At 71.3% G+C, this 56,949-nt stretch carries 50 protein-coding genes and 1 riboswitch (2 of these 51 running past the window's edge); of the genes, 22 read left to right on the forward strand and 28 right to left on the reverse strand.

The window, feature by feature from the left end:
* Together AC07DO_RS04265 and AC07DO_RS04270 are read left to right on the forward strand one after the other, a co-directional pair.
* Nucleotides 1-664, forward strand: the 3' portion of a protein-coding gene (locus AC07DO_RS04265) for a DUF998 domain-containing protein (RefSeq protein ID WP_479056938.1). Its footprint begins 80 nt before the window's first position; only the last 664 of its 744 coding nucleotides appear in the window; its start codon lies off the left edge, out of view; the stop codon is at nt 662-664.
* On the forward strand, nt 661-1,470 hold the full coding sequence (locus AC07DO_RS04270; protein ID WP_479056939.1) for an alpha/beta fold hydrolase: 810 nt from the start codon (nt 661-663) through the stop codon (nt 1,468-1,470). Before AC07DO_RS04265 ends, AC07DO_RS04270 begins: the two co-directional genes overlap by 4 nt.
* A 106-nt stretch (nt 1,471-1,576) precedes the next feature.
* On the opposite strand, the gene AC07DO_RS04275 is transcribed toward AC07DO_RS04270, so the two are convergent.
* The 4 genes from AC07DO_RS04275 to AC07DO_RS04290 form a co-directional block, all read right to left on the reverse strand.
* A complete protein-coding gene (locus AC07DO_RS04275) occupies nt 1,577-2,632 on the reverse strand; it encodes a LacI family DNA-binding transcriptional regulator (RefSeq protein WP_479056941.1) in 1,056 nt (351 codons plus the stop codon).
* 120 nt (nt 2,633-2,752) lie between these two features.
* On the reverse strand, nt 2,753-4,390 hold the full coding sequence (locus AC07DO_RS04280; protein ID WP_479056942.1) for a type 2 periplasmic-binding domain-containing protein: 1,638 nt from the start codon (nt 4,388-4,390) through the stop codon (nt 2,753-2,755).
* Nucleotides 4,391-4,439: 49 nt separating this feature from the next.
* Entirely contained in the window at nt 4,440-5,339 is a 900-nt protein-coding gene (locus AC07DO_RS04285) for a carbohydrate ABC transporter permease (RefSeq protein WP_479057517.1), read from the reverse strand.
* Nucleotides 5,340-5,344: 5 nt separating this feature from the next.
* Nucleotides 5,345-6,199, reverse strand: a complete 855-nt coding sequence (locus AC07DO_RS04290; protein WP_479057518.1) for an ABC transporter permease — start codon at nt 6,197-6,199, stop codon at nt 5,345-5,347.
* A gap of 299 nt (nt 6,200-6,498) precedes the next feature.
* Here AC07DO_RS04290 and AC07DO_RS04295 point away from each other — a divergent pair, with 299 nt between their 5' ends.
* Nucleotides 6,499-7,542 carry a hydroxyacid dehydrogenase gene (locus AC07DO_RS04295; RefSeq protein ID WP_479056943.1) on the forward strand — a complete coding sequence of 348 codons (1,044 nt, stop codon included), beginning with the start codon at nt 6,499-6,501 and terminating at the stop codon, nt 7,540-7,542.
* 572 nt (nt 7,543-8,114) lie between these two features.
* Here the strand turns inward: AC07DO_RS04295 and AC07DO_RS04300 are convergent.
* Together AC07DO_RS04300 and AC07DO_RS04305 are read right to left on the reverse strand one after the other, a co-directional pair.
* A complete protein-coding gene (locus AC07DO_RS04300; RefSeq protein ID WP_479056944.1) occupies nt 8,115-8,735 on the reverse strand; it encodes a DUF305 domain-containing protein in 621 nt (206 codons plus the stop codon).
* Nucleotides 8,736-8,882: 147 nt separating this feature from the next.
* On the reverse strand, nt 8,883-9,548 hold the full coding sequence (locus AC07DO_RS04305; protein ID WP_479056945.1) for a DUF3105 domain-containing protein: 666 nt from the start codon (nt 9,546-9,548) through the stop codon (nt 8,883-8,885).
* A 184-nt stretch (nt 9,549-9,732) separates the two neighbouring features.
* On the opposite strand from AC07DO_RS04305, the gene AC07DO_RS04310 reads away from it, so the two are divergent.
* Nucleotides 9,733-10,179, forward strand: a complete 447-nt coding sequence (locus tag AC07DO_RS04310) for an RrF2 family transcriptional regulator (protein WP_479056946.1) — start codon at nt 9,733-9,735, stop codon at nt 10,177-10,179.
* Nucleotides 10,180-10,205: 26 nt separating this feature from the next.
* On the opposite strand, the gene AC07DO_RS04315 is transcribed toward AC07DO_RS04310, so the two are convergent.
* Nucleotides 10,206-11,450: a globin domain-containing protein gene (locus AC07DO_RS04315; RefSeq protein WP_479056947.1), complete on the reverse strand. Its 1,245-nt coding sequence runs from the start codon at nt 11,448-11,450 to the stop codon at nt 10,206-10,208.
* A 430-nt stretch (nt 11,451-11,880) separates the two neighbouring features.
* On the opposite strand from AC07DO_RS04315, the gene AC07DO_RS04320 reads away from it, so the two are divergent.
* Nucleotides 11,881-13,242, forward strand: coding sequence for a glutamine synthetase family protein (locus AC07DO_RS04320; RefSeq protein ID WP_055564891.1), 1,362 nt, complete (start codon nt 11,881-11,883; stop codon nt 13,240-13,242).
* Between the two features lie 530 nt (nt 13,243-13,772).
* Complete coding sequence (locus tag AC07DO_RS04325; RefSeq protein ID WP_479056948.1) at nt 13,773-14,528, forward strand: restriction endonuclease; 756 nt, start codon at nt 13,773-13,775, stop codon at nt 14,526-14,528.
* A gap of 294 nt (nt 14,529-14,822) precedes the next feature.
* Here AC07DO_RS04325 and AC07DO_RS04330 read toward each other — a convergent pair whose 3' ends face one another.
* Nucleotides 14,823-15,920 carry a DUF1152 domain-containing protein gene (locus AC07DO_RS04330; protein ID WP_479056950.1) on the reverse strand — a complete coding sequence of 366 codons (1,098 nt, stop codon included), beginning with the start codon at nt 15,918-15,920 and terminating at the stop codon, nt 14,823-14,825.
* An 82-nt stretch (nt 15,921-16,002) separates the two neighbouring features.
* On the opposite strand from AC07DO_RS04330, the gene AC07DO_RS04335 reads away from it, so the two are divergent.
* Together AC07DO_RS04335 and AC07DO_RS04340 are read left to right on the forward strand one after the other, a co-directional pair.
* Entirely contained in the window at nt 16,003-16,743 is a 741-nt protein-coding gene (locus AC07DO_RS04335; protein ID WP_479056952.1) for a GntR family transcriptional regulator, read from the forward strand.
* Between the two features lie 98 nt (nt 16,744-16,841).
* Nucleotides 16,842-17,276 (forward strand): ATP-binding protein, encoded by a 435-nt coding sequence (locus AC07DO_RS04340; RefSeq protein ID WP_479056954.1) that lies wholly within the window; start codon nt 16,842-16,844, stop codon nt 17,274-17,276.
* Nucleotides 17,277-17,307: 31 nt separating this feature from the next.
* Here AC07DO_RS04340 and AC07DO_RS04345 read toward each other — a convergent pair whose 3' ends face one another.
* Nucleotides 17,308-17,439, reverse strand: a complete 132-nt coding sequence (locus AC07DO_RS04345) for a hypothetical protein (protein ID WP_479056955.1) — start codon at nt 17,437-17,439, stop codon at nt 17,308-17,310.
* Nucleotides 17,440-17,674: 235 nt separating this feature from the next.
* Between AC07DO_RS04345 and AC07DO_RS04350 the strand changes: the two genes are divergently transcribed.
* Complete coding sequence (locus AC07DO_RS04350) at nt 17,675-18,523, forward strand: hypothetical protein (protein ID WP_479056957.1); 849 nt, start codon at nt 17,675-17,677, stop codon at nt 18,521-18,523.
* Nucleotides 18,524-18,667: 144 nt separating this feature from the next.
* On the opposite strand, the gene AC07DO_RS04355 is transcribed toward AC07DO_RS04350, so the two are convergent.
* Nucleotides 18,668-19,105 (reverse strand): VOC family protein, encoded by a 438-nt coding sequence (locus AC07DO_RS04355; protein WP_479056958.1) that lies wholly within the window; start codon nt 19,103-19,105, stop codon nt 18,668-18,670.
* A 128-nt stretch (nt 19,106-19,233) separates the two neighbouring features.
* Between AC07DO_RS04355 and AC07DO_RS04360 the strand changes: the two genes are divergently transcribed.
* Nucleotides 19,234-22,227 (forward strand): bifunctional [glutamine synthetase] adenylyltransferase/[glutamine synthetase]-adenylyl-L-tyrosine phosphorylase, encoded by a 2,994-nt coding sequence (locus tag AC07DO_RS04360; RefSeq protein ID WP_479056960.1) that lies wholly within the window; start codon nt 19,234-19,236, stop codon nt 22,225-22,227.
* Between the two features lie 130 nt (nt 22,228-22,357).
* Complete coding sequence (locus AC07DO_RS04365; protein WP_479056961.1) at nt 22,358-23,548, forward strand: eCIS core domain-containing protein; 1,191 nt, start codon at nt 22,358-22,360, stop codon at nt 23,546-23,548.
* On the opposite strand, the gene AC07DO_RS04370 is transcribed toward AC07DO_RS04365, so the two are convergent.
* From AC07DO_RS04370 to AC07DO_RS04380, 3 genes are all read right to left on the reverse strand, one after another.
* Entirely contained in the window at nt 23,541-24,404 is an 864-nt protein-coding gene (locus AC07DO_RS04370; protein WP_479056962.1) for a phosphatase PAP2 family protein, read from the reverse strand. The two genes, AC07DO_RS04365 and AC07DO_RS04370, sit on opposite strands and share 8 nt — an antisense overlap.
* Nucleotides 24,405-24,510: 106 nt before the next feature.
* Nucleotides 24,511-25,536, reverse strand: coding sequence for a LacI family DNA-binding transcriptional regulator (locus AC07DO_RS04375; protein ID WP_479056963.1), 1,026 nt, complete (start codon nt 25,534-25,536; stop codon nt 24,511-24,513).
* A gap of 25 nt (nt 25,537-25,561) precedes the next feature.
* On the reverse strand, nt 25,562-27,211 hold the full coding sequence (locus AC07DO_RS04380) for a glycoside hydrolase family 13 protein (protein WP_479057519.1): 1,650 nt from the start codon (nt 27,209-27,211) through the stop codon (nt 25,562-25,564).
* 266 nt (nt 27,212-27,477) lie between these two features.
* Between AC07DO_RS04380 and AC07DO_RS04385 the strand changes: the two genes are divergently transcribed.
* Nucleotides 27,478-29,097, forward strand: a complete 1,620-nt coding sequence (locus tag AC07DO_RS04385) for a SpoIIE family protein phosphatase (protein ID WP_479057520.1) — start codon at nt 27,478-27,480, stop codon at nt 29,095-29,097.
* 530 nt (nt 29,098-29,627) lie between these two features.
* Here AC07DO_RS04385 and AC07DO_RS04390 read toward each other — a convergent pair.
* The 6 genes from AC07DO_RS04390 to AC07DO_RS04415 form a co-directional block, all read right to left on the reverse strand.
* Complete coding sequence (locus tag AC07DO_RS04390) at nt 29,628-30,317, reverse strand: TetR/AcrR family transcriptional regulator (protein ID WP_479056965.1); 690 nt, start codon at nt 30,315-30,317, stop codon at nt 29,628-29,630.
* A gap of 67 nt (nt 30,318-30,384) precedes the next feature.
* Nucleotides 30,385-31,455 (reverse strand): PDR/VanB family oxidoreductase, encoded by a 1,071-nt coding sequence (locus AC07DO_RS04395; RefSeq protein WP_479056967.1) that lies wholly within the window; start codon nt 31,453-31,455, stop codon nt 30,385-30,387.
* A gap of 1 nt (nt 31,456) precedes the next feature.
* Nucleotides 31,457-32,371 carry a metal-dependent hydrolase gene (locus tag AC07DO_RS04400; protein WP_479056968.1) on the reverse strand — a complete coding sequence of 305 codons (915 nt, stop codon included), beginning with the start codon at nt 32,369-32,371 and terminating at the stop codon, nt 31,457-31,459.
* 58 nt (nt 32,372-32,429) lie between these two features.
* Entirely contained in the window at nt 32,430-34,367 is a 1,938-nt protein-coding gene (locus tag AC07DO_RS04405) for a hypothetical protein (RefSeq protein ID WP_479056970.1), read from the reverse strand.
* A gap of 47 nt (nt 34,368-34,414) precedes the next feature.
* Nucleotides 34,415-34,918 carry a tetratricopeptide repeat protein gene (locus AC07DO_RS04410; protein ID WP_479056972.1) on the reverse strand — a complete coding sequence of 168 codons (504 nt, stop codon included), beginning with the start codon at nt 34,916-34,918 and terminating at the stop codon, nt 34,415-34,417.
* 60 nt (nt 34,919-34,978) lie between these two features.
* Entirely contained in the window at nt 34,979-38,110 is a 3,132-nt protein-coding gene (locus AC07DO_RS04415; protein WP_479056973.1) for an alpha-N-acetylglucosaminidase, read from the reverse strand.
* A 114-nt stretch (nt 38,111-38,224) separates the two neighbouring features.
* Here AC07DO_RS04415 and AC07DO_RS04420 point away from each other — a divergent pair, with 114 nt between their 5' ends.
* Complete coding sequence (locus AC07DO_RS04420) at nt 38,225-38,650, forward strand: hypothetical protein (protein WP_479056974.1); 426 nt, start codon at nt 38,225-38,227, stop codon at nt 38,648-38,650.
* Nucleotides 38,651-38,680: 30 nt separating this feature from the next.
* Here the strand turns inward: AC07DO_RS04420 and AC07DO_RS04425 are convergent, their stop codons facing one another.
* From AC07DO_RS04425 to AC07DO_RS04435, 3 genes are read right to left on the reverse strand one after another with little or no spacing between them, the layout of a single operon-like run.
* Nucleotides 38,681-40,036 (reverse strand): DUF1996 domain-containing protein, encoded by a 1,356-nt coding sequence (locus tag AC07DO_RS04425; protein WP_479056976.1) that lies wholly within the window; start codon nt 40,034-40,036, stop codon nt 38,681-38,683.
* A 52-nt stretch (nt 40,037-40,088) separates the two neighbouring features.
* Nucleotides 40,089-40,742 carry a LuxR C-terminal-related transcriptional regulator gene (locus AC07DO_RS04430; RefSeq protein ID WP_479056978.1) on the reverse strand — a complete coding sequence of 218 codons (654 nt, stop codon included), beginning with the start codon at nt 40,740-40,742 and terminating at the stop codon, nt 40,089-40,091.
* Nucleotides 40,727-41,998: a sensor histidine kinase gene (locus tag AC07DO_RS04435; protein ID WP_479056979.1), complete on the reverse strand. Its 1,272-nt coding sequence runs from the start codon at nt 41,996-41,998 to the stop codon at nt 40,727-40,729. The genes AC07DO_RS04430 and AC07DO_RS04435 overlap by 16 nt, the downstream gene beginning before the upstream one ends.
* 259 nt (nt 41,999-42,257) lie before the next feature.
* On the opposite strand from AC07DO_RS04435, the gene AC07DO_RS04440 reads away from it, so the two are divergent.
* The gene (locus tag AC07DO_RS04440; protein ID WP_479056980.1) at nt 42,258-44,450 is read left to right on the forward strand and encodes an MMPL family transporter; all 2,193 of its coding nucleotides are present in this window, start codon (nt 42,258-42,260) and stop codon (nt 44,448-44,450) included.
* Between the two features lie 66 nt (nt 44,451-44,516).
* Here AC07DO_RS04440 and AC07DO_RS04445 read toward each other — a convergent pair whose 3' ends face one another.
* From AC07DO_RS04445 to AC07DO_RS04465, 5 genes are all read right to left on the reverse strand, one after another.
* Nucleotides 44,517-45,503, reverse strand: a complete 987-nt coding sequence (locus AC07DO_RS04445; RefSeq protein WP_479056981.1) for an NAD-dependent epimerase/dehydratase family protein — start codon at nt 45,501-45,503, stop codon at nt 44,517-44,519.
* A gap of 73 nt (nt 45,504-45,576) precedes the next feature.
* On the reverse strand, nt 45,577-46,152 hold the full coding sequence (locus AC07DO_RS04450) for a winged helix-turn-helix domain-containing protein (RefSeq protein WP_479056982.1): 576 nt from the start codon (nt 46,150-46,152) through the stop codon (nt 45,577-45,579).
* Between the two features lie 279 nt (nt 46,153-46,431).
* Nucleotides 46,432-47,460 carry a glutamine synthetase gene (glnII, locus tag AC07DO_RS04455; RefSeq protein ID WP_479056983.1) on the reverse strand — a complete coding sequence of 343 codons (1,029 nt, stop codon included), beginning with the start codon at nt 47,458-47,460 and terminating at the stop codon, nt 46,432-46,434.
* A 160-nt stretch (nt 47,461-47,620) separates the two neighbouring features.
* Complete coding sequence (locus tag AC07DO_RS04460) at nt 47,621-48,091, reverse strand: hypothetical protein (protein WP_479056984.1); 471 nt, start codon at nt 48,089-48,091, stop codon at nt 47,621-47,623.
* 98 nt (nt 48,092-48,189) lie between these two features.
* Nucleotides 48,190-48,558: an arsenate reductase family protein gene (locus AC07DO_RS04465; protein WP_479056985.1), complete on the reverse strand. Its 369-nt coding sequence runs from the start codon at nt 48,556-48,558 to the stop codon at nt 48,190-48,192.
* Between the two features lie 167 nt (nt 48,559-48,725).
* Here AC07DO_RS04465 and AC07DO_RS04470 point away from each other — a divergent pair, with 167 nt between their 5' ends.
* Both AC07DO_RS04470 and AC07DO_RS04475 read left to right on the forward strand, forming a co-directional pair.
* Complete coding sequence (locus AC07DO_RS04470; RefSeq protein ID WP_479056986.1) at nt 48,726-49,034, forward strand: hypothetical protein; 309 nt, start codon at nt 48,726-48,728, stop codon at nt 49,032-49,034.
* 98 nt (nt 49,035-49,132) lie between these two features.
* Nucleotides 49,133-50,110, forward strand: coding sequence for an alpha/beta hydrolase family protein (locus tag AC07DO_RS04475; RefSeq protein ID WP_479056987.1), 978 nt, complete (start codon nt 49,133-49,135; stop codon nt 50,108-50,110).
* Between the two features lie 75 nt (nt 50,111-50,185).
* Here the strand turns inward: AC07DO_RS04475 and AC07DO_RS04480 are convergent, their stop codons facing one another.
* The gene (locus AC07DO_RS04480) at nt 50,186-51,331 is read right to left on the reverse strand and encodes an HAD family hydrolase (protein ID WP_479056989.1); all 1,146 of its coding nucleotides are present in this window, start codon (nt 51,329-51,331) and stop codon (nt 50,186-50,188) included.
* A 215-nt stretch (nt 51,332-51,546) separates the two neighbouring features.
* Here AC07DO_RS04480 and AC07DO_RS04485 point away from each other — a divergent pair, with 215 nt between their 5' ends.
* From AC07DO_RS04485 to AC07DO_RS04510, 6 genes are all read left to right on the forward strand, one after another.
* Nucleotides 51,547-52,410, forward strand: a complete 864-nt coding sequence (locus tag AC07DO_RS04485; RefSeq protein ID WP_479056991.1) for a helix-turn-helix domain-containing protein — start codon at nt 51,547-51,549, stop codon at nt 52,408-52,410.
* A gap of 4 nt (nt 52,411-52,414) precedes the next feature.
* Nucleotides 52,415-52,861, forward strand: coding sequence for a VOC family protein (locus AC07DO_RS04490; RefSeq protein ID WP_479056992.1), 447 nt, complete (start codon nt 52,415-52,417; stop codon nt 52,859-52,861).
* 7 nt (nt 52,862-52,868) lie between these two features.
* Nucleotides 52,869-53,055, forward strand: a riboswitch (cobalamin riboswitch).
* 66 nt (nt 53,056-53,121) lie between these two features.
* A complete protein-coding gene (locus AC07DO_RS04495; RefSeq protein ID WP_479056993.1) occupies nt 53,122-54,177 on the forward strand; it encodes an ABC transporter substrate-binding protein in 1,056 nt (351 codons plus the stop codon).
* Nucleotides 54,178-54,290: 113 nt separating this feature from the next.
* On the forward strand, nt 54,291-55,286 hold the full coding sequence (locus tag AC07DO_RS04500; RefSeq protein WP_479057521.1) for a FecCD family ABC transporter permease: 996 nt from the start codon (nt 54,291-54,293) through the stop codon (nt 55,284-55,286).
* Nucleotides 55,283-56,077 (forward strand): ABC transporter ATP-binding protein, encoded by a 795-nt coding sequence (locus AC07DO_RS04505; protein WP_479056995.1) that lies wholly within the window; start codon nt 55,283-55,285, stop codon nt 56,075-56,077. Before AC07DO_RS04500 ends, AC07DO_RS04505 begins: the two co-directional genes overlap by 4 nt.
* Nucleotides 56,078-56,228: 151 nt before the next feature.
* On the forward strand, nt 56,229-56,949 hold the 5' portion of the coding sequence (locus tag AC07DO_RS04510; protein WP_479056997.1) for a metallophosphoesterase. Its footprint extends 65 nt past the window's final position; only the first 721 of its 786 coding nucleotides appear in the window; it begins with the start codon at nt 56,229-56,231; the stop codon falls past the right edge of the window.

Here is a 56,949-nt window from a genome sequence, read left to right on the forward strand (position 1 = left end):
CCTCCTCGCGGGTCTCCTGCTGGCCGGCGCCCTCGCGTACAGCATCTGGGCGGTCGAGGTGTTCCTGCCGACCGGGCTCTCGCCCCGCACGGCGTACGTCAGCGAACTCGCCGCCGAGGACCAGCCGTACGGGACGTTCTTCCGCACGGTGGACCTCCTTGCGGGGCTCCTCGTCCTCGCGGGCGCGGTGTGGGCACTGGGGGTCCGGAAACCCCGTCAGACGTGGCTGTTCGCGGCGGGCTCGGCAGGGCTCGCGCTGTTCGGTGCGGCCACCGCGGCCGACTCACGGCTGCCGCTGAGCTGCGCGGCGACCGCCGACCCCGGCTGCCTCGCGCGGGAGCGGGCGGGCGACGTGCCCTGGACGCACTCCGCGCACACTGTCAGCAGCAGCCTCGCCGTCACCGGGGCACTGGTCGGCATGGTCCTGCTGACCGTCGTCGCCCGCCGCCGGGCCGCACCCCGGCCCGCGCTCGCACGCACGGGACCGTTCCTCGTCGTCCTCGAACTGGCCGCCACCGGCTGGACCCTGGCGTCCGTCGCCGCGTTCGAGGCAGGGCGGGGGACGTGGGGCCTCGGGATCGGGCAGCGGCTGCAGGTGCTGTTCATCGCCGTGTGGCTCGTCGTCCTCGCGCGGGACGCGGCGGCGGAGGCACGCCGGGAGTGACGACGTTCGTACGGATCGGGGGAGTGCCGCACCACGTCGAGGTGACGGGCGGCGGACCGGTGTGCGTGCTCGGCGCCGGGCTCGGGCTCGGCTGGTTCGACTGGGACCCGGTGGTGCCGCTGCTGGCCCCGCACCGGACCGTGGTCCGCTTCGACCGCCCCGGCCTCGGACTCAGCGGCCACGCGCGCGTGGCGCCCACCGTGCGGGGCGAGGCGGAGCGGATCCTGCGGGTCCTGGACGCGGTGGGGCTCGGCGGGGCGCGGGCGACGGTGGTCGGGCACTCGCTCGCCGGATTCCACGCGGAGGCGTTCGCACGGCTGTACCCGGCGCGTACGGAGGGGCTCGTCCTCGTCGACTCCAGCGTGGAGGAACGGCCGCGCGCGCTGCTGCCGCGCGGGGTGCGGGTGCCGGCCACGCGCGCGTGCGGCGCGCTGCTGTGCGCGACAGGGCTGCCGCGGGCGGTGGGACCGACCCTGCGCAGGCTGACGGCGCCGACACCGTGGGCGTGGCTCTACGGAGGCAGCAGGGTGTGGCGGGCCGCGCTCATGGAGTACGTGACGTACGGCGACACGGCCCGTGAACTCGCCGCGCTGCGACGGCGCCTGCCCCTGCCGGAGGGGCTTCCGGTCACGGTGCTCGCCGCCTGCTCAGGGGGTTCGCGACGATGGCTCGACCGCCAGCGAAGGCTGGCCCGAAGCCTCGGCGGTGCCCTCCGCGTGGCGGAGCCATCGGGCCACCTCATGATGCGAGACCAGCCCACAGCCGTGGCGGAAGCGGTACTGACGGCCCGACGGGCCCTCACCTGAGGCGAGCGCCCTGCGACCACCCCGGCCGCGGTTCCACGGCGGCTACCCGGGCCCCGGTTCCACGGTGACCGTCCCCGTCCCTGCCCTCCCCCAGAGCACCCCGCCCCTAACCCCCAGCCCCCCGAACCCGCCGCACACTGTCCCGGATGACGATGTGTGTGCCCAGGACGTGGCGCTCCTGGACTGTCCGCGGGGAGCCTGTGAGCGCGCGGCGTACGGCCGTGCGGCCCATCTCCTCGGCGGGGATGTGGACCGTCGTCAGGCCGGGCGTGATGTCGCCCGCCACCGGGTCGTCGTTGTAGCCGACCACCGACATGTCCTCCGGTACCCGCAGGCCGTACTCCCGCAGCGCGGTGATCGCCGCCGCGGCCGCCCGGTCGTCGCCCGCGAAGACCGCCGTGAAGCCGGGCCTCCCGTCCGCCTCCTGGAGGAGATCGCGCATCGCCTGGTAGCCGTGGTTCTGCCCGAAGCCCGTCCCGTGCAGGACCGCGTCGCCGCGCGGCACCCCGTGGTCGTCCAGCGCCCGGAGGTACCCGGCGAGACGGTCCTCGCCGGTCGTGTTGCCGGGCTCGTAGCCGAGCAGGGCGATCCGCCGGTGTCCGGCGCCGAGCAGGTGGCTGGTCACCGCGTGGGCGCCCGCCTCGTTGTCGTACTCCACGACCAGCGCGGGCACGTCGGGCGCCGGAGCCGGGCGCCCGCACAGCACGAGGCGGGATCCCGCCGCCGCGAGCGCCTCGGCGTAGCGCGCCATCCGCTGCCGGTACTCGTCGTCCTGCACGACACCGCCCACCAGCATCACCGCCTCCGCGGCCTGCTCGCGCATCATCTGGACCAGGGCCAGCTCACGGGCCGGATCGCTGCCCGTGGACGCGACCAGGGTGAGCCGGCCGTGCTGGGCCGCCTCCATCTCGACGCCCTGCGCGACCTGCGCGTAGAACGCGCCCACCACGTCGAACATGAGGACCGCGATCGTCTTGCGTCCGGCGCCCGCCAACGCGCGCGCGTGCGCGTTGGCGACGTAGTCCAGGTCCTTGACCGCCCGCAGCACCTTGGCGCGCGACGCCGTGGACGTCGGGTAGTTGCCCGCGAGGACCCGCGAGACGGTCGCTACCGAGACGCCCGCGCGCGCGGCCACCTCGCGGATGGTGACCCGCTCACCCACTGTGTCTCCCTCTCCTGGCCGTCGGCCGGCCTTCGCCCGGCGGCCAACCCGCCGGTACCGGGGCGGAGTTGCCCCCAAGGGAGCCCGCCCCGGACCATCATCGCCTGCCCCGCCCCCGGGTCAGTGCGCGGCCTCGTACTCCTTGAGGAACTCCTCCGCGGCCCGCTTGCCGCCCTGGGACTGCCACTTCTGGTGGATGCCGTCCCAGTCGGAGAGCTTCTTGCGGCCGGAGACGATCGCCGTCACGCCGTCCTCGACGATCTGCTGCATCGTGGCGCCCTGCCGGTTGAACGTCTCCGACATCAGCCCCCAGTGGTCGTCGGGCACGAGGAGCGGGACGACCTTCTTCTCCCAGGCGTGCAGCCGCTTCGTGAGGTCGGGGAAGCCGGGGAAGTAGAGCGGCTGCGGGGCGTCCATCAGGTAGGGGAAGGGCAGGTTGGTCTTGGAGTCGATGAGGCCGGTCTCCGTGGCGACCGGATCGCCGTCCTTGTTGTACGTGAAGTGGGTGCCCTCCACTCCGTAGTGCATCAGCTCGTACTCCTTCGTGCCGAACGGCGACGCGAGCCAGTTCAGTACGCGGAGCATCAGCTCGACGCGGTCCTTGGAGGCCTTCTTGATGACGGTGTAGCCGAAACAGCCGCGGTTCTGCTGGTAGACGGGCGTCACGCCGTCGACCGTGTACGGCTCCGCGACGTCGAGGGTGAACTCGTCCTTGATGCCCTGGGCGTTGGAGACGGCCGCGCCCCAGCCGTCCGTCATCGAGCGGACGGTCCCGTTGTAGAACTGGGTCTTCAGGTCGACCTGGGAGATCGACGTGGCGTCCGGGTTGTACGAACCGGCCTCGCGCAGCTTCGCCATGTACTCCAGCGCCGCCTTGAACGCGTCGGTCCCGTACATGTCGGTGGCCTTGCCGCCCTTGATCTGCCACTGGTTGGGCGCGCCGTGCCACATCGCGTGGTACAGATACCCGTAGAAGCCCACCGTGGAGGCGCCGAGGGCGAACTTCTTGCCCCGCGAGGCCTCCTCGGCCATCGCCCGGAAGTCGGGCGCGGACATGCCCGGCCGGTAACCGGCCTCGTCGAACGCCTCGCGGTTGATGAACATCGCGCCCTGCACCTTGGCGCGTTCGATCGGCAGCCCGTAGACGCGCCCGGCGATGCGTCCCATGCCCTCCCAGGCGTACGTGGGGATGTTGGCGAGGTTGGGGTAGTCCTTGACGGCGTCACCGGACAGGTGGTCGCTCAGATCGGCGCACCGCGCCTTCACGAACTGCGACTCGCGCGGCAGTACGTACCCGCCACCGAAGTTGATCATGTCGGGCAGGTCGTCGCCCGACATGAGCGTGGACATCTTGGCGCGGAAGTCCGCGTCGGGCACGACGGTGAACTCGACCTCGACGCCCAGCGCCTCGTTGACGGCCTGCCAGTACTCGTTCCTGCCGACCGGCTTCGGCGGGGTGCCGTACGTGATCGTCATGACCTTGATCTTCTGCTTGCCGGTGCCCGGCTTCTCGGCCGTCGCGCGGACCAGCTTCTCCGGGTACTTCGTGTACCCGGGCTGCACGCCCTCGGCGGTCGGCGCGAGGTCGGGGGTCGGGCCCTTCGCCGGGGTGTACGTCGGCCAGGGCGCGGCCTTCTTTCCGGCGTTGGAGACGTTGCCGCCGCCGCTGGACCCGGTCGAGCAGGCGGTGAGGACGGACGGGGCGGCCAGGGCCGCGCCACCGACGGCTATGGAGCGGAGCACGGTACGCCGCGACATCGAGGAACCGGACACGTGAATGAGCCCTTCTGGACGACGAATTGAGGTATCAGCTCTTGATGGCGCCGGTGAGCACGCCCTTGGTGAAGTACTTCTGCAGGAAGGGGTAGACGAGCAGGATCGGCACGGTGGCGATCACCAGGACGGCCATCTGCGTCGTCTGCGGGGCGGAGACCATGCCCGCCTCGCTCAGCCCGGTGTCGGCGATCTGCGAGCCGCCGATGACGTACGTGCGCAGCACCTGCGACAGCGGCCAGTGGCCGGACTCCATGTAGATGGAGGCGTGGAACCAGGCGTTCCAGTAGCTCACGGCGTAGAAGAGGGAGACCACCGCGAGGGCCGCCTTAGACAGCGGCAGGACGATCCGCCACATGATGTGCCAGTCTCCGGCGCCGTCGAGCCTGGCCGCCTCGTACAACTCCTCGGGAATCCCCTGGAAGAAGCCGCGCAGCACGATCAGGTTGAAGACGTTGATGAGCACGGGCGCGACGAGCGCGGCATACGTATCCATCATCCCCATGCCCTTGACCAGCAGGAACGCGGGGATCATGCCGGGCGGGAAGAGGAAGGTGAAGAGGATGAGCAGCAGGACGGGCTTGCCGCCGAAGACGCCGGGGCGGGCCAGGGCGTACGCGAGGAAGGTGGTGCACGCGAGCGAGAAGAGCGTGCCGAGGACCGTGAGGCCGACGCTGACGCCGAGCGCCTTGGTGACGATGCCGCCGTTGAGGATGGTCCGGTAGGCGCGCAGGGTCGGATCGCTCGGCCACAGCACCCAGCCGCCGTTGTCCACGACCTCGCGGTTGGAGGCGAGGGAGGTCGAGACGATGACGAGGAACGGAACGAGCACGAGCGCGAGAACCACGGCCACCGCGACGCCCTTGGCGGCCTTGGTCGCGACCCGCGGCTCCTCCCTCCAGGCGGGACGCGTGACGTGCTTGCCGCTGCCGATGACACTCACTTGTAGACCCCCTGCTCACCGAGCCGGTGCGCGATCCGGTTGGCGGTGAAGACGAGCGCCGCGCCGACGACGCCCTTGAACAGACCGGCGGCCGCGGCGTAGCCGGTGTCGCCGCCGACGATGCCCTGCCAGAAGACGAACGTGTCGAGCACCTCGCCGACCTCGGGACCCACCGACTGCCGTTGCAGCAGCATCTGTTCGAAGCCGACGGAGAGGATGTCGCCGAGCCGCATGATCAACAGCAGGATGATGATGGGCCGGATGCTGGGCAGCGTGACGTGCCAGAAGCGCCGCCAGGGCCCGGCCCCGTCGATCGCGGACGCCTCGTACAACTGCTCGTCGACCTGCATCAGCGCGGCGAGGAAGATGATGGTCCCCCACCCCGCGTCCTTCCAGATCACCTCCACGACGACGAGCGGCTTGTACGCGTCCGGGTTGCCGATGATGTCGACGGTGTGCAACCCCGAGTCGCTCAGGAAGGTGTTCAACAGCCCTGTGTCACTCAGCACTTGCTGGAAGAGCGCGACCACGACGACCCATGACAGGAAGTGCGGCAGATAGATCACGGACTGCGTGAAACGACGCAGCAGATCCGAGGTCAGACTGTGCAGGAGCAGGGCGAGCGCCAGCGGAGCCGGAAAGAAGAACACCAGCTGCAGCACGGCGATGAACAGGGTGTTCCACGTCGCGTGCCAGAAGTCCGGATCGCCGAACATCCGCGAGAAGTTCTCCGTGCCCACCCACGGGCTGGCCCACAGTCCGTCGAAGGGGACGTACTCCTTGAAGGCCACCGCGTTGGCGACGAAGGCGCCGTAGTGGAAGACCAGGAAGTACACGAGGCCCGGCACCATGAGCAGCACCAGGACACGCGTGCGCTGAAACCGCTTCCACAGCGCACCACGCCCTGATTTAGGGCCACTTGACCCGCTATCGCTTCTCCCGGGCGGCCTCACCGCCCCGGTTTCCGCCCGTTCCTTCGTCACCGTCGGCACGGCAACCCCTCCGTCGTCGGAATAAGGTGCCCGGAATCTAAAGCGGTTACTTCGCCCGGTCAACCCCCCTGGCCTCACGCTCTCTTGACCACTCTCCCGGATTGGACCTAGCCTCCAGGCGCTGGTTGGTAACCGGTTACTACAAGGGACGGTCACGCGTGGCAGATCAGGCAGAGCGGGCGGATCGGCGGGAGCGGAGCGGTGACGGGCCACCGCTCGCGGCCCTGGCCATGGGCGTCGAGGTCGCGGACCGCGTCTTCACCCCGGACCTGCGCGAACGGCTGTCCCGCAGCGTGGAGTTGTCCTCGCTACTGCTGTCCGGACCGCTCACGTCACCCGAGGCGCGGGCGGTACTCGCCGATACGGAAATCCTGATCACGGGCTGGGAGTGCCCGCCCCTGACCACGGAGATCCTCACCCGCGCGCCCCACCTGCGCGCGGTCGTCCACGCGGCGGGCTCCGTCAAACCGATGGTCACCGACGCGGTCTGGGACCGGGGCGTCGTCGTCTCCTCGGCGGCGGACGCGAACGCGGACCCCGTGGTGGCCTTCACCCTCGCGGCGATCACGTTCGCGGCGAAGGGCGCGCTGTCGTCGGCGGCCGGCTACGCCTCCGGGTGGCCGTCCTTCACCGCCCGCACCGGGGCGGACGCGCGCACGATCGGCGTCGTCGGCGCGTCGCGGATCGGGCGGCGGGTGATCGCGGCGCTCCGGGCGTCGGACGCGGGTTGCCGGATCCTCCTCACGGACCCGTACGTGGCCCCTGCCGACGCGGCCTCTCTCGGCGTGGAACTGGTGGAACTCCCGGAGCTCTGCTCACGCAGCAGCATCGTCACGATCCACGCGCCCCAACTCCCCGAGACGGAGGGCCTCCTGAGCGCCGACATGCTGAAGCTGATCACCGACGGCGGGGTAGTCATCAACACGGCTCGGGGGGCGCTGGTCGATACGGAGGCGCTGGCGCGGGAGTGCGGGACGGGACGCCTCGACGCGTTCCTCGACGTCACGGACCCCGAGCCGCTGCCCGCCGACCACGCGCTCCTCCACCTCCCCAACGTGCTGGTGACCCCGCACATCGCGGGGGCGCAGGGGAGCGAGGTGCGCAGGCTCGGGGAGTACGCGGTGGCGGAGGTCGAGCGCTACGTAACCGGACGCGCCCTGCGCGGCCAACTCCTCGAATCAGACCTCCCCCGCCTGGCGTGACCCGCCCCCTGGGCCCCCACCCCACCCCCGCCGCTCCGCGGCGAATGCTCCCCGCCCACCCACCCATTCACCCCGCACCGCCCTGCGCGGGCAGGAGCACCGATCCCGCCGCTCCGCGGCGGATGCTCCCCACCCGCCCACCCGTTTGCCCCGCGACGTCCAGCGGGAGTAGGAGCGTGCGCGTCCCGGTGCGTCCCGGTGCGTCCCGGTGCGGCCCGGTAGGCACAAGCCCCCACCGGGCCGCACCCGCCCGCGAGACGGGAGGGGACGTGGGGGTATGTGCGCACGGAGCACCGAGCTCACCACGACGGCCGGGAACATTCCGCGTGGCGCGGGGATGGCGAGTACGCACATACCCCCGCGGCCCCGCCCCCACAGACGGGCCCAAGGCGTCCCGGCCCTCACCGAGGCGCACCCACAGACGGGCCCAAGGCGTCCCGGCCCTCACCGAGGCGCACCCATGGACGGGCCCAAGGCGTCCCGACCCTCACCGAGGCGCACCCATGGACGGGCCCAAGGCGTCCCGGCCCTCACCGAGGCGCACCCTCAGACGGACCCAGGCGCACCGCCAGTTACGGCTTGGCGCCCCGCGCCTTCAACATCGAAGCCATCAGCGCGATCTCCGACTCCTGCGACTCCACCATCCCCCGCGCCAGCCTCCGCTCCGCGGACACCTCGCACCGGTCCACACAACCCTGCGCCATATGCACCCCACCCCGATGGTGCCGCGTCATCAGCTGCAGGTAGAGGACCTCCGCCTTCGTGCCGCTGAGCTTCCCCAGCCGCTTCAGCTCCGCCCCCGTAGCCATCCCCGGCATCAGCGCGCCGTCCTTGCCCGGCGGCATGTCGCCCATGCCCATCCACTCCATCGGCGCCCCTTCCGGCACCTTCGGCAGCTCCCACAGGTCCAGCCACCCGAGCAGCATCCCGCGCTGGTTGGCCTGCGTCTGGGCGATGTCGTACGCGAGCCGCCGCACGTCCTCGTCGTCGGTCCGGTCCCGCACGATGTACGACATCTCCACGGCCTGCTGGTGGTGGACCGCCATGTCGCGCGCGAACCCCGCGTCGGCCGACGAACTCGCGGGCGAGCCGCCCGAGTCGGAGTCCGTGGCGGCCACCGCCGCCGTGATCCCGCCGCCGGCGACGACCGCGGCAGCGACCGCCCCGACGATCCAGTTGGTACGCCGCCTCACGCCAACCCCCACCTAACAGAGCCCACACACCTGACCGAGCTCACCGCGCCCACGCACCTGACCGAGCCCACCCACCTCACCGATCCCACGCACCCGACCGAGCCCACCAAACCCACCCACCTCACCGAGCCCACCGAGCCACCCACCTCACTGCCCACGACCGCTCGTGCACGCCGCCCCCGGCTCCGGCGTCTGCTTGCCCTGGACGTACGTGGAGAAGAATTCCTTGACCTTCGGGTCGTCCGCGCCGGTGACCGTCCGCTGGTGCGCCCACGCGGTCAGCATGACGGGGTCCTTCTGGTCCTTCACAGGGCTCATCAGCGAGTACGGCGTGGCCTTGACCTTCGCTTCCAGCTTCTTCAGGTCGGCCGGTTTCGCCTCGTCGTTGTACGTGACCCAGACGGCACCGTGCTCCAGGGAGTGCACGGCGTTCATCTCCGGGATCTCCTCCTTGTAGACGTCGCCGTTGCAGTTCATCCAGACCTGATCGTGGTCCCCGCCGACCGGCGGCGTCATCGGGTAGTCCACGGTCTTCGTGACGTGCGTACGGCCGAGCTTGCCCCAGACCTTCTCGCCGTCCGCCGAGACCTTGTACTTGGGCCAGTCCTTCGCGCTGCTCTTCGAGTCGGAGTCGGAGTCGTCGGAGGCCTTCGAGACGAGGAAGTAACCGCCCACGCCGAGCGCCGCGACGACGACCGCGCTGACCGTGATCATCAGGGCCCGGCCCCGCCGGTCCCGTGCGCGCTCGGCCCGGCGCATCTCCTCTATCCGGGCCTTGCGGGAAGCGTTGCTCGTGTTCTTGGCGGAACCCATGGTGTGTCCTTCTGCGGAAAGGGACGGACGGGACGACGAACGAGTCCGCTGATCGTAATGGGACGGAGAGCCGTACTACAGAGTGTCCTCGGATCGATCCGTGGCGGGGGCAGACGAATCCGCGTACCAGCAGGTACGACGGGGCAATTTGAGCCAACCGAGCGCGTTCCCTACGCTCGACCGTATGCGGCTCATGCGCTCCACCGACCTGGCACTGCGCACCCTCATGCGCCTGGCCGTGGTGGACGGCGCGGCCGGCGCCCCCACGACGCGCGAGGTGGCCGCCGACATGGCGGTGCCGTACACCCACGAGACGAAGGTCGTCGCCGAGCTCCAGAAGATGGGCCTGCTGGAGGCCCGCAGGGGCAGGGGCGGCGGGCTCGCGCTGACCGAGGCGGGCCGCCGGGCGTCGGTCGGCGCGCTGGTGCGGTCCTTCGAGGGCACGGGTGACGTCGTGGACTGCGAGAGCGGCACGCCGTGTCCGCTGAATTCGGCGTGCCGCCTGCGTGACGCGCTGCGCAAGGCGCAGGAGGCGTTCTACGCCTCCCTGGACCCGCTGACGGTGGCGGACATCGTCGCGAGCCCGACGGGCCCGCTCCTCCTGGGCATCACGACCCGCCCCACCCCCTGACAGCTCGGCCCCGCGCCGGCCACGAATCAGCCCCGCGCCAGCCAAAGATCGGGCCCGAACACCTCGTAGTGGATGTCGGCCGCGGCGACCCCGCGTTCGATCAGCTGGGAACGTACCGCCCGCATGAACGGCAGCGGCCCGCACAGGTACGCGCGCGTGCCGGCCGGGATCGCGGGCAGGGCGGCGAGATCGGCGTACCCCGTGAGCTCCGCGGGGTGACCCGGTTCCGGCCGCTCGTAGAAGAAGTACGCCGAGCCGTCCGGGAGTTTGGCGGTGTACGCCTCGTGGTCGGCCCGCAGCGCGTGCTCCGCGGGGGAGCGGTCGGCGTGCACGACGGTGACCGGCGCCCGGTGCCCCGACGCGGCCAGCTGCTCCAGCATGGCGATCATCGGCGTGACGCCGATGCCCGCGGAGGCGAGCAGCAGCGGAACGTCCGCATCCGTCTCGTCGAGGACGAGGTCCCCGTACGGCGGGGAGACGCGGAGGACATCCCCCTCCCGCACGCGCGCGTGCAGGTGGTTCGAGACCTCGCCCTCGGGCGTCCCCGCTTCCCCCCGCACCCGCTTCACAGAGATCTGCCGCACGTCGGAGCCACCACGGCCGCCACCGCAGGTCGACCCGCCGACCGACCCCCCGGTGAGGCTGTACTGCCGTATCTGCCGCGCCCCGTCCGGGAGCCGTACCTGCACGGACACGTACTGCCCCGGCCGGAAGCCCGGCGCGGGCGCCCCGTCGACGGGCCGCAGCCGGAACGTGGCGACGTCCTCCGTCTCCTCGACGCGCCCGACGACCTCCCACTCACGCCACGTGTCCTCGCCCGCGGTGACGCCCTGCCCGGCGTAGAGGCGGGCCTCGATGGCGATGAGGGCGTTCGCCATGAGCCAGTAGACGTCGTCCCACGCGGCGGCGACCTCGGGCGTGACCGCGTCGCCGAGCACCTCGACGATGGCGGCGAAGAGGTGACGGTGCACCGTCTCGTACTGGTCGGGGGCCACGCCGAGCGACGCGTGCTTGTGCGCGATGCGGTTCAGCATCACGTCGGGCCGCTCGTCGGGGTGCTCCACCAGGTGGGTCGCGAACGCGGCGATGGAGCCGGCCAGGGCCTGCCGCTGCGTCCCCGCGGCCTGGTTGCCGCGGTTGAAGAGGTCCCTGAGCAGCTCGGGACGGGCAGTGAAGAGCCGGTCGTAGAAGCGTTCGGTGATCTCACCGATCGCCGCTCCGACGACGGGAAGCGTGGCGCGGACGGTCGCGGCCGACTGTTCTGACAGCAACGTGGGCTCCTCAGTGCCTGATGACAGTGCCTGATGACGAGAGCGGGACGCAGTACAGGACCTAGCGCGCAGGGCGCAGGGCGCAGTAAGGCAGCGCGCAGTAAGGCAGGGTTACGCCCCCCTTGTCTGTTTCGGCCCTCAAATTAGCATCTCAAATGCAAGTTATAGCGGCGGGGGTCCTGTCGAAGGTCCGACCAGGGGCCGGCCGGGGTCCGGCCGAGGATCGGACACGGCGTCGGGGACCGCCGCCGTTACGGCCGGACGGTGCAGCAGGCACTATGGGCACAGAGCGGCAAGAGGAACGGCTCGAACGCCGCGGCACGGGGCCCGCAACGCGCACGAAACCAAGGAGTGGGATGCTCGTGTGCCCGGTGTGTCCCGGGGTGTGAATGCAGGTGGCCTGACCAGCAAGGATGGGTGGAAGCGGAAGATGAACAAGCAGCAGGAATTCGTGCTCCGTACGTTGGAGGAGCGCGACATCCGTTTCGTGCGCCTGTGGTTCACGGACGTCCTCGGCTTCCTCAAGTCGGTGGCCGTGGCCCCCGCCGAACTGGAGCAGGCCTTCGACGAGGGCATCGGCTTCGACGGCTCGGCCATCGAGGGCTTCGCCCGGGTGTACGAGTCGGACATGATCGCCAAGCCGGACCCGTCGACCTTCCAGGTGCTGCCCTGGCGCGCGGAGGCCCCCGGCACGGCCCGCATGTTCTGCGACATCCTGATGCCGGACGGCTCCCCGTCCTTCGCGGACCCGCGCTACGTGCTCAAGCGCGCCCTCGCCAAGACCTCCGACCTGGGCTTCACCTTCTACACCCACCCCGAGATCGAGTTCTTCCTGCTGAAGGACAAGCCGCTGGACGGCTCGCGGCCCACCCCCGCAGACAACTCCGGCTACTTCGACCACACCCCGCAGAACGTGGGCATGGACTTCCGCCGCCAGGCCATCACGATGCTCGAATCCATGGGCATCTCGGTGGAGTTCAGCCACCACGAGGGCGCCCCCGGCCAGCAGGAGATCGACCTCCGCTACGCCGACGCGCTCTCCACGGCCGACAACATCATGACGTTCCGCCTGGTCATGAAGCAGGTCGCCCTGGAGCAGGGGGTGCAGGCCACCTTCATGCCGAAACCGTTCTCCGAGCACCCCGGCTCCGGCATGCACACCCACCTCTCCCTTTTCGAGGGGGACCGCAACGCGTTCTACGAGTCCGGTGCCGAGTACCAGCTCTCCAAGGTCGGCCGCTCCTTCATCGCGGGCCTGCTGCGGCACGCCGCGGAGATCTCGGCCGTCACCAACCAGTGGGTGAACTCCTACAAGCGCATCTGGGGCGGCTCCGAGCGCACCGCGGGCGCGGGCGGCGAGGCACCCTCGTACATCTGCTGGGGCCACAACAACCGCTCGGCCCTGATCCGTGTCCCGATGTACAAGCCCGGCAAGACCGGCTCGGCCCGCGTCGAGGTCCGCTCCATCGACTCCGGCGCCAACCCCTACCTGACCTACGCGGTGCTGCTCGCCGCCGGCCTCAAGGGCATCGAGGAGGGCTACGAACTCCCGCCGGGCGCCGACGACGACGTGTGGGCGCTGCGCGACGCGGAGCGCCGCGCGCTCGGGATCGAGCCGCTCCCGCAGAACCTCGGCGAGGCGATCGCCCTCATGGAGAAGTCCGAACTGGTAGCCGAGACCCTCGGCGAGCACGTCTACGACTTCTTCCTGCGCAACAAGAAGCAGGAGTGGGAGGAGTACCGCTCGGAGGTCACGGCCTTCGAGCTCCGCAAGAACCTGCCGGTTCTGTAGACGCAGGTCAGAGCGCTTCTCGCTCACTTCCCCGAGAGGGCCCACGGCCGACGCCCGTGGGCCCTCTCGGCTGTCTGCCTGCGGCTGGGCCGTCTGGCGCTTCGATCCACCAAACCGGACCTGAGCCCAGTGACTCTGACGCGCCGCACCGAAGCAGGGCCTGCTTGGGGCCGTTCCAGACGTCGCTGATGGGCACGGGTTACGCGAGACGGGGACTGAAGCAGGTCGTTCCGCACCTCATCCATGAGTGTCAAGATCTCTTCGGCCCCCTCGTGACCAACGGGGATGAGATCGTCAAGGGATTGCGACATTTACTGACAGGATCGGGCAGGTAGCAGCGAAGATTCTCGTATGACTGACGCGATGGGCTTGGGGAATGGCTTCAGTACATCCAAACAGGAAGGTGGGGGCGCGAAGGTGTACCTCCTCCATCTGTACATTTTCCTTCCGAGCGCCTGAGAGACGAATACCTGGCAACAGTTCCCGAGAGGTCTGACGAAGAAGTAAAGAACCTGCTTCGAAAATTTCTCGTGCGCAGTGGAACCTACTTCGCGGACAGGGTGTATCTCGAATCGGCAGTGCAGGCAGCTAAAAGCGGTGATCGTACCCTTTTTTCTCTGCTCAGGAAGAGGGAATTTGGTAGAAGATTGATTCGCTGGGGAGCTCGAAAAGAGGTGGCGGCGTGGGAGGGGGTCACGTGGATTCTTGATCTTATTCCTGATCAGCCTGAAGAGGCTTTGAGGGTGTTGTCTAATTTCTACGCCGTCCACGCTCAGGAACTGCCGGATTCCCTTCATGCTTCTTTCGGTGATGCAGCTGCGCTCATTCGATCCTGCTGGATCGAAGTCGGCCCCACTAGTGAAGATGCACTTCAGGTGCTACACGGCCTCTCTGATCGAGATTTCGAAAAGCTGACCGCCGCGCTTTGGGAAAAGCTAGGGTACGAAACCGAGGTTACACCACCCCAAAAAGACGGCGGGTGGGACGTTACGGTGACTCAGGCGGCTCCAGGCCACCGAATTACGATGATTATCGAATGCAAGAAATGGACTGCCAAAAAGGTGGGTGTTGAGATCGTTGACAGGCTGACTGGAGTTATGTACATGGAGAGAAAGTCCCATGGTGTTCTGGTTACAACTTCGGAATTTACTGCGGGGGCTCGCAGAAAGGAGATGGGTGAGCCCCGTATTGAACTTATCGATGGTCTCGCCTTTGTCGGCATGATGAATGACAAGTTTGGTCCAAGATGGACATCCAAGATTGAGTATCTAATGCGACGCAAATGAGGGTGGACTGCCTTCCAGCCTGGCGGTCCAAGGCCACAGCCCGCCTGGGACGCAAGTACTGACAGGCCCTCACCTTGGAAAGCTCAGGCCATCCAGGGGAAGTTGGGCGACTGGCCTGCGAGGGAGTTGGCCCGACTGCTCTCGATGGCGACGGTCTGTTGCCCGCCGTTCCCCGCTTCGGCGTAGCGCCCGCAGCGCGAGCCGGAGGTGTGAGCACGCAGGGCGGCGGGAGCCGAAGCGCGCCTGGCGGAGCCGAGCGCATACGGGCCTTTGAACCAGTGGAAAACTTGCAACTCAGGCGCCGCGTGAGATGTGCCAAAGAGGTGCTTCGTACTGGAGTGGGCGACGGTTGATCAGCAACTCCCGTAGAAGTTGTCGTTGTTGGCCGCCGAAGCCCAGGGTCTCGGTGATTCTGCGGAAGGTCGTGTGCGTGGTGCCGCGTCGGCGGGCCGCTGCCTCGAACTCGTCGAGGCGGTGGAGTGTGCGGGTGGGGTCGATCTCGCGGGGTGGCTGGGTTGCGAGCCGATTCGCCTTGTTGCGCTCGTAGTCGATTTCCGAGTAGCCGCAGATTTCCCGGCTGCGCTGCTCCGCCTCGGCGAGGGTTTTCGTGGTGAGGAGAGCGCGGGCCAGCCTATTTCGGTGCAACGCCTGGTTCAGGGTCGCTTCGTGGAGGGTGGCGCTGTGTTCGGTGAGGGGGACCGGTAGGCCGGCGTCTCTGACTTCGCACAGGCCGCGGACTCCCCGTGCCGCGGCGGCCAGCATGCCCGTGGCCTCGGAAGGGTGCCATTCCAGTACCGGGATGATCGGTTCGATGTGCTTGCTCGTGAACGTCAGGACCGGCGGGCCCATGCGGTCGGTCAGGTCTTCGGTCGGGATCTCGCCGTCCAGGCCCGGGCCGGCAATCAAGAGCCGGACACGGGCGTCGAGTTGGGAGCATGCTGCGAGCGTTAGTGCGTCTGCGAGGGGGCTGCGGAGCGTGGGCTCGTCTCCCCTGGCGAGGATGTCGCCGCCGACGTCCAAGAGGTCGATGGACTCGGGGTTCAAGTGTTGTACTAGTGAGGCGAGTTGGTGCGCGATGCCGTCGGCGCCGTGCTGGGGGTCGAGCAGGGCGAAGGTGTGGGGGAGTTCGTTCGCCAGCCGGGGGAGCGTGGAGCCGGCCGGTGCGATCGGTCTCGCGGTCGGCGGGACCGTCCGTACGCTTGGCGTGAGCGGGGCCAGTCCCGTGAAGTCGTCCGGCCCTCGGGGGCCCGGCACCGGGTCGACGAGCAGTCGGTCCCACGCGTACGTGAGGATCACCGCTGGGCTTCCGCTGTCCCCATAGAGGGCCGCGTCGACCACCGCGGCGGCGACGGCGTCGCCCCCTCCTCCGGCTGCCACGATCAGGCGTGTCATCCGCGTCAGCGTAGGCGTTCGCGTGTTGGCCACTCGCCCTATAGTGGCCACTGGCCATAGCCACTTAGCAAGGGGAGATCCGATGCCGCAGATCGAAGAGGCCCAGCCCAAGTACCTCCAGATCGCGCACCACATCCGCGATCAGATCCTGCGGGGCGACCTGCGGCCCGGTGACGAGGTTCCGTCCGAGCGGCAACTCGCCGCCGCATGGACGGTGTCCCGGCCGACGGCGGCTCGATCGCTGGAGGTACTGAGTCATCAGGGGCTGGTCGAGAAGCGGCAGGGGTCGGGTACCTACGTCCGCGGCCTGGCCGTCAATCGCCGGGCTCGGGAGCTCTATGGGCGCGCGAGGCAGACCGGCAAGATGTACACGCCCGGTGAATACGCGGTGATCACCGCGGCGGGTTGGCTGGAGGCGCCTGACCATGTGGTCGAGGCACTGAGTCTGGCACCTGGGGCCCGTGTCGTTCATCGTCGCCGCGTGACCAAGGACGCGTCCGGGCCGATCGCGATCTCCACCTCGTGGTTCAGCGGCGATGTAGGGGAAGGTGCGCCCAAGCTCCTCGATCCTGAACGCATTCAGGAGGGCACCCTCATGTACGTGGAGAACATGACGGGCCGCCAGGGGAGTTACGCGCAGGATCGCATGTGTGCTCGACTGGCGACCGAGGATGAGGTCTCGGACCTTGAACTCGCAGCTGGCTCCGCTGTCTTGGTCTGCCGACACGTTGTCTATGACGTGCAGGATCGCCCCCTCGAGTTCGCCGAGGCCGCGTACCCGTCCGGTCGTTGGGCGTTCGAGCAGGGTTACCCGATCGGTTAGAGAATCCCGACGCTCGGCGCCAACCGCTTGTGGCCTCAAGTGGCCAATGCCACTATCCAGTAAGTGGCTAAGGCCACTTCACTGGAGGAGTGGTGCTCATGACGGATCTGTGTGGTCGCCCGGAGGAGGCTTGCCCGCTCGGGGGTATGACCCTCTATCCCGTGCCCGAGTCCGTGGCTCGGGCACGACGATGGTTTCGCAAGTTCACAGCCTCGTACGACCTGACGTGTTCGATCGACGACTGCCTCCTGATGCTCTCGGAGCTGGTGACGAACGCTGTCCTCTATGGCGAGGCTGAGGAATCCTGGAAAGTGCGTGTCGAATGGTGGCGTGCGGGAGAAGCCCTGGGGGTCGACGTACACAACCCGGGGTTCCCGACTGACGTCAGGCGACGTGACCCCGACGCGGATGACGCGCATGGGAGAGGCCTGCTCCTGGTCGATGCGCTGTCCGACTCGTGGTGCGCCGGCCCCAGTCGTTTCGGTGGCACTGTCGTCTCCTTCAGGGTCGATGCGGCCTGGAAGCCGAGTTAGAGGTCTCCCGCTCCCCGCGAGGCGCCCGCCCTCACCGGTGCATGATCAGGACGAGCACGGTCACCAGGCTCGCGCCGACGACCAGTGCCGACCCCAGCTCCGCGTTGTGCAGGGCCGCGTACGTCCCGAGTGCTCCCACCAGGAGCAGGATTAGGGCTCGCAAGCTCATTTCCTCGTGCACCGAGAACCTCCGTGTCGATCGCTTCGTTCCGATGACTTCATCAGGAACGGGAGAGTTCATGGGGCTACCTGAACGGCAGCTTCGGAGTTGCGACGATCCTGGGTGAAACACCTGCTCAGGGGAGGGATTCACTTTAGAGTGGTGAAGCTTTGAACTCTGAAGTGGAGTGCTCTGAAGCGGGGCGCTCCAGAGGGGCGTGGGTGCGGGAGTGCAGGGGATGAAGCGGGGGCAGCTGCCAGACCCGGCCGCGGTGTCGTCCGTGGCGGGACTCGCGGCCGCGGCCAAGGCGCTCGTCGCGGCGCTCGGACTGAAGCAGAATCAGGTGGCTCAGCGCAGCGAGCTGTCCGAGGGCACGGTCTCGGGTCTGTTCAAGGGGCGGTCCTGCCCGCGCGAGGACACCTTCGAGCGGTTCATCACCGAGGGATGCGGCCAACCGTGGAAGCCGTGGCACGAGGCGTGGGTCCGGGCGTATTCGGAGCGCCGGCGGCCGTCGTCCAACGATCTCGCCGCCGAGGTGGAGGCGCTGCGCGCACGGGTCGAGGAGCTGGAAACGGTCGTCGACGGCCTGCGCGCCGTGGCGCGCGCGCAGGCACGGACGCCGGCGCAGGCGGACGGGGTGAACGACTGGGCCCGGCAGTCGCGCCGCCAGCAAGGAGCACAGTTCCTGGCGACGGTCGGACCCGCCGACTTCCCCGTCGTCTCGGGGCTCACCGCCAGGGTGGTGCACGTCTCCGAGGTGGACGAGTTCCTGGGGAAGGTCAAGGAGCTGGCCCTCCAGGACATGGCGGAACTGTCCGTCTTCGTCCTGACCCACGCCGGATCCTTCCCGCCCGTCCTCGCGGATGAGCACTGGGACACCGGTTACGACGAGGCGACCGTCGACGCGTACGTGAGGCGCCTCAGACACGAGGTCGTACGCCACCTCGGAGTCGCCACGCCTGCGGCGGAAGCGCCCCCGCAACGTGCCTGGCCCGCGAAGGACCCGTGGGCGGAGCGCCCTGCCGGCGGGTCGCTCCCGGCCCTGGAGAGCTCCAGCGGGTGGGTCAGCGACGAACCGCCCTTCTGAGGGGGCGCCCGGCCTTCGGAGGGGCATGCTCTGCTGAAGGGCACGTCCTGCTGAAGGGCACGCCCTTCTAGGGGACACGCCCTTCTGAGGGGCATGCCCGCGGCCCCTCCCCGACCCTCCCCACCCCTCCCCGCCCGGCGGCGGTCAGGCCTTCGGCACGATCGCGTCCCGCAGCGACGTCGTCGCCCGCACCCGGTACTCCTGGATCGCCCAGCCGTTGCCGTCCGGGTCCTTGAAGTACATGAACGTCCCGCCGTCCTGCGGGGCGTGCTGCACCGGCTCGCTGACGTCCAGGCCGCGCGCGACCAGCTCGGCGTGGGCCGCCTTCGCGTCGGCGACGCACAGCTGCAGGCCCTGATAGGAGCCGACGGGCGGCCTCGGGCCCGCCATCGTCTCCCAGAGCGCGTCACCCGCCAGGGCGATGGAACAGCCCGAGCCGGGCGGGGTCAGCTGGACGATGCGCATGCCCGGCATGACCTCCGTGTCGATGTCGACGTGGAAGCCCAGCTTGTCGCGGTAGAACTCCATCGACCGGTCGATGTCGCCGACCGGGAGCGGGATCACTTCGAGTGTGTATTCCATGAGCCGCAGTACATCAGGGAGTTGGGGCCGTGTCAGCGGCCGCGCGCCGGGTGTCGCGGGGCCGTCGGGCGCCGGTTCGCCGGGGAGGCCTTAGGCTCGGGCCGAGGAGTGATCGAACGGAGGCTCGCATGACGGTGCCGCAAGGGCGACGAAGCAGTACGTTCACGCGGCTGCTGCGGCACGGCTTCACCGACCCGTCCGCCGCGGAGCGGCTCCTCGACGACCCGGCGCTGAGCGCCCTGCGCGACGACCCGCTGCTCCTGGACGCGCTCGGCGCCACCGCCGACCCGGACCTGGCCCTCCTCGGCCTGGTCCGGCTCGTGGAGGCGCAGGACGACGACCTCGGGCGGCGGGAGCTGCTCGACACCCTCGTCACCGCGAAGCCCCTGCGCGACCGTCTCCTCGGCGTGCTCGGCGCCTCCGAGGCCCTCGCCGACCACCTGGCAAGACACCCCCTCGACTGGCGTGCCCTCGTCACCTACGAATCGGCGGACCTGCACCCCGGCGTGGAGGAGTTCGAGCGGGGCCTCGCCGACGCCGCCGACCCGGAGTCGCTGCGCGTCGCCTACCGCCGCTGCCTGCTCTCCATCGCGGCCCGCGACGTGTGCGGCACGACCGACGTCGCCGAGGCGGCGGCCGAGCTCGCGGACCTCGCGACGGCGACACTGCGGGCGGCGCTCGCCCAGGCCCGCGCGGCCGCGCCCGGCGACGACGCGCAGTGCAGGCTCGCGGTGATCGCGATGGGCAAGTGCGGCGGCCACGAACTCAACTACGTGTCCGACGTCGACGTCATCTTCGTCGGCGAGGCCACCGAGGGCACCGACGAGGACAAGGCGATGCGGGCCGCGACCCGCCTCGCCTCGCACATGATGCGGATCTGCTCCGACACGAACGTCGAGGGCACCATCTGGCCCGTCGACGCGAACCTCCGTCCCGAGGGCAGGAACGGCCCCCTGGTGCGCACGCTCTCCAGCCACCTCGCGTACTACCAGCGCTGGGCGAAGACCTGGGAGTTCCAGGCCCTGCTCAAGGCCCGCCCGGTCGCGGGCGACCTCGCGCTCGGCGAGGAGTACGTCGACGCGCTCGCCCCGCTCGTCTGGCAGGCCGCCGAACGCGAGAACTTCGTGCCCGACGTCCAGAAGATGCGGCGCAGGGTCGTCGAGAACATTCCGGCGGGCGAGGTGGACCGCGAGCTGAAGCTCGGCCCCGGCGGGCTGCGCGACGTCGAGTTCGCCGTGCAGATGCTCCAGCTGGTGCACGGCCGCAGCGACCGGTCGATCCGCAGCGGATCGACGCTCGTCGCACTGCAGGCACTCGGCGCGGGTGGCTACGTGGGGCGCGTGGACGCCGCCCAGCTCGACGACGCGTACCGCTTCCTGCGCTCCCTCGAACACCGCATCCAGCTCTACAAGCTGCGCCGCACCCACCTCGTGCCCGAGGGCGACGCGGACCTGCGGCGCATCGGCCGCTCCCTCGGCATGCGCACCGAGCCGATCACCGAGCTCAGCCGCGCCTGGAAACGGCACACCTCCGTGGTGCGCAGGCTCCACGAGAAGCTCTTCTACCGTCCACTGCTCGACGCCGTCGCCCAACTCGCCCCGGGTGAGGCGCGGCTGAGCACGGAGGCGGCCCGCGAACGCCTCGTCGCGCTCGGCTACGCGGACCCCAGCGCGGCGCTCAGGCACCTGGAGGCGCTGGCGTCCGGCGTGACCCGCAAGGCGGCCATCCAACGCACTCTGCTGCCGGTACTCCTCGGCTGGTTCGCGGACTCCGCCGACCCCGACGCGGGCCTCCTCGGCTTCCGCAAGGTGTCCGACGCACTCGGCAAGACCCCCTGGTACCTGCGGCTGCTGCGGGACGAGGGCGCGGCGGCGGAGAACCTCGCCCGCGTCCTTTCCGCCGGACGCCTCGCCCCCGACCTGCTGCTGCGCGCCCCCGAGGCCGTCGCTCTCCTCGGCGACCAGGGCGGTCTCGAACCGCGCGGCCGCGCCCATCTGGAGCAGGAGATACTGGCCGCGGTGCGCCGCGCGGACGGCGCCGAGCAGGCCGTGACGGTGGCGCGCGGGGTGCGGCGCCGCGAGATGTTCCGCACCGCGGCCGGTGACCTCATCGGCTCGTACGGCACGGAGGAAAGCCCCGCAGAGGCCGACCCCGGCGCGCTCGTGGACCGGGTGGGCGACGCCGTGTCGGACCTGACGGCCGCCACCATCGCGGGCACGCTGCGCGCCGTCGTCCGCGAAGGCTGGGGCGAAACGCTCCCCACCCGCTTCGCCGTCATCGGCATGGGCCGCTTCGGCGGCCACGAGCTCAGCTACGGCTCGGACGCGGACGTCCTCTTCGTGCACGAGCCGCGCGAGGGCGCCGACGAACAGGAGGCGGCGAAGGCGGCGGCGAAGGTCGTCGCCGAGATGCGCAGACTCCTGCAACTCCCCTCCGCCGACCCGCCGCTGCTCATCGACGCCGATCTGCGCCCGGAGGGCCGCAGCGGCCCGCTGGTGCGCACCCTGCGCTCGTACGAGGCGTACTACCGCCGCTGGTCCCTCGTATGGGAGTCCCAGGCGCTGCTGCGGGCCGAACCGGTCGCGGGCGACGAGGAGCTCGGGCGCGCCTTCGTCGAACTCGTCGACCCGCTGCGCTACCCGGCGGAGGGCCTCGGCGAGGACGCGATCCGCGAGATCCGCCGCCTCAAGGCCCGGATGGAGGCGGAGCGCATGCCGCGCGGCGCCGACCCGACCCTCAACGCGAAGCTGGGCCGCGGCGGCCTGTCCGACGTCGAGTGGACCGTGCAGCTCCTCCAGCTGGAGCACGGCTGGGCCGAACCGGGGCTGCGCACGACCCGGACCCGGGAGGCCCTGGCCGCGGCCTGCGCGGCGGAGCTGATGTCGACGCAGGACGCGGCGACCCTCGACGAGGCGTGGGTCCTGGCGGCCCGCGTCCGCAACGCGGTCATGCTGGTGCGCGGAAGGGCCGGCGACACGTTCCCCTCCGACGGCCGCGAACTGGCGGCGGTCGCCCGGTACCTGGGGTACGACACGGGCCACGTCGGCGACATGCTGGACGACTACCGGCGCATCACGCGCAGGGCGCGGGCGGTCGTGGAGGAGCGGTTCTACGGGGCGTGACGGGCGTGAGGTCCGCGGGCGCCGTCCGCGCTGCCCCATCAGACGCGGAACACTGCCCCTGCGCACCTGGCCCGGCGGCCGCCCCATGGCGTATTCAGGAAGAGTCAGAGTCCGTCTGCCTGGAGGCCCCATGCGTGCCCGTGAAACCGCCCGACCCGCCGACGGGGAGCGCGTCGGCCGCGTACCGGCCCGTGGCGCCGCGTCGCCGTCGAGCGCGGAGGGCAGCATGACCGCGCAGGAGATCCGCGCCCTGCAACGCAGCGCAGGCAACGCCGCCGTCGTCCGTGCGGTGCAGCGGTCCTCCGTGCACGACGTGCTCCGCGGCGGCGGACGCCCTCTCGACACGGGAACGCGTACGGACATGGAGGCCCGCCTCGGCGCGGACTTCTCCGACGTCCGTGTCCACGACGACAGTGCCGCGAAGGCCTCCGCGGCCGAGGTGGGCGCCCGCGCCTATACCTCCGGCAGCCACGTCGTCATCGGTGACGGCGGCGCGGACCGGCACACGCTCGCCCACGAGCTGACGCACGTCATCCAGCAGCGGCAGGGCCCGGTCGCGGGCACCGACCACGGCAACGGGCTCCGCGTGTCGGACCCGTCCGACCGGTTCGAGCGCGAGGCCGAGGCGAACGCCCACCGGGTCCTTTCGGGCCCGGCGCCCGAGGCCCACACGGAGGCCGCCCCGCACGACCACGCGGGCCACGCCGAGGGCGCCGTGCAGCGCGCCCCCAGCACCCAGACCGCTCCCCGCGTGGACTGGAACCAGCTCCTGGACATCATTGTCGGCCAGGACCGTACGCTCGCCGGGTTCCAGTTCGGGTCCGAGTGCCGGAACAACGGCGGCAACAACCTCATCTCCCGGCCCGTGGAGGTGACCGTCGCCGCGGGCGGCACCACCGCCCGGCTCGCCGTCCACCTCAACGTGATGCTCACCAGCGGCGGCGAGGTCCGGGACCGCAAGACCGGCGCGTCCACGGCGGCCATCAAGGGCTCCCTCTTCCACCTGACCGCACGCCCGCTGGCCGGCCAGAACCTGATCCACGAAGCGGGCGCGTCCAGCCTCACGGCCATGGAGTCGATCCACGTGGGCCGGAACAACGCCGACGGCTGGAACAACCGCCCCGGGAACACGCAGATCCTCGCCGACGCCGTCGACGTGCCGCGCGAGAAGCTCCTGGAGGCGCTGAACTCCAAGTACCCGCACAGCGGCATCGAGGACCTGATCGAACGCTTCAAGAAGGACGTCGGCCGCGCCGTCATCCACGGTCTTGCCCCGGAGGTCGTCCACGTCAACTGGGACGGGGACGAGTCGTTCAAGTAGGGAGGCGGTCCCGCGCGGCCACGTCGCGCGGCAGCGCGTACGGCATCGAGCCGTACCAGAGCCGCGCGACCGCGAAGCCGAAGGCCAGGCAGATCATGCCGCCGACCGCGTCGAGCCAGAAGTGGTTGGCGGTGGCCACGATGACGACGAGCGTCGCGACGGGGTAGAGCAGGCCGAGCACCTTGGCCCACGGCACCGACGCCAGGGCGAAGATCGTCAGCCCGCACCACAGCGACCAGCCGATGTGCATCGACGGCATCGCCGCGTACTGGTTCGACATGTTCTTGAGGTCGCCGGAGGCCATCGAGCCCCACGTCTGGTGGACGACCACGGTGTCGATGAAGTGGGTGCCGTTCATCAGGCGCGGCGGGGCCAGCGGGTAGAAGTAGTAGCCGACCAGGGCGACCGCCGTCGTCGCGAAGAGGACGAGGCGTGTGGCCGCGTACCGCCCCGGGTGCTTGCGGAAGAGCCAGACGAGGACACCGAGCGTGACGACGAAATGCAGGGTCGCGTAGTAGTAGTTCATGCCGACGATGAGCCATGTCACCGAGTCGACGGTGTGGTTGACGCTCTGCTCGACCGCTATCCCCAGATCGTGCTCGACGCGCCAGATCCAGTCCGCGTTGCGCAGCGCCTGCGACTTCTGTTCCGGCACCGCGTTGCGGATCAGTGAGTACGTCCAGTAACTGACGCCGATGAGCAGGATCTCGAACCAGAGGCGGGGGCGGCGGGGCGTTCGGAGGCGACGGAAACGACGCAGCGCATTCTGCCCATTGCGGTCGTCCTTCTCGTCCGCGATGGGTGATGCAGCAGCCCTTTCTTGGCCTTCAAGTGTCGTCACGGTCGTCTCACCCATAGGGACAGAGTCTGCCAGATCCCCACCCTTCGACCGATCATCCCCTGGTCGGGTTCGGACCGCATTCTCTACGCCGCAGGAAGGAGGGCGCGCCCCTCAAGTGACCCTAGGGGCGCCTGGGACCCGAGGCGGTTGAACCCCGGACGACCAGCTCGGGCATGAAGACGAATTCGCCGGGCGGCGCGGGCGTGCCGCCGATCTCCTCCAGGAGCGTGCGCACCGCGGCCTGGCCCATGGCGGGCACCGGCTTGCGCACGGTGGTCAGCGGCGGGTCGGTGAACGCGATCAGCGGCGAGTCGTCGAAGCCGACCACGGAGACGTCGTCCGGCACCTCGAGGCCGCGCCGGCGCGCCTCCCTTATGGCACCCAGTGCCATCATGTCGCTGGCGCAGGCCACCGCCGTGCAGCCGCGGTCGAGAAGCGCCGAGGCCGCCGCCTGACCGCCCTCCAGGGTGTACAGAGAGTGCTGGACCAGTTCCGCCTCGACCGTGTCGGGGGAGAGGTCCAGCTGGTCCCGCATCGTGCGGACGAACCCCTCGATCTTGCGCTGGACGGGCACGAACCGTTTCGGGCCGAGGGCGAGCCCGATGCGTGTATGCCCCAGGGAGACCAGGTGGGTCACCGCGAGGCGCATCGCCGCGCGGTCGTCCGGCGAGACGGACGGCGCCTGCACCTTCGGTGAGAAGCCGTCCACCAGGACGAAGGGGACGCCCTGAGCCCGCAGCTGTTCGTAGCGGTGCGTGTCGGCCGAGGTGTCCGCGTGCAGCCCCGAGACGAAGATGATCCCGGCGACCCCGCGGTCGACCAGCATCTCGGTGAGCTCGTCCTCCGTGGAACCGCCGGGGGTCTGCGTGGCGAGCACCGGCGTGTACCCCTGCCGGGTCAGGGCCTGCCCGACGACCTGCGCGAGCGCGGGGAATATCGGGTTCTCCAGCTCCGGCGTGATCAGGCCGACCAGCCCCTCGCTGCGGCGGCGCAGCCGCACCGGGCGTTCGTAGCCGAGCACGTCGAGCGCGGCGAGCACGGACTGACGGGTGCCCGCGGCGACGCCCCGCTTGCCGTTGAGCACGCGGCTCACCGTCGCTTCGCTGACCCCCGCCTGGGCTGCGATGTCGGTTAGCCGTGCGGTCACAGGACGGGACTGTACCGGTCGCGTCTCAGGCTGCCCACCAGACCGCCGAATCCGCCGGAAGCACCGTCCGCCCCGCGCCCGGCGTGATCTCCGCGCTGGCCAGGAGCGGCGTGCCGGGCGTCGGCAGCGCGACCGGCGCCGCGGCAAGGTTCACCGTGCACACGAACGAACCCGCCGAGGTGGCGCGGCGGAACGCGAGCACGCCCTCCGGTGCGGGCAGCCAGGTGATGTCGCGGCCCGCGCCGAGCGCCGGATGCGCGCGGCGCACGGCCAGCGCCCGCCGGTAGAACTCCAGCGTCGACGCCGGATCGCCCGACTGCGCGGCCACCGACAGGTCCTTCCACGCGTCCGGCTGCGGCAGCCAGCTCGGACCGCCCTCCCGCGGCCCGAAGCCGAACGGGGCGCGCTCCCCGGACCACGGCAGCGGCACCCGGCAGCCGTCCCGCGTGCCTTCCTGCCCCGAGCCGCGGAAGAACGCCGGGTCCTGCCGCACCTCGTCCGGCAGCTCCGTCACCTCCGGCAGACCCAGCTCCTCGCCCTGGTACAGGTACGCCGAGCCGGGCAGCGCCAGCATCAGCAGCGTGGCCGCCCGCGCCCGGCGCAGCCCCCGCGCCGCGTCGCCGTCCGCGAAGCGCGTCGTGTGGCGTACGACGTCGTGGTTGGAGAGCACCCACGTGGCGGGCGCCTCCACGGCGTTCATCGCGGCCAGCGAGCGGTCGATGACGTCGCGCAGCGCACCGGCATCCCAACCCGTCGTCAGGTATTCGAAGTTGAACGCCTGGTGCAGCTCGTCGCGGCGCAGGTAGCGGGCGCTGCGCTCGACCGTAGGGGTCCATGCCTCGGCGACGGCGATCCGCCGCGCCCCGCCGTCCTGTCCGTACTCCTCCAGGATGTGGCGCCAGTCGCGGTAGATCTCGTGCACGCCGTCCTGGTCGAAGTAGGGCACGGCCTGCTTGCCGAGCAGCTTGACCTGCTCCGAGTGGCCGATGTCCGGCAGGCCCGCCGCCTTGACCAGGCCGTGCGCGACGTCGACGCGGAACCCGTCGACGCCGAGGTCGAGCCAGAACCGCAGCACGGACCGGAACTCGTCGTGGACGTCCGGGTGCTCCCAGTTGAAGTCGGGCTGCTCGGGCGCGAACAGGTGGAGGTACCACTCCTCGTCCCCGACGCGCGTCCAGGCCGGGCCGCCGAACACGGACTCCCAGTCGTTCGGCGGGAGTTCACCGTCCGCGCCCCGGCCGGGGCGGAACAGGAAACGGTCTCGGGCCGCGGAACCCGGGCCCTCGCGCAGCGCCCGCACGAACCATTCGTGCCGGTCGGAGCAGTGGTTGGGCACGACGTCGACGATGACGCGCAGACCGAGCGCGTGCGCCTCGCCGATGAGGCCGTCGGCGTCGGTGAGGGTGCCGAACATCGGGTCGACGGCACGGTAGTCCGCCACGTCGTACCCGGCGTCGGCCTGCGGCGACGCGTAGAAGGGGGAGAGCCACACGGCGTCCACGCCCAGGTCGCGCAGGTACGGCAGACGGGCCGTGATGCCGGGCAGGTCGCCCATGCCGTCGCCGTTCCCGTCGGCGAAGCTGCGCGGATAGACCTGGTAGATGACGGCGTCACGCCACCACTCCCCGGTGGGCGAGGACTCGGTGGCGGGCGCGGAGGTGACGTTCTGGGTCATGGAGTCCCTCAGGACGGGTGCGGCGGTCGGCTTCTCCGGTGAGAACGCCCGGCGGAACGCGAAGGTCACGAGGGCGCACCAGCGCCAGGGGGCGAGCCGGAGATTCTATCGCCAAGGTCCTTTCGTGCGAGGAAAGTTCCTGGATCTTCACTGATCCCGGTCGTAGGAGCGTCATCATCTCCCGCCGTGCGCTCCAGGACGATAACTTGGTCGGGCAGGCCCGCGGGGGGTCTGCCCCACCAGCCCCAAAGGGGCCCCGTGTGAGCGTGAACGCCAAGGCAGGCAGCACGATCCTGGTGGTGGACGACGTCGCCGCCAGCCGATACGCACTCGGTGCGGTCCTGCGCAGGGACGGCCACCGCGTGGTCCTCGCCGCCAGTGCGGGCGAGGCCCTCATCGAGCTCGACGTACGCCGACGCGCCGGTGAACTGCCGGACGTGGCGCTCGTCGACGTCGGCCTGCCCGACATGAGCGGCTTCGAACTGTGCCGCAGGCTGAAGGAGACGCCGCCGTTCGCCGCCCTGCCCGTCGTGCACTTCTCGGCCGCCCGGATAGCCCCCGCCGACCGGTGCCTGGGCCTCGACGCGGGCGGCGAGGCCTATCTGACGGTGCCCGCCGAACCGGAGGAGATCCAGGCCGTCGTGCGGGCCGCGGCCCGCGGCGCACGCCACCGCAGCGACGCCGAGGCGCAGGCCGGACACCTCACCCGGCTCGCCGAGACGATCCTCGACGTGCAGTCCGCCCGTTGCCCCCGCGAACTCGTCGAGGCCGCCGCGGCCGGCACGGCCCGCCTCACCGACCGGCCCGCCGCGGCCTTCGTCATCGGCGACGACGGCGAGCTCCACCGCAGCCTGTCCCGGCGCAGCGCCGCCGCCTCACTGCCCGACGAAGGCGCGCACACCACGGTGGCCCGACTGATCGAGAGCGGCACGACGGGCCAGGTGGGCGTCCGCGACATCGTCGTGCCCGCGCCCCTGTGGCCGGCCGGCTTCTTCCACGTCGAACCGTCCGACGGCTCGGGACGCCCCGTCGGAGCCCGGCTCACGCTGGCCCGCGCCCGCGAAGCGTCCGCGCCCGTCTGCCTCGCCACACCCGTGTACGACCGAGGGCCCGCACCCGGCACCGGACGGTTCGTGGGGCGTCTCGCCCACGCCACCGCCGTCGCCGCCGAACGACTGCTGATGTACGAGGTGGAACGCCACATCGCCCTCACCCTCCAGCGCAGCTTCCTGCCGGCGCACGTCCCGCAGACCCCCGGCACCGAAGTCGTCGTCCGCTACGAACCCGCCTCCCGCGACACCGAGATCGGCGGCGACTTCTACGCCTCGCTCACCACCTCGCAGGGGCTCCTCACCGGCATCGGCGACGTCGTCGGCCACTCCCTGGACGCCGCCACCGTCATGGTCGAGATCCGGCACGCGCTGCGCGCCTACTGCATCGAGGACCCCGACCCGCGCAGACTCGCAGGGCGCCTCGACAGCATGCTGCAGCGCTACCACCCCGAGGTGACCGCCACCCTCTGCCTGGCCCTCGTCGACCCCGCCACCGGACGTACCCGCGTCGCCAACGCGGGACACATCCCGCCCCTCGTCGTCGCCGACGACGGCACCGCCACCTACCTCCGGGCGAAGGGCCCCCTGCTGGGCCTGGGCCTGGACAGGCCGCCGCTCACCGAGACGGTCCTGCGCCCCACCGACCGGCTCCTCATGGTCACCGACGGGCTCATCGAGACCCGCGGCACCGACCTAGCCGAATCCATGGAGCACCTGCGCACGGTCGCCGCCGAAGCGCCCCTCGGCGTCACGGCCCTCTGCGACACGCTGCTGGCCTGCCTGGGCCACAACCGCGAGGACGACATCGCACTCCTCGCCATGCGGCTGCGTTAGGGCGACCGCCCCGACGCCCTGGCCGAGCGGCCTCTCCATCAGCAGCACCCCGTACGGGGTGCCGTCCGCGGCGATCTTGTCCGTGAGTTCGCCGACGACCGCGTATCCGGCCCCTTCGTAGTACGTGCGCAGGCGGGGGCTCGTCACCATGACGTCCAGGCGGCTCAGTTCACGGCCCGCCGCCGCGATCCGGCGCTCGGCGTCCCGCAGCAGCGCGCGGCCCGTCCCCGCGGGCGCCCCGGGGCGCGTCATCAGCCGGTGCACATACCCGGCGACCGGCGGCTGCGCGCCCCACGCCTGCTCGTCCGACCACCACAGCTCGTAGGCGCCCAGGGCGCCGGACCCGTCGTACGCGAGCCACGCCTCCGCCGTGGAGGAGCCGATCACCCGCTCGAAGTGCCGCTCGTCCCTGGCGCCCGGCTTCCACTGGTCGATGCCCTGGTCCCGCAGCCCGCGGACCACGTCCTCGTAGAGGCCCGCCAGGGTCGCCGCGTCGCCGATGTCCGCGCGGCGGCAGGTCGGTCGTGCTGTCATGGGGCCAGTGTCGCAAGCCGTTCCAGGAGGTCGGCGAAGGGGCCGTCGGGGGACTCCGACGCGAGGACCTCGCGCAGCAGCTTCGCCATGTCCTCGTCGTAGGCGGCGCTCACCGCGGCGAGCGCCGCGAAGTCGTGCACCAGCTGGAGTTCCAGCTCCGCGCGGGGGATGCGCCGGCCGTCCAGCCAGATCAGCGCCGTCGACTCGGCGAGGGAGATCCAGGACCGCACGACGAGTTCGAGCCTGGCGGAGGGCTCCGTGACGTCGAGCTGGAAGAGCACCTGCTCGTACGCCGCCTGGCGCACCGAGTCGACCAGCGCGTTCGTCGTCGAGGAGCCGACGGCGGGGCCGCCCCGCATCAGCGCGGAGAAGCCGGGCCCGTGGTCGTCGACGAAGGCGAAGAAACGGCCCATGACCCGCAGCAGCCGAGCCCCGGCCGGTCCCTCGCGGGGCTCCACGAACCGTCCTGCCAGGTCGTCCGCCGCCCGGCGCAACGCCGCCTCGTACAGGCTGAGTTTGCCGGGGAAGTAGTGGTAGACCAGCGGGCGCGAGATGCCCGCGGCCGCTGCTATCTCGTCGATGGACACGTCGTCGGGCGAGCGGTGGCTGAACAGGTCGAGCGCGACCCCGATCAACTGCTGCCGCCGCTCCTCGACACCCATCCTGCGGCGCACCCCGGTTGTCATGCGAACACCTTACCGAGCAGAACCGGCCCCGCTACCGGCCGGTCCGGGTCCGTTCCGGGCGCCGGCCTCACATGTCGAGGACGAGCCGCTCCCCGCGCGCCCGCGAGACGCAGATGAGCATCGAACCGGCCCGTTCGTCGTCGGTGAGCAGCTCGTCGCGGTGGTCGATCTCCCCTTCCACGACGCGCTGTTGGCACGTTCCGCAGAAGCCCTGTTGGCAGCTGTACGGGGTGTTGGGCAGCTCCGCGCGGACCGCGGCGAGCACCGTGGTGTCCGCGGCGACCGCCACCGTGCGTCCGCTGCGCCGCAGTTCCACCTCGAAAGCGGCGTTGCCGTCGGTGGAGGTGCGTGGCGTGAACCTTTCCACGTGCAGCGGGCAGCCGTCGGGCAGGGCGGCGGCGACGGCGTCCATCAGGGCCTCGGGCCCGCACACGTGGACCGCGGCGCCCGGCGGTGTCCCTTCGAGGAAGGCGGCGAGGTCCGGCAGTCCGGCCTCGTCCTCCGCGACCACGGTGACGCGCCCGCGCCCGGCACCGCCGAGCTTCTCCACCTCTTCGAGGAACGGCATCGACGCCCGCGACCGCCCGCCGTACAGCAGCCGCCACCGCGCGCCTGCCGCCTCGACGGCCCTCAGCATCGGCAGGATCGGTGTGATCCCGATGCCGCCCGCCACGAAGACGTACGACGTCGCGTCGGCCAGCGGGAAACGGTTGCGCGGCCCGCGCACCTCGACCACGGCACCTTCCCGGAGCAGCTCGTGCACCTCGCGCGAGCCTCCCCTGCCGCCCTGCTCCGTCGCGATCAGCCGGGTCGCGACGGTGTACGAGGAGGAGTCCCCGGGGTCGCCGCAGAGCGAGTACTGCCGCACGAGACCCGACGGCAGCACGAGGTCGAGGTGGGCGCCGGGCCGCCAGCCCGGCAACCCGGCCCCTTCCAGGCGCAGTTGGACGACGCCGTCGGCGACCGTCTCGTGCCGGGCGACGCGGAGCCGCAGGGCACGAGAGCGCGGCTGCCCGGAGACGGGCTCCTCCAGGGCGGGCAGCGGCCACAGCGGGGAGGCCGCGATGCGGCGGCGCAGGGCACGCCGGGTGAGCAGGGCGACGCCCGCGGCGAGGGCGACGGTGCGGATGCGGGGCATGTCAGGCGGTCCCCTTCTCGGCGGCGAGCGCGGCGACGGCCGCGGGCGAGGAGGCGAGATAGGCGGCGGCCTGCTCGGTGCTGCCCTCCTGCGAGGGGTGGTAGGCCCGGCTGAGGTAGCGGGGGATGGAGCGGATCATGTCGCCGGTGGAGGGCAGGGTTCCCGCCTTGCCGCTCCGGTGGAAGTCCTTGAAGGTCGCCCGGCCGTCCACGAGCGTCGGGTCGTTGGCCATGAAGAACCGCGCCCCGCGCTGCCAGAGGAAGACCAGCGCGGTGAACGCCGTCGCCCACGTCCTGGCGCGGCGCCGGTAGCCGCCGTCGACGTGCATGAACAGCTCGAAGGCGACGGAGCGGTGCTCGACCTCCTCCGCGCCGTGCCAGCGCAGCAGGTCGAGCATGGTGGGGTCGGCGCCCCTGCGGTCCAGCTCCTCGGCGTTGAGGACCCAGTTGCCGAGGAACGCGGTGTAGTGCTCGATGGCCGCGATGATCGCGACGCGCTCCATCAGCCACCACCGGCGCGCCCTGCCGGGCGGCAGCGTCCGGTCGCCGAGCAGCTTCTCGAAGAGCCAGTCGACCTGCGCGGTGTACGGCGTCGGGTCGAGGCCCTGCTCCTTGAGGTGCGGCAGGACCTCGTCGTGGGCCTGCGCGTGCATGGCCTCCTGGCCGATGAACCCGATGACGTCCTGGCGCAGCCGCTCGTCGCGGATCAGCGGCAGGACCTGCTTGTAGACGTGGACGAACCAGCGTTCGCCGGCGGGCAGCAGCAGGTGCAGGACGTTGATGGTGTGCGTGGTGAACGGGTCGTCGGGGAGCCAGTGGAGCGGGGTGCTCTCCCAGGAGAAGGAGACGTTGCGTGCCTTGAGCGCTCTGTGCTCGGACGCGACGGGCTCGGGCGCCCGGCTCTGCGTATTAGACATGGCGTCAATGTACTGATGGGTAGTTCGGCGGTACAGGGGTCTGCGCGGGTGAGTTCCCTCAGCGGAGCGTCGTCACCTTCGTTCCGTCGGCGAGCGCGCCGGTGAGCCGCGCCTTCGCGGTCCGCTCGGTCCGAACCGCGAGGACGTTGCCCGCCGTGCGCTCGCCGCCGGACCCGGTGATGGACGTGACGTTCTTGCTGCCCGCGCCCAGGAGGTACCAGGAGCCCGCCCGAGACTTCCACAGGACGCCCGCGAGGACCTTCGGGTCGCGGCTGCCGCAGGCGGGGACGTCCTCGGCCTTCGCGGCGACGGCGCCCGTGGGCCCGTCGGCGGTCTGGAACTGGGCGAGGATCCGGCTGCCCTCGCCGCGCCAGGTGTCGGCGCGGGTGCAGACCCAGTCGGCGGCGCCGTTGGCCTCGGGCAGGGCCTGACGGGCGTACGTCCACGCGTTCACGGAGCGGACGCCGTGCGAGCGGACCGTGGCGAGGGAGCACGCGGACTTCGTCCACTCGGCGGGCGTGGCCTCGCGCGGGGCCCGCGGGCGGCCCGCGGTGAGGTGGGCGGGGACGAGCTCGCCGAGGTCGGTCGTCAGACGCGTGGCACCGGAGTGGTCGCGCAGCCGCAGCGCGTTCCACGACGTGCACGCGCCGGTCTGCACGGGGCCCGCGAACGGGGCGGTGACACCGTCGGCGGACCGCCGCAGGGTCACGGCCTTCGCGGCCGGCTTCAGCAGGTCCTGCACGCCCACGGACGTGATCCACGGCGCGGTCAGATAGCGGATGTTGCCGTCGGCGCGGTCGACGACGACGGCGTTCGCCTCCGTGCCGGTCGCGCCGTCCACACGGGCGAAGTCGAGCGCCGCGCCGCCGGTGCCCTCCTTCGGCTCGGCGTACCGCACGATGCGCAGTCCGTCGTAGAGCAGCACCACGCGCGCGGAGTCGACCTCGCCCGCGTAGAGCAGCCGGGCCGGTCCGGGCGGCGCACCGGAGGCGGTGCCCGGGGTCGCGGAGACCTGTACGGACTCGCCGGGGCGCGCCCACACGGCGAGGGCGCGGCGGAGCAGTTCCCTGTCGCCGACGAGGTCGCCGCGCGCGGGCCACATGGAGAAGTCGGTCCGAGCGGAACGTTTCCACGCCCCCGCGGTCGCCGTCGTCAACTGCCCCGGATCAAGCGCGGCTTGAGCGGCCGGGTTCTGCGCGTAGGGCGGCGCGGCTGCGCCGTCGGGCCCCCATCCGTCGCCCGGCAGCCCGAGGAGCGCCCCGCACACCAGGACGGCGGCGGCCGCGACACCCGCGGCCTTCATGTGCTGCCTGCGCCGCATCAGGTCGGTCGGCCGCGCCTGCAGGGAGCAGGGGTCGAACTCGGGGGACGCCAGCAGGTCGTACCGCGCCTCGACGCCGTCGGCCTCGTCCAGGGCGTCCTCGGGATCGTCGCAGCCGGCGGCGGCGAGCACGGCGCACACACCGGCGTCGTCCAGCGCTTCCAGACCCCGCAGCACGTAGGCGGCGCGGGCGGCGCCCGACAACGCGGCAAGACGCTGGTCCAGGGCGAGTTCCTCGGCCCCGCCCGAGCGCGGGAAGAGGCGCAGCCCGCGCACCTGCGGCAGCAGCGGCGGCAGCTGGGCCCTCTTGGGCCAGGCGTTCCACCGCAGGGGCACGCAGGCGTCGAGGGCGCCGCACAGCACTTGGAGCCGCATGTACGCGTAGGCGGGGTCGCCGAGGGCCCGCGCCTTGCCGCCCTCACCGGCCTGGCCACCACCCCCTCCCCGCTGGCCGGGAACGGCGGCCTCGCCCGTTCTGCGGCTGCGCGGCAGGGCGCGCTGGGTGAGGGCGTGGGCGGTCAGGACCCGGCGGTTGCGGCCGAGGCTCGGCGGCAGCACCAGGTAGGCGAGCCGGACGAGCCGCGGGTAGTGCTCGACGAGGGCGGCCTCGGCCTGCTCCACGTCGACCACCGGGGTGGGGCGGCTGGACTTGGGGGACTTCGATGGAGACTGCACATTCGACGACACGTTCAGCAAAACGAGCGAATCGTCGGATGGTCACCTCATGCCGGGGTGTCCGCCACGAGTGCGCGGGCGTAGTTGGCCATGGAGCGCTGGTAGCGGGGGAGGTGCGGGGCGAGGGCCTCGAGCACGAGGGCGAGGCCTTCGCGCTCCCTCCCGAGGCTGGCGAGGCACAGCGCGAGGCAGGCGCGCAGCGCGTCCTCCAACTCGCCGGGACCCCTGTCCAGTTCGGCGGTGAGCAGCGCGGCGCCCTCTTCCGCCCGCCCCACGTTCCGCAGCGAACTCGCGAGCTGTACGGCCGTACGCCGCCTGCGGTATCCGTCGAGGCCGCGGTCAAGGGCTTCCTGGTAGAGGGGCACGGCACGGTCCGAGTGCCCGGTGGAATCGAAGGCGCTCGCCCGCTCGAAGAGCCCTACAGGGTCTCCGTCCGGCAACTCGCCGGCGAGCCGGTCGATCACGGCCCGGAACTCCTCGCCCCCGTCCTCCCCGTAGGAGTCCAACGTCTCCCAGGCCGCCGCGACCCGCTTCTCCCAGTCAGCATTCATGGCCACACCCTGGCACCCCCCGCCCCGCCCTTGGCAGCCGGGGTGGGGCGGGGGACACGCCTATGCCTGCTTCCACCCGCTGAACTCCACCGTCCCGCGGGCCCCGTCACCCCCGTTCGTCGCGCTCATGAACAGCCCCACGTCCTGCACGGCCGCGGCCCCCGGCACCGGCACCGTCGCCACCGTCCGCCACGTCGCGCCGTCGTCCGTCGAGCACGAGCCGGTGAAGGAGTTCCCGGTGCGGGAGAGCCGGAGCAGCACCGGGGCCGTGACGCCCGTGATGCGCTGGTACGTGTCGAGCGTGCCGTCACCGTTCGTGTCGTAGGAGAGGACGACTCCATTGGAGGGCGTCACGGCCAGGTCGACGAAGCCCGGGGACAGCGGTGTCGCGAGGGAGTTGCGGGCGATCAGGCCCGCCCTGGCCCACGGACCCGTCTTCGCCTGCCGGTCGACCCGCACCGTCACCGACACCCCGTCCCGCAGCGCCCCCTCGCGGTACAGCGTCCCGAACTCGGCCGTGCCCTTCCACAGGTCCGCGCCGCCCCCGTCGATCGCGTACCGCTCTCCCAACTGGCCGAACACCGCGGCGTTGTTCGTGTAGGAGCGCCACACGTCGTCCACCGGGCCCGCCTCGTACAGCACGCCCTCGTGGACGGCCCGCACCCGCCGCTCGCCCGCGGGCCCGTACCGCACCGTGATCTCGTAGGGGAGCGGGCGCAGCGGCCGGTCCAGCGGGGTGTCCGGGGCGGACGCCCGCCACGTGACCTTTCCCGTGCCCGCGGGAGCCACCCGCGGCAGGGACACGGGGCCCGTCGGCTCCGCCTCGATGCCCGTCAACGCGAAGTCGACGCGGCCCGTGGCGCGGAGGCCGTTGACGTTGCGGAAGGAGGCCGTCAGACGGGAGTGGCCCCCGGGCGGGACGGTGGGCGGGTCGGCGGTGACCTCCAGGCTGCCCTGGTAGGGCGCCCGCGCCAGGACGTCCCGGACGCGGGAGGCGACGCGGTACGGGGTGGCTCCCTGCGGGCGCTGCGGATAGTCCTTGCGCTCCCGCGTCCACTTCTCCTCCAGCGCGAACCAGTCCACCGGCTTCGGCTCCCGCCCCGCGGCGAGGGCGTCGGCCAGCTCGTCGAGCCACGTCTGCCAGCGCGGCACGTACAGGTCGGCGATGAGGCCGTGCCATTCGCGGTTGCCGTAGTCGTGCAGCCGCCCGGCGTCGGCCGTGGCGCGCTCGCCCCACACGGTGATCAGGACCTTGGCGGTCCGCTCGAACTCGGCGCGTTCCGCCTCGGTCGTCCCCATGCGGCGGGCGGCCGCGGTCCACGGGCCGAGGAGGAACGCCGGGTGCGTGCCCGTCACCTCGTCCGAGAGCCGCATCAACCGCAGCCACAGCTCCGCGAGCGTGCCGAACGTCCGCCGGTCCTTGCGCTCGTACGCCGTCCGCAGCTGCGGCAGGAGCTGGCGGCTGCGGTGGGCGAGGGCCTGCCGGGCGACGTCGACCAGGTCGTGGCGGTAGGCGGCGCTGTCCCGCAGCGGTCCCGCCACGCCGAGGAGCCCGGTGAGCGCGGCGTCGAACCGCCCGGGATCGTAGGTGAGCGCGCGCGGCGCGTACTCCGCGGCGCGCGCCGCCGCGAGGTCGGGGCGCGCGGCGAAGAGCGAGTCGTGCGGGTCGCTGCGTTCGACGGCGGTGTGCTGGTAGGCGGTCGCGTTCAGGGTGCGCCACGCGGACCGCGCGTCGGCGTCCCGCCCGCCGTACCGGAAGTCGGCGTACGAGGAGAACCAGGCGGCCCGGTCCACCGGTGCCTTCGTCCACGCGAGCTCGGAGAAGAGCTCGAAGGCGGCGGGGTCGCGGTCCGTGGCCTCGGGCATGAACGCGGTGCCGGTCAGGGCGCTGCCCGCTTTGTCGCGCCAGGCGAAGAACCGCTCGTTCCACAGGTGGGTGCGGGCGCCGATCGTCGTGCGGCCGCCGAAGTTGGGAATGGTCCCGAAGGCGTACGGGGTGCCGCCCCAGTCCTTCTCCCGGTCCGGCTCCTTCGCGTACCGGTCGGAGACGCCGTCGACGATCAGCATCCGCTTCTTGTCGACGGCGTCGAGCAGCACGGGCAGCGGGTTGGCCTCCCAGCCGAGGATCACCCACGTGGCGTTCGGCCGCGCCTTGCGCAGGGCCGCCTCCACGCCGCGTGCCGCCGCGGGCACGGGCACGTCGCCCGCGGTGCCGCCCTCGTGCAGCAGGTCCATCTTGAAGAGGTCGGTGGGGCCGAAGAGCTCTTCCTGGTGGCGGTAGAAGGCGGCGGCGACCTTCGCGAACGCCGAGGTGCGCGGGTCGAGCCAGTCGGGCCGTCTGAACCCGTGCCAGACGCCCTGCGGGACGACGCGCGCGTCCCCGCCGTTGCGCTCGACGAACCCGTCGGGCACATGGCCGTAGTAGCCGGGGAGGACCGGCGCGATCCCGAGGTCGCGAAGTCGCCGCACGATGCGCCGCCCCAGCGCCACCCGGTCCGCGACGAGTTGCTCGGAGAGCGGCCCGCCGTACCCGGAGAGGTTCTGCAGCAGCCACCAGGGCTGGTGCGAGGGCGCGGGCAGCCACGCCCTGGCCTCGGCGTCCGAGTAGCCGAACTCGGTGAGCACCTTCCGGTACACCGCCTCGGCGCCCGCGATCACGAGGACCTCGTTGCACCCGTGCAGGGCGAGTACGTCGATCATCCGCTCCCAGTACGTCCAGTCGGCGTACGGCGCGGTGTACCCGTCGTTCGTGTCGTTCAGGGCGAACCGGTGGGGGAGCGAGGTGCTCCGCCTGAGCGTCCTGGCCGGTGCGGGCAGCCTGCGCGGCAGGTTCAGCTGGTTGCCGTTCCAGGTGATGTGGGCCCCGCACACGTACTTCAGGTACCAGTGGACGCCGGTGAGCAGTACGGCGGGCGTCGTGCCGGACACCTCGATCCGGCCGGTCGTGCCGGTGACCTCGAAACGGTCCTCGCGGCCGCGCGCGGGAAGAAGTCTGAGCCGGAACTGTTCCGCGTGATGCGGCAGGAGTCTGTTGAGCGCCGAGCGCGCGGAATCCGTATCGAAGGCGGGGCCCGCGGCGGAACCGGCGGGCCCGTCGGCGGCGTGGGCCGGGAGCGGTACGCCGCCGACGGCGGCGCCGAGACCGAGGGCTCCCGCGGTGCCTAGCACGGTGCGTCTGGACGGTTCGGACATGTGTACCCCCTGGGGTGAAGGCTGCGGCGCACGGTATCCGGGCGTTCGGACTCCATCAACGGTGCATACGAGACAGGCGAGTTCGGCTCGCCGGAAGAGGCTGGTGGGACGACGATGAGGACGGTCGGAGCGGCGCGGTACGCGCTTTCGGGCATGGCTGCGGGAGCCCTGGTGATGGTGATGGGATGCGGCTCGGGGGGTGACGGCACACCACGCACGGCGAGCGGCAGCCTTGAGCAGCTGGCGGCCGAGGCGGGATGCAGGCCCGACGTCCGGACGGACGCGGCGGAGCTGCGCCAGGCCACCTGTCAGAACGGTGCCCGGCGCTACGTGCTCGTAACCTTTACAAACGCCCGTGGCCAGGCCGAATGGCTCGATGAGGCGAACGACTACGGGGGTACGTACCTCGTCGGCGGCAGCAGCTGGGTGGCGGTCGGCGCCGCCGACGACATCGCGGCGCTGCACGACCGCCTCGGCGGGACCGTGGTGGACGCCGCGGGCAGGCACGGCGGGGACCACCACGGCCACCACGAGGGGTGAGCGGCGCCGCGGCCGAACGGGGGAGTGCGGTCAGGTGCAGCGCTGACCGGAGTTGACGCACTGGGCGACGCGCCGCATCAGCCGCTCGTCGAAGACGTTGATGAAGTCGCCGTGGTCGGTGACGGGCTTGTGCAGCTGCTCGGGGAACGAGTCGACGGCGAAGCCGGGGCCCGGCGGCACGTCGTACACGATGCGCTGCACCAGCTGGGGCACGGCACGGAAGCCGCGCGGACAGGCGCCGGTCCGCGGGTCGGCGAAGGCGACGTGGGTGCGGTGGTTGGCGCTGTCGGTGTTCTGCCCGTCCCAGCAGCTCTGGAAGTTGAACGTACGGACCACCTTGCTGCCCTCGGGGCAGATCGGGTACTTGTCCTTCAGCTGCCGGTTCTCGAAGCCGGTGCAGCTCCACGACGCGTTGGCGTTGGCGTCGCCGTTGGTGAACGCCTTGGCGTCACCGGTGATGATGCGCAGGAAGCGCGGCATCGCGACGACCTTGCTCACCGGGTTCCCCGCGAACTTCAGCGACACGGAAGCGGGTGTCTGGATCTCGCCGACGTTCTGGTCCTTGCCGCCGCCGTCGGCCTGCGCGTCGTCCTCGTTCTCGCCGTTCTGCAGGCGCAGGACCGGCCAGTAGTACGTCGACCTGTCGCCCTGATTGCGGCAGCTCGTCCGCCCGTTCGCGAGGTCGTTGTCGTCGGAGAAGGCGTCCGTGGCCTGGTTTCCCACGTAGTCGTGCATGTGGTGCGCGCCGTTGCTGACGCCGGGCGCGACGATGACGTTGTCCGGGTTGAACTTGCCGTTCTGGTTGCGGCCGCACTGGGTGGTGAAGGTGCCGCGCGACGCGTTGCGGCCGTTGCGGGGGCGGTTGACGTTGGGCCGGACGGACCGGATCTCGGCGAAGTCCCCGGCCTCGGGGCCGTTGCCGGACGCGCTTTGTTCCCCTGTGTCCTCCTGATCGTCGGCACGCAGCGTGCAGGGCGCCATGCTGTCGAGCCCCTCGGGCCGGGCGCCGGACCGGTCCAGGGTGTCCGAGATGCCGCCGAGGGTCTCCCTGCGCTTCTCCTCCAGGGGGCCGAGCAGGGACTCCTTGTCCTGGACCCGCTCGAACTGCCCGTACGCGTCCGTGATCTGGCTGTCCAGATCGGCGAGCTGCCGGTCCACCTCGCCGCGCGCGGCATCCGGCACCTCCGGCAGCTCATTGCCCACGTCCGGGCAGCTGATGGTCGACAGCTGCTGCCCGGCACTCCGCGGAGGAGGCTGATCCGTGCCTTCCCCGGCGTTCGCGTAGACGTTCACGGCGACCAGGCCGCCGCCGCCCATGACTACCGCTGCGGACGCGGCGACCACGCGCCGCGCCAGCCTTGATCGTTTTCGTGAGGTACGTCCCATGGGGCTACATACGCATCAGCGACCCGATGCGTTCAGAGCCGTACGGACGCCTTCAGCGCCCCTGGTCCAGATAGGCGAGGACCGCGAGGACCCGGCGGTTGTCGTCGTCGGAGACCGCCAGGTCCAGCTTTCCGAAGATGTTGGACGTGTGCTTGGCGATGGCCCGCTCGGTGACGACGAGCTGCGCCGCGATCGCCGCGTTCGACCTGCCCTGCGCCATGAGTTCGAGGACCTCGCGCTCGCGCGGGGTGAGCGCGCCGAGCGGTTCGTCGGAGGCGGAACGCCGGGACAGGAGCTGCTGGATGACCTGCGGGTCCATCGCGGTGCCGCCGGCCGCGACCCGCCGCACGGCGTCGATGAACTGCGCCGCGTCGAAGACCCGGTCCTTGAGGAGATAGCCGACGCCGCCGTTCCCGTCGGCGAGGAGCTCGCGCGCGTACAGCTGCTCCACGTGCTGCGAGAGGACCAGGACGGGCAGTCCGGGCCGGGCCCGGCGGGCGGCGAGCGCGCACTGCAGGCCCTCGTCCGTGTGGGACGGCGGGAGCCGGACGTCGACCACGGCGACGTCCGGCCGCAACTCCGCGAGGGCCTTCGTCAGTTCGGGCCCGCTCTCCACCGCCGCCGCGATCTCGAAGTCGAACGCCTCCAGCATCCGCACCAGGCCGTCACGGAGCAGGAAGAGGTCTTCGGCTAGGACAACACGCAAGGGATCTCCATGGTCACCATGGTCGGGCCGCCCGCGGGACTGCTGACGGCCAGTACGCCGTCGAATGTACCGAGTCGGCGTTCGATGCCGCTCAGCCCGGAGCCCGCACCGGCGACCGCCCCGCCCTTGCCGTTGTCGGTGACGGCGATGCGCAGCATGCCGTCGGCGTGGTGCATGTCCACCCAGACGCGGTCGGCGCCCGAGTGCTTGATCGCGTTGGTCAGGGACTCGCTCACCGCGAAGTACGCGGCCGACTCGACCGGTGCCTCCGCACGCCCCGGCAGCTCGACGTCGACCTCGATGGGCAGCGGCAGGCGCAGCGCGAGCGCCTTCACGGCGTCGCCGAGACCGCGTTCGGCGAGGACCGGGGGGTGGATGCCGCGGACCAGGTCGCGCAGCTCGGTCAACGCCTCGCCGGAGTTCTGCCGGGCCTTGCCGATCAGCTCCTTGGCCTTGGCCGGGTCGGTCTCGATCATCGCCTCGATGGTGCCGAGGTCCATGCCCATGGCGACCAGCCGGGCCTGCGCGCCGTCGTGCAGGTCGCGCTCGATGCGGCGCAGTTCGGCGGCGGAGTTGTCGACGGCGTCGTGCCGGGTCTCGGTCAGCCGGTCCACGCGCTGCGCCAGTTCGCGCTCGCGCATCCGCGAGGTGGGGGAGAGGCAGGCGCGGGCCAGGAGGAAGTGGCCGCGGACGAGGCCGGGGTTGACGAAGAGGGCGAGGATGAAGAAGCCGGTGCCGAGCAGCGCCGCCTGGTCGGCGGTGTCCTGCGAGGTGACGTGGATGAACGCGAACCACTCGCCGCCGCCCGCTTCGTAGATCGGCTCCCACACGCCGGCGGCGAGCACCCAGCCGTACAGCATGTAGAGGATGAGCGAGGGCGCGAGGACCGCGACGATCGGTGCCGCGGTCATGTTGACGAGCAGCCACTGCAGGTCGCGCCAGGTCGCCGGGTCCTTCAGCATCAGCGAGCAGCGCTCCACCTGCCCGGTGACGCCGGAGCGCAGGTCGGGCGGGAAGGGGCGGTAGGCGTGCGGGACGGTCACGCCGGACCACGCCCCCGCCAGGCCGCGGTAGGTGTTGGCGTACTTGCGCAGGGCCATGAGGACCACGGGTGTCGTGAAGACGCCGACGCCCAGCAGGATGAACGCGATCGAGAGCACGGAGAACACGAGGAGGACGATCGAACCCGCCAGCGCGAAGATCGTGAGGTAGAGGCCGCGCACCCCCGCGACCACCGCGTCCTTGAGCCTCGTCATGGTCATCAATCCCTCTCGTCACACCGTGGGTCCGGCCGCGTTGCGTGCGTCCGGCACGGTCACATTTTCGCCGGTGCCGAGGGGGCGAGTCATGGGGCCCTCCACCCGGGCCGGGGTGTACCTGACGACACCCTCCGTCCTCGCCCTGTGCTTCGGCGAGAGGGGGCCTCGGCGGCTGGGGCGCGAGGCCCCCGATTTCTAGCGTGAGTGACGTCTTATCCGACGCATACTCACGCAGACTTGATGGGGGCGAAGCGCCATGAGGCGGAACCTCGCGGCACGACTCGGTGTGTGGAGCGCACACCACCGGAAGGCGGCCATCCTCGGCTGGCTGGTCTTCGTGGTCCTGGCCACGGTCATCGGCGGGGCCACCGGCACGGTCACCGCCTCCGACGAGGAGATGGGCGTCGGCGACTCGGGCCGCGCCGCCGAGATCCTCGACGACGCGGGCATCGACGAGCCGGCCGGTGAGCTCGTCATGGTCGGCGCGCGCACCGCCGACGGATGGCGGGACGCGGCCGCCGACCTGTCGAAGGCCCTGAACGCGACGGGCGAGGTACACGGCCTCAAGGCGCCGCTGCCCTCCGAGGACGGCAAGGACGCGCTGCTCCGCTTCGAGATCAAGGGGCCGTCGGACGACGCGGCCGACCGCGTCCAACCGGTCCTCGACGCCGTGGCGAAGGCACGCGAGGACGGCGCGGGACGCGGCATCTCCGTGCACCAGTTCGGCGACGCGAGCTCCGAGAAGGAGCTGTCCGACCTGCTCGCCGACGACTTGAAGAAGGCCGAGTTCACCGCGGTGCCGCTGGCACTCGGCATCCTCCTGATCGCCTTCGGCGCGGTGGTCGCCGCGCTGCTCCCCGTGGGGCTCGCGCTCACCGCGTGCGTGGCGGCGTTCGGGCTGCTCTCGCTGGCCAGCCACCAGCTGCACCTGTTCGAGACGACGTACTCCGTGATGTTCCTGATGGGTCTCGCGGTCGGCGTCGACTACTGCCTCTTCTACCTGCGACGTGAGCGGGACGAGCGCGCGGCGGGACGGGACGCGGAGACGGCCCTGCGGATCGCGGCAGCCACCAGCGGACGCGCCGTCCTCGTCTCCGGCCTCACCGTGATGGTCGCCATGGCGGGCATGTTCCTGTCCGGGCTGCTCCTCTTCAAGGGCTTCGCCGTCGCCACGATCCTCGTGGTGTGCGTGGCGATGCTCGGCTCGGTCACCGTCCTGCCCGCGCTGCTCGCGGGGCTCGGCGACCGGATCGACGCCGGCCGCATCCCGTTCCTGAACCGCCGCGCCACGAAGGGCGCACACGCCGGCGGCGGCCTGGCGGGCAAGGTGTTGCGCCCCGTCCTCGCCCGCCCGAAGTTCTTCGCCGTCGGCGCCGCGGTCCTCCTGCTCGCCCTCGCCGCGCCCGCACTCGGCATGAAGACCGAACAGCTCGGCCTGGAGAAGCAGTTCGGCTCCGACGCGCCGCTGTCCGTCGCGTACCAGAAGATCACCGAGGAGTTCCCCGGTGGACCCGCCCCGGCCCGCGTGGTCGTCAAGGCCGACGACATCGGCGCGCGGCCCGTCCGGGACGCGCTCGACTCGCTGACGCGGAAGGCCGGTGACGGCGCCGAGCTCACCGTCCACGAGGCGTCGGGCGTCGCCGAGATCGCGGTCCCGCTGCCGGGCGACGGCACGGACGCCGAGGCGAAGAAGGCCCTGCACGAACTGCGGGACGACACGGTTCCCGCGGCCTTCGACGGGATGGACGTCGAGGCGTACGTGGGCGGGGACCTGGCCTCGTCCGAGGACTTCGGCGACCAGCTCGGCAGGGGCATCGTGCCGGTCTTCGCCTTCATCACCGCGGTGACGTTCCTGCTGATGCTCTTCAGCTTCCGCTCGGTGGTGATCGCGGTGACGTCGATCGCGCTCAACCTGCTGTCGGTGGGCGCCGCCTACGGAGTCATGACCGCCGTCTTCCAGCACGGCTGGGGTGCGGAACTGATCGGCTCGGAGAAGGTCGGCGCGATCGAGAACTGGATGCCGCTGTTCGTCCTCGTCGTCCTCTTCGGGCTCTCCATGGACTACCACGTGTTCGTGGTCTCCCGGATCCGCGAGTCCCGCGACCGGGGCATGGACAACCGCGCGGCCATCCGCGAGGGCGTCACGCGCACGGCGGGCGCCGTCACGGGCGCGGCCGTGATCATGGTGGCGGTCTTCGCGGTGTTCGGGACGCTGTCCATGCAGGACATGCAGCAGATGGGCGTGGGTCTCGGCGTGGCGGTCCTCCTGGACGCGACGGTGGTCCGCATGATCCTGCTGCCGTCCCTGATGACCCTCCTGGGCGAGCGCAACTGGCACACGCCGCGGTACCTGCGGTGGCTGCCGGAGATCTCCCACGAGGAGGAGACGGAGCCGACCGCGCGTCCGCAGGCCGGCCCATACAACTCCCCGGTGCCGAGCGGGCGTTGATGCCTCCGACCACCATGTGTGTCCCCGGCGCGGCATCGTCCGCACCGGGGACGCACCCCGTTCACCTCACAGACCGAGCGCCTTCGCCTCCTTCTCGGGGGCGAGCCCGACGACGGGCCGGTCGGGCCGCTGCGGCGCCGTGCCGCCGATGGACCGCAGCCACTCCCACGTGTCGCGCACCGTCTCGGCGGCGGGCCGGGTCCTGAGCCCCGCGGCGACCGCCTTCCGCGACGACGTCCGGTGCATCGTGTCGTGCAGCTCGCCCGGGGCCAGCCACACCGGCAGCTCCGACCACTGCTCGATACCGGCGTCGAGCACCACCCGCGGCTCCGTCCAGCGGAGCGTCGCCTCCGGGCCCGCCACCGCCGCGCACGCGTCGAGGAGCTCTCCCATCGTGATCCGCCCCATGGGGCTGACCAGGTTGTACGCGCCGTGCAGCCCCCCGGCCGCCGCGTCGAGGACCCACTCGGCGAGGTCCCGCACGTCGACGTACTGGATGTCGAGGTCCCGCGGGCCGGGGGCGAGGACCGGCCCGCCGCGCGCCATCCGGTTCAGCCACCACGGCAGCCGCCCGATGTTCTCGTACGGACCGAGGATCAGCCCGGCCCGTACGAGCACCGTCCGCTCCTCCCCGAACGCGGCGACCGCGGCGAGCTCGCCGCCCCGCTTGTCCTCCGCGTACGCCGTCGCGTCCGCGTCCGGGTCGCCGTCCACCACGGGGAAGCTCTCGTCGGAGCCCGCCGCGCCCGGGTAGCGGTACACGGAGGCGCTGGAGACGTACACGTACCGCCCCGCGCGCCCGGCGAGCAGCCGGGCCGCGTCCCGCACCACCCGCGGCGCAGCCGACCAGGTGTCGACCACCACGTCCCACTCGCCGTCGGCCAGCGCGTCGAGGCCTCCTTCGGCGGTGCGGTCGCCGTGCACGGCACGGGCCCCTTCGGGCGCCGTGTGGCGACCGCGGTGGAAGACCGTCACCTCCCAGCCCCTGGCGAGGGCCGCCTCGGTGACCGCACGCCCCACGAACTCGGTACCGCCAAGCATCAGAAGTCTCATGGCGGTGACTCTGCCCCGGCGACCCCTGTCCTGTGAACCGGGTTCTGCTCGGGGCAGATCCGGGAACCGCAGCTCAGCGGGGTGTCGGCGGCGCGTACTTGTAGCCGACGCGGCGCACCGTCTGGATCGTCCTGCGGTGCTCGGCGCCCAGCTTGCGGCGCAGCCGCGCGACGTGGACGTCGACGGTGCGGCCGTCGCCCACGTGTCCGTACCCCCACACCGTCGTCACCAACTGGTCGCGGGTGTGCACCCGGTGGGGGTGCGCGACGAGGTGGGCGAGGAGCTCGAACTCCAGGTACGTGAGGTCGAGGACGCGGCCGTCGACCTCGGCGGCGCGCTGCACGGCGTCGATCCTGACGGGGCCCGGGGCGGGTGCGTGCGGCGCCTCGGGCAGTACGGGTTCGGCGACGGCGGTCACGGGTTCCTGGCCGGCCGGGACGAGGACGAGGTAGCCGACCATCGGCGGCTGTCCCGGCAGGGTCGGCAGGGCGTGCTGCGGCGCGGGCAGCCAGGTGGCGCCCGGCGGCAGGAAGTCGGCGATCTGCACCACCTCGTCGGGCGCGACGGCTCGCAGCCGGCCGCGGCCGGGCACCGGGGGAGGGGTGAGGGTGGAGGGAGCGGAGGCAGTGAAGGAACGGGAGTTCGCCATGGGATGTCAGCTCTTTCGCGCGAAGAGGGAGTCGTCGAGAACGAGACGTACGTCGTGCGCGTCAGGCGAAGGCCGGGTGAACGGCTTTAGAAGGCCCGCGCGTTCGTCGCGCGGCAACACACCCGGTCGAAGTCGTGGTGCTGACGGGAGGGCCAGAAAGGCTCGAGGTCATGACGACCCGTCGCGGTGTTCTGGTGGCTGCCCATGGCTCCATTGAATCAGATGAGAACGGGGTCGCCCACCGTAATCGGCGGGCGACCCTTCGGTGACGGGTGGGGATCAGACCTGGCCGGCCTTCTCCAGCGCGGTGCAGCAGGTGTCGACGAGCAGCCGCGTCACGACGTACGGGTCGACGTTCGCGTTGGGGCGGCGGTCCTCGATGTAGCCCTTCTGCTCCACCTCGACCTGCCACGGGATGCGGACGGAGGCGCCGCGGTCGGAGACGCCGTACGTGTACTCGTCCCAGGGCGCGGTCTCGTGGAGACCGGTGAGGCGGTCGTCGATGCCCGCGCCGTAGTTCTTGACGTGGTCCATCGGCTTGGAGCCCTCGCCGAGGGACTCGCAGGCGGTGATGATCGGCGCGTAGCCCTCGCGCATCGCCTTGGTGGAGAAGTTGGTGTGCGCGCCCGCGCCGTTCCAGTCGCCCTTGACCGGCTTGGGGTCGAGGGTCGCGGAGACCTTGAAGTCCTCGGCGGTGCGGTAGAGCAGCCAGCGGGCGATCCACAGCTGGTCGGAGACCTCCAGCGGGGCGAGCGGCCCGACCTGGAACTCCCACTGTCCCGGCATGACCTCGGCGTTGATGCCGGAGATGCCGAGGCCGGCCTCGAGGCAGTTCTCCAGGTGCGCCTCGACGACGTCACGGCCGAAGATCTCGTCCGAGCCGACACCGCAGTAGTAGCCGCCCTGCGCGGCGGGGAAGCCGCCGACGGGGAAGCCGAGCGGGCGGTCGCCCTCGAAGAACGTGTACTCCTGCTCGATGCCGAAGATCGGCTCCTGCGCGGCGAAGCGGCCCGCGACCTCGGCCAGTTCGGCGCGGGTGTTGGACTCGTGCGGCGTCATGTCCGTGTTGAGGACCTCGCACAGGACGAGCACGTCCTCGCCGCCGCGGATCGGGTCCGGGCAGGTGAAGACCGGCTTGAGCACGCGGTCCGAGGCGTGGCCCTTGGCCTGGTTCGTGCTGGATCCGTCGAAGCCCCAGAGCGGCAGTTCGGCGCCCTTCGCGTCGTCCGCGAGGATCTTCGTCTTGGAACGGAGCTTGGCGGTCGGCTCGGTGCCGTCGATCCAGATGTACTCAGCCTTGAAGGTCACGGGGCCTCATCCTCATAACGCTCGGTACGGCGCAGAACGTGCGGGTGCTGCGGTGCCGTGGTGATGAGCGGAAGACTGGCAACCGGCGATTTCCCGACCGTTGCTCTTGTGTGAACCCCGTGTTACCTGGGACGGGTGTGGCTCACGTCACGAGTGGACGTCACTTGATGACCGCGTTGGCGGCCGCTATCGCGAGCCCGATCGTCGCGTCGGCGCCGCCGATCAGCAGGGCCGAACGGCGCCGGTAGCCGACCCGTGCCGCGGCCACGGTGCCCCAGGCGAAGAGGAGCGCGGCGTTCAGGAGCAGCCCGCCGTACGTCACGCGGCTCTCGGGCCAGCCGAGGGCGCCGGCGAGGACGAGCAGCAGCACGGTCGGCCAGCAGGCGACGATCACCGGCCACTCGTCGACGAGCGCCCAGCCGAGCTGGCGCCAGCGGTGGGTGCCGCGGCCCGGCCGGTGCGTGGACATGTGGTGCGCGTAGCCGTGGGCGAGGGCGGCCGTGCCGGCGGTCACCATCACCCAGGACGCGTCGTAGTAGGGCGTGTAGGCGTCGCCCTGCGACTGGAGCGCCGCCAGCAGCGCGCTCGCCAGGACGGTTCCGTATACACCCCCGGACGTCCAGTTCCGCACGGCGCGCTCCTCTCTGTGTCTGGAGCACTCCACGCTAGGCGGGGGTATGTAACGGTTTGCCGGACTCGGGGCATCGGTCGCCGGACAACCCGGAGCCCTCAGCGGGAGAGAGCGTCCCGCACCGCTTCCTCCGTGCGGGCCACGACCGCCGTGCCGTCGTCCGCCGTGATGATCGGGCGCTGGATCAGCTTGGGGTGGTCGGCGAGGGCCTTGATCCAGCGGTCGCGGCCGGCGGCGTCGCGGGGCCAGGCCCCGGCGTCCTCCAGGTCCAGGTCCTTGGCGGCCTGTTCCCCGGTGCGTGTGATGTCCCAGGGTTCGAGGCCGAGCCGGTCGAGGACGGCGCGGATCTCGTCCTCGGTGGGTACGTCGTCGAGGTAGCGCCGCACGGTGTAGTCGGCGCCCTCCGCGTCGAGCAGCGTGAGGGCGCTGCGGCACTTCGAGCAGGCGGGGTTGATCCAGATCTCCATGCCCACACGCTACCTGCGAACCACCCGACCCAGGCCGCTCGGCAGAGTTCTGTTCGATTACCTCAAAGCCGGTCTGGCCAGCGGCGATTGTCAGTGCCGGGCAGTAGAATCACAGTAGTGTTCGAGGGCGCCCGACGGGGGGTCCTGACCGCGACAGGAGGATGCCAGTGCCCGCTGCCGCACTCATATCGAAGCGTGTGTCCAAGACCGTTCCCGAGCCCGTCCTGATCGACCTGCCGTACGCACCGCTGGAGAAGAAGGCGCTGCCCGCCGGACGCCCGCGCGAGTGGTACGTCAACCACAACCGCCGCCTGAAGGCCATGCGGCTGGCCATAGCGCTGCTCGACTCGGGCGTCTATCTGCCGAACCAGGCGAAGAACAGCACGATCCGGCGGATGGCGGAGGACGTCGGGATCCATCCGCCGTCCGACATCACCTGTCACATGGTGCGGGCGCTCATGCGGTACAGCCGCTGACACAAGTGCGGGCCACCTGGAGGGAATTGGCCTTCCAGGTGCCCCGTTCCGCGCGCGATCCCGTGCGTTCACCTGTGCGATGGGACATGCTGAACCCCATGACCCAGCAGGAACCCGCCGGCGAACTGCCGCTCCTGACGACCGCCGAACTCCCCGACGGCACGCGGCTTCCCGTGCGCGCCCTCCGCGCCCCCGAGCCGGAACGCTTCCTGCCGTCCGGCTCGGGCCCCGCGCCGGGCCCGCCCCCCGCCCCCGCGGTGCTCGTGGTCCCCGCGATGGGCGTCCCCGCCCGCTTCTACCGCCGCTTCGCGCGCCAACTCCACGACGAGGGCCTGACGGTGCTCACCGTCGACCTGCGCGGCCAGGGCGAGGCGACATCGTCCGCCGCGGGGCGGGGTGCGGCGGGGCACGGGTACCGGGCGATCGTCGAGGAGGACCTCCCGGCGGTCGTGGCCGCGATCCGCGACGAACTCGGCACGGAACCGCCCCTGTACCTGCTCGGCCACAGCCTCGGCGGCCAGCTCGGCCTGGTGTACGCGGCGTCGGCGCGACGCCCCGCCGTGGACGGGGTGGCCGTGATCGCCACGGGCTCGGTCTGGTTCCGCGCGTTCGCCCCGCTGCACGGCGCGGGCCTGCTCCTGGTGCAGCTCCTGATCGCCGGCACGGCGACCGTGCTCGGCCGCTGGCCCGGCACCCGGCTCGGGTTCGGCGGCAACCAGCCCAAGGGCGTCATGCGCGACTGGGCACGACAGGTGCGGACGGGCCGCTACAGCGCCGAGGGCTCCGCCCTCGACTACGAATCGACACTCGCCACGCTGACCCTCCCCGTCCTGGCGGTCTCGGTCGACGACGACACGTACGCCCCCGCCTCGTCCCTGGACCACCTCCTGGCCAAGGTCCCGGAGGCCCGGCTGACCCGCCGCCACTACACGACCCAGGAGGCCGGCGCCCCACTCGACCACTTCGCCTGGACCCGAGCGGGCGGCGCGCTGGCCAAGTGGGTGGCGGCATGGACGACCGAAGAGCACCCCCACCCCAGAACACTCGCCGCCCACCGCGCGTACACCGGCATCTGAGCCGCCAGGCCTGGAGCGGAACCTGCGCGACGCCGACCGCACCCAAGTGGTCGACGCCTTCCGCGCGTTGAGCGGTCAGCCGATCTGGTCCGGCGTGACGGTCAGCCACCGCTTGTCGGCGGTCACCTTCTGGCCCAGCTCGCGCTGACGCTCCGCGTTCTTCTTCTTCATTCCGTCGAGCTGCTTCATGTACGCGTCCTTGCGGTTGACCCACACCCGCACGCCGCCGTGCGCCACATCGGCGGAGTGGAACAGCATCGGCCCGTCGCTGGCCGGGGTGTCACCGGCCGCCAGGATCGGCTTCCGCCACTCGTCGATGTACGTGTTGATCGCCGCGGGCTTCCCCTCGTACCAGGTCAGCGGCGCCCACAGGTTCGGCGTCAGCTCGCGCTCGGCGAGCTTCGCGCGGTCCTTCTCGCCGAAGCGGCCCTCGGCGATCTCCTTGCGGGAACTGGTGACCTCACCGGTCTTGCGGTCCTTCAGCTGCATGGAGACACCGATGACGTTCTGCGGCTTCACGCCGTAGCCGTACTTCGGGTCCGCGAGCACCATGCGCACCAGGTCCTCACTGGCCGCGCTGACCACGTACACCTCGATGCCGTGCGCCTGCAGCGTCTTGTAGAGCTGCCGCATGCCGCGCGAGAACTCCGGCGGCTTCACCTGGGTCTTCGTGAGCTTGCCTGCCTCGTAGTACTCGGCGGGGATCGGCTTCTCGTACGCCAGGAGCTCGTCGACGTACCCCTTGAGCTCCTTCAGCGTGAAGCCGGAGAAGATCTGCGCGGCCCAGGGGTAGCAGACCTGGTCGTCCACCTCGCACAGCCGGTTGTAGTAGCTGTACAGGCTCTCCTTGTGCCCGGCCTTGTCCTTGAAGGGGATGACCTTCAAGGACCGGTCCATGGTCTTGCGGGTGAGGACGCCCTTCATCTCCAGGAAGGGCAGCAGCGACTCCTCCAGGTCATTGCGGTACGTCGTGTTGTCCGCGTCGAAGACGGCGTACGCACCCTTGTGGTCGTTCTCCGCGATGACCTTGCCGAGCTGCTTCGCGACGGGCTTCGGCCAGTGGGACAGCTCGCGGGCGGTGGCCGCCGAGGTGTCGGAGGCGCTCGCCTCGTCCGTCGGCCACAGGGCGCTGCCCGCGAGCACGGCGGCGGCCAGCGCGCCCGTGGTGCCGATGACGGCCAGCTTGCTCTTTGTCCGTACGTTCTTGGCCCGTACTGCCATGTCTCTACGTCCCTGCCGTTCCCTGCGAGCGATGTGCGCCCCGACCGGAGCGGCGCGCAATGCTAGGGGGCGGCCCCGACATTTCCCATGATCGAAGTCACCGTGGCGCGAGGGCATGAGGCAGGTGAACACGGGTAGCGGAGGGGTTCCGCGCGGGCCGGGTGGTCGCGCGTGATCCGCTACGGGGGTCGCATCCGGCGGCGCATACTGGGGCCATGGACTCCCGTGAGTTCGTCCGGGCCGCGCCCGGACCCGACGGCATGGTGGTCTCCGCGGTCGGCTACCGCACCGAGGGACAGCGGCCCGGCCTGCACCGGGGCCTCCCCTCGCCGTACCTGACGTTGATCTTCTCCCTGGACGGCGCCATCGCCACCGGCAGCACCCCGGACCGGGCGACCGGCGCGGACGCGACGCGCACCGACATCGTCGTGGGCGGCCTGCACCAGAGCCCCGCCTACGTCGTACAGCCCGAGCACGAGGCCGGCATCCAGCTCGCCGTGCACCCCCTCGCGGCCCGCGCGCTCCTCGGCCTGCCCGCGGCCGGACTCACCGGGCAGCTCGTCGTCGACGGCACGGACGTCCTCGGCGACCCGGCCGCCGCGATCCGCGAGCGGCTGTGCGAGCTGGACCGCTGGGAGGACCGCTTCGCCCTCCTCTCGGCGTACCTGCGGCGGCGCGCGGCCGCGGCGGAGGACACCGCGGGAACCGTCCGCCCGGAGGTCGCGGAGGCCTGGGCGTGGCTGGCCAGGCACCGGGGCGCGGGCACGCTCGGCGGCCTCTCCCGGCACGTCGCGCTCAGCGAGCGCAGGCTGACCGCGCTGTTCCGCGCCGAGACGGGGCTCACCCCCAAGCAGGCGGCCCGCCTGATGCGCTTCCAGCACGCCAAGGCCGCGGTGGCCCGCGCGGTCGCGGCGGGCGCGCCACCGGACCTCGCCCGGGTCGCGGCCGACACCGGGTACTACGACCACTCCCACCTCGTACGCGACTTCCAGCAGTACACAGGGATGGCGCCGACCGGCTGGTTGGCCGAGGAGTGCCGGAATATCCAAGCCGGGGCGCACGGCCGGGGCGAAGAGTAGAGCCATGGACACCAACCGGAACACCACACCAGAACAGCAGCTCAGCACGCCCGCCCCGGCCGTCTGGCCGGGCCTCCAGGCACAGGACGCGCCCGCCCTGATCGACTTCCTCGTCGGCACCGTCGGCTTCCTGCGGACCGCCGTCTACGAGGACGAGGGCCGCGTCGCCCACGCGCAGCTCGACTGGCCCGAGGGCGGCGGCGTCATGCTCGGCTCGTACGACCCGGCCAACGCGGCCACCTGCGGGCGGCCCGGCACCGCGGGCGCCTACGTCGTCACCGACCACGTGGACGACCTGTACGGCCGACTCGTCGCCGCCGGCGTGAAGGTCATCAGCGAGATCGAGGACAAGCCCTACGGAAGCCGCGAATTCGGCATCGAGGACCCGGAGGGCAACCGCTGGTCCTTCGGCACCTACCGGGGCGAGCCGAGGCCCGCACCGGGCGCGTAAAACCGCGTGATAACTTGCGCAAGCCAGTCAAACCCACACCTGGGCCAGGGAATCCGGTGCGAATCCGGAACTGACGCGCAGCGGTGAGGGGGGACGGGCGGGGCCACGGCCACTGGGTGTCGCGAGACGCCCGGGAAGGCGCCCCGCCCGGCCGATCCCCGAGTCCGAAGACCTGCTGGCGCCCTCCGGCCGCTCACCCGGCGGCGGGGGTCCGACGCAGGCCAGGCTCCGCGTATGAGCCGTGACACCCAAGGGATCACGTGTCCTCGAAAGCCCGTATACCCGCCCTCCTCTGTGCCTGCCTCCTCGCACTCACCGCATGCGGCGGCGGATCGACGGACAAGACCGCGGGGTCCGCGGACCAGGCGGACAGAAGCGCCGGCGGCTACCCGGTCACGGTCACCTCCTGCGGCAAGGAGGCGAAGGTCGCGGCGCCGCCGCAACGGGCCGTCTCCCTCGATCAGGGCTCCACGGAGATCCTCCTCTCGCTCGGCCTCGCCGACCGCATGGTGGGCACCGGCACCTGGACCGACCCGGTCCTGAAGAACCTGGAGAAGGACAACGCGAAGGTCGAGCGGCTCGCCGACCGCTACCCCTCGCTGGAGAAGGTCCTCTCCAAGGAGCCCGACTTCGTCAGCGCCTCCTTCCTCTACACGGTCGGCAAGGGCGGCGTCGCCGACCGCGCGAAGTTCGACGAGCTCAACGTGCCCGTCTACGTCTCGCCCAGCGACTGCGCGGGCAAGGACAACGACGGCGGCGGCGACGGCAAACGCGTCAAGACCCTCACCATGGACACCGTCTACGGCGAGGTGCGCGACCTGGCGAAGGTCTTCCACGTGGAGAAGCGCGGCGAGAAGCTGGTCGCGGACCTCAAGGCCAGGGTCACGAAGGCCACCGAGGACATCGACGCGTCCGCCGCCTCCGACACGAAGCTCCTGTACTGGTTCGCCAACTCCGACGCCCCCTACATGGCGGGCTGCTGCGGCGCCCCCGGCATCATCACCCGCGAACTCGGCGCGAAGAACGTCTTCGACGACACCCACGAGGAATGGCCCCAGATCAACTGGGAGACCGTCGCCGACCGCGACCCCGACGTCCTCGTCATCGGCGACCTCACCCGCAAGTCGCAGTCCGCGGAGAGCGCCGCGGCGAAGATCAAGTTCCTGGAGACCAACCCGGCGACCAAGAACCTCACCGCAGTGAAGAAGAAGCGGTACGTCCTGCTCAGCGGCCAGGCCATGAACCCCACGATCCGCACGGTCGACGGGATCGAGCAAGTGGCGGCGGGGCTGCGGAAGTTCGGGCTGGCCAAGTGAGGAAGGCGTCGTCCGGTACGAGGGGCGGGGCCGCCGCCGACACTGTTCCTGACACCCCGGCCGCCGTCTCCGCCGCACCCACCGCCGCCACCTCTGCCCGCGCCCGGCAGGCGCTGCTGTGGCTGGCCGGAGCGGCCGCGCTCGTCCTCTCCGTCTCCGTGGCCGTCACCATCGGCCCCGCGGACATCTCCGTGCCCGACGTGTGGTCCACCGTCGCCGCGCACCTCGGCTGGGGCGAGAGCCCGCTCACCCCGATCAGGGACGGCATCGTCTGGAACCTGCGGATGCCGCGCACCGTGCTCGCCGCCGTCTGTGGCGCGGGCCTCGCGGTCTGCGGGGCGGTCATACAGTCCCTGCTCCGCAACCCGCTCGCCGACCCCTTCGTGCTCGGGGTGTCGTCCGGGGCGTCCACGGGAGCGGTCGCGGTCGTCGTCCTCGGGGTCGGCGGGGGAGCGGTGTCCGTCTCCGCGGGCGCCTTCGCGGGCGCGCTCTGCTCCTTCGCACTCGTCCTGCTCCTGAGCCACACCCTCGGCGACACCACGGACCGGGTCGTGCTGTCCGGCGTCGCGGCCATGCAGCTGTTCTCCGCGCTCACGTCGTTCGTCGTCCTCACGGCGGGCGACGCGGAGACGACGCGCGGCGTGCTGTTCTGGCTCCTCGGCTCGCTCAGCGGCGTCGGCTGGACCGACGTGTGGCTGTGCGGCGCGGTGCTCGTGGCCGCGCTCGTCATCTGCCTCGGCCATGCCCGTACGCTCGACGCCTTCGCGTTCGGCCCGGAGGCCGCGGCGGCGCTGGGCGTCCGCGTGGCCCGCACCCGGCTCGTCCTGCTCTGCACGACGGCGCTGCTCACCGCGGCGCTGGTCAGCTCGGCGGGCGCCATCGGCTTCGTCGGCCTGGTCCTGCCGCACGCGGCCCGCGCGGTCGTCGGCTCCGGCCACGCCAGACTCCTCCCGGTCACGGCGCTCGCCGGAGCGGTCTTCCTGGTCTGGGTGGACACGCTGGCCCGCACGGCCCTGGACCCGCAGGAGGTCCCGGTCGGCGTGGTGACCTCACTCATCGGCGTACCGGCGTTCGTGGCGGTGCTGTACCGGACGCGGAGGGCGACGTGACCTCTCCGAGTACCGTCTCCGGCCTGCGAGCGGACCGCGTCAGCAGGGAAGCGGGCGGCCGACTGATCGTCGACGGCGTCAGCCTCGCCCCACCCGCGGGCGCCACCGTCGGGCTCCTCGGCCCCAACGGCTCCGGCAAGTCCACCCTCCTGCGGATCCTCGCGGGTGTCCTCGCCCCGGCGTCCGGGGTGGTCACCCTGGACGGCCGCACCCTGCCCGACACGGGCCGCCGCGCGGTGGCCCGGCGGATCGCCGTGGTCGAGCAGCACGCGGCGACGCAGGTCGAGCTGACCGTACGGGACGTCGTACGCCTCGGCCGCATCCCGCACCGCCGCGCCTGGTCGACCCCCACGCCCCACGACGAACACGCCGTACGCGAGGCCCTCGCACGCACCGGACTCACCGAACGCGCCGCCCAGGCCTGGCACACGCTCTCCGGCGGCGAACGCCAGCGCGTCCAGATCGCCCGCGCCCTGGCCCAGGAACCCCGCGAACTCCTCCTCGACGAGCCCACCAACCACCTGGACATCCAGCACCAGCTGGACCTGCTGTCCCTGGTCACTGAACTCCCCGTCACGAGCGTGATCGCCCTGCACGACCTGAACCTGGCGTCGATGTTCTGCGACCACCTGCTGATCCTCAAGGAGGGCACGGCGTACGCGTCGGGCACGCCGACGGAGGTCATCACGGAGAAGCTGATCGCGGAGGTGTACGGGGTGCGGGCGGTGGTGACGCTCGGGGAGGACGACGGGCACCCGTCGGTACGGTTCCTGCGGTCCCTACGGGGATAAAGGGTTTCACCACGTCGGCGCGACGACGCAGACTGACCGCGTACGAGGACGAACAGTGCGCCGTGCACCGCACGAGACACCGGCCGTGCACCGCACGAGGCACCGGCCGTGCACCGCACGAGGCACCAACGGAAGAGGGCGGGCCGCACCAATGATCGTGATCGCGCACCTGAGCGACACCCACATCGACACCACACCGGCGGACGGCGGACGCAGCGTCGACCGCACCCGGGCCGTGATGGAGTACCTGAACACCCTCCCGTACGACCTGGACGCCGTCATAGCCACCGGCGACATCGCCGATCACGCGACCCCGTCCGAGTACGAGGCGGCCCGCAAGCTCCTCTCCACCCGGCACCCGCTGCTGACCTGCCCGGGCAACCACGACGAGCGCCCGGCGTTCCGCGAACACCTGCTGGGCGAAGGCCCCCTGACCGGCCCGACGAGCACGGCCCCGGTGAACACCGCCCACGCCACGGACCGCTTCACCCTGGCCCTGTGCGACACGTCGGTGCCCGGCGAGGACCACGGACGCCTGGAGGACGAAACCCTGGACTGGCTGTCGGCTCTCCTCGCCGACACCCCGCCCACCCGCCCCGTCCTGATCGGCTTCCACCACCCGCCGATCCCGCTCAACACGCCCTACGTGGACGGCATCCGCCAGTTCGACGAGCACCGCCTGGCCGACCTGACGTCACGCCACCCGAACGTCACGGCGTTCCTCGCGGGCCACGCGCACACCCCCGCGGCGACGACGTTCGCGAACCGCCCCCTCCTGGTGGCCCCAGGAGTGGTCTCGACCCTCCGCCTCCCCTGGGAACCCCAGTCCCACCCGACCCACCACGTCCACCGCGACCTGCCCCCGGCGGTGG

Source organism: Streptomyces sp. NPDC045678 (genome assembly GCF_056432085.1).

What these genes read in the sequence shown, in the direction of transcription:
- AC07DO_RS04380 (WP_479057519.1), bottom strand. Translation starts at nt 27,211, where the DNA reads ATGACCCAGAACGTCACCTCCGCGCCCGCCACCGAGTCCTCGCCCACC.
- AC07DO_RS04305 (WP_479056945.1), bottom strand. Translation starts at nt 9,548, where the DNA reads ATGGGTTCCGCCAAGAACACGAGCAACGCTTCCCGCAAGGCCCGGATA.
- AC07DO_RS04390 (WP_479056965.1), bottom strand. Translation starts at nt 30,317, where the DNA reads ATGACAACCGGGGTGCGCCGCAGGATGGGTGTCGAGGAGCGGCGGCAG.
- AC07DO_RS04320 (WP_055564891.1), top strand. Translation starts at nt 11,881, where the DNA reads ATGAACAAGCAGCAGGAATTCGTGCTCCGTACGTTGGAGGAGCGCGAC.
- AC07DO_RS04290 (WP_479057518.1), bottom strand. Translation starts at nt 6,199, where the DNA reads ATGGTGCCGGGCCTCGTGTACTTCCTGGTCTTCCACTACGGCGCCTTC.
- AC07DO_RS04475 (WP_479056987.1), top strand. Translation starts at nt 49,133, where the DNA reads ATGACCCAGCAGGAACCCGCCGGCGAACTGCCGCTCCTGACGACCGCC.
- AC07DO_RS04355 (WP_479056958.1), bottom strand. Translation starts at nt 19,105, where the DNA reads ATGGAATACACACTCGAAGTGATCCCGCTCCCGGTCGGCGACATCGAC.
- AC07DO_RS04310 (WP_479056946.1), top strand. Translation starts at nt 9,733, where the DNA reads ATGCGGCTCATGCGCTCCACCGACCTGGCACTGCGCACCCTCATGCGC.
- AC07DO_RS04445 (WP_479056981.1), bottom strand. Translation starts at nt 45,503, where the DNA reads ATGAGACTTCTGATGCTTGGCGGTACCGAGTTCGTGGGGCGTGCGGTC.
- AC07DO_RS04335 (WP_479056952.1), top strand. Translation starts at nt 16,003, where the DNA reads ATGCCGCAGATCGAAGAGGCCCAGCCCAAGTACCTCCAGATCGCGCAC.
- AC07DO_RS04280 (WP_479056942.1), bottom strand. Translation starts at nt 4,390, where the DNA reads ATGTCGCGGCGTACCGTGCTCCGCTCCATAGCCGTCGGTGGCGCGGCC.
- AC07DO_RS04490 (WP_479056992.1), top strand. Translation starts at nt 52,415, where the DNA reads ATGGACACCAACCGGAACACCACACCAGAACAGCAGCTCAGCACGCCC.
- AC07DO_RS04330 (WP_479056950.1), bottom strand. Translation starts at nt 15,920, where the DNA reads ATGACACGCCTGATCGTGGCAGCCGGAGGAGGGGGCGACGCCGTCGCC.
- AC07DO_RS04420 (WP_479056974.1), top strand. Translation starts at nt 38,225, where the DNA reads ATGAGGACGGTCGGAGCGGCGCGGTACGCGCTTTCGGGCATGGCTGCG.
- AC07DO_RS04440 (WP_479056980.1), top strand. Translation starts at nt 42,258, where the DNA reads ATGAGGCGGAACCTCGCGGCACGACTCGGTGTGTGGAGCGCACACCAC.
- AC07DO_RS04465 (WP_479056985.1), bottom strand. Translation starts at nt 48,558, where the DNA reads ATGGAGATCTGGATCAACCCCGCCTGCTCGAAGTGCCGCAGCGCCCTC.
- AC07DO_RS04350 (WP_479056957.1), top strand. Translation starts at nt 17,675, where the DNA reads ATGAAGCGGGGGCAGCTGCCAGACCCGGCCGCGGTGTCGTCCGTGGCG.
- AC07DO_RS04370 (WP_479056962.1), bottom strand. Translation starts at nt 24,404, where the DNA reads ATGGGTGAGACGACCGTGACGACACTTGAAGGCCAAGAAAGGGCTGCT.
- AC07DO_RS04480 (WP_479056989.1), bottom strand. Translation starts at nt 51,331, where the DNA reads ATGGCAGTACGGGCCAAGAACGTACGGACAAAGAGCAAGCTGGCCGTC.
- AC07DO_RS04450 (WP_479056982.1), bottom strand. Translation starts at nt 46,152, where the DNA reads ATGGCGAACTCCCGTTCCTTCACTGCCTCCGCTCCCTCCACCCTCACC.
- AC07DO_RS04485 (WP_479056991.1), top strand. Translation starts at nt 51,547, where the DNA reads ATGGACTCCCGTGAGTTCGTCCGGGCCGCGCCCGGACCCGACGGCATG.
- AC07DO_RS04435 (WP_479056979.1), bottom strand. Translation starts at nt 41,998, where the DNA reads ATGACGAGGCTCAAGGACGCGGTGGTCGCGGGGGTGCGCGGCCTCTAC.
- AC07DO_RS04395 (WP_479056967.1), bottom strand. Translation starts at nt 31,455, where the DNA reads ATGCCCCGCATCCGCACCGTCGCCCTCGCCGCGGGCGTCGCCCTGCTC.
- AC07DO_RS04410 (WP_479056972.1), bottom strand. Translation starts at nt 34,918, where the DNA reads ATGAATGCTGACTGGGAGAAGCGGGTCGCGGCGGCCTGGGAGACGTTG.
- AC07DO_RS04365 (WP_479056961.1), top strand. Translation starts at nt 22,358, where the DNA reads ATGCGTGCCCGTGAAACCGCCCGACCCGCCGACGGGGAGCGCGTCGGC.
- AC07DO_RS04360 (WP_479056960.1), top strand. Translation starts at nt 19,234, where the DNA reads ATGACGGTGCCGCAAGGGCGACGAAGCAGTACGTTCACGCGGCTGCTG.
- AC07DO_RS04340 (WP_479056954.1), top strand. Translation starts at nt 16,842, where the DNA reads ATGACGGATCTGTGTGGTCGCCCGGAGGAGGCTTGCCCGCTCGGGGGT.
- AC07DO_RS04415 (WP_479056973.1), bottom strand. Translation starts at nt 38,110, where the DNA reads ATGTCCGAACCGTCCAGACGCACCGTGCTAGGCACCGCGGGAGCCCTC.
- AC07DO_RS04400 (WP_479056968.1), bottom strand. Translation starts at nt 32,371, where the DNA reads ATGTCTAATACGCAGAGCCGGGCGCCCGAGCCCGTCGCGTCCGAGCAC.
- AC07DO_RS04425 (WP_479056976.1), bottom strand. Translation starts at nt 40,036, where the DNA reads ATGGGACGTACCTCACGAAAACGATCAAGGCTGGCGCGGCGCGTGGTC.